47 protein-coding genes and 2 pseudogenes (1 of these 49 running past the window's edge) are annotated in these 57671 nt (G+C 42.3%); 41 read left to right on the top strand and 8 right to left on the bottom strand.

Features of this window, described 5'->3' with window-relative positions:
- The first annotated feature begins 40 nt into the window (after window positions 1–40).
- The 5 genes from ileS to DW125_RS09255 all read left to right on the top strand — a co-directional run bounded on the left by ileS (window position 41) and on the right by DW125_RS09255 (window position 8179).
- A complete protein-coding gene (gene ileS / locus DW125_RS09275; protein ID WP_021860571.1) occupies window positions 41–3199 on the top strand; it encodes an isoleucine--tRNA ligase in 3159 nt (1052 codons plus the stop codon).
- A gap of 33 nt (window positions 3200–3232) precedes the next feature.
- Complete coding sequence (locus DW125_RS09270) at window positions 3233–5707, top strand: glycogen/starch/alpha-glucan phosphorylase (protein WP_021860572.1); 2475 nt, start codon at window positions 3233–3235, stop codon at window positions 5705–5707.
- A gap of 67 nt (window positions 5708–5774) precedes the next feature.
- The gene (locus DW125_RS09265) at window positions 5775–6851 is read left to right on the top strand and encodes a SpoIID/LytB domain-containing protein (protein WP_117537948.1); all 1077 of its coding nucleotides are present in this window, start codon (window positions 5775–5777) and stop codon (window positions 6849–6851) included.
- Window positions 6852–6938: 87 nt separating this feature from the next.
- Complete coding sequence (locus DW125_RS09260) at window positions 6939–7745, top strand: M23 family metallopeptidase (RefSeq protein ID WP_117537947.1); 807 nt, start codon at window positions 6939–6941, stop codon at window positions 7743–7745.
- Window positions 7746–7873: 128 nt separating this feature from the next.
- The gene (locus DW125_RS09255) at window positions 7874–8179 is read left to right on the top strand and encodes a GIY-YIG nuclease family protein (RefSeq protein ID WP_117537994.1); all 306 of its coding nucleotides are present in this window, start codon (window positions 7874–7876) and stop codon (window positions 8177–8179) included.
- Here DW125_RS09255 and trhA read toward each other — a convergent pair.
- Window positions 8117–8782: a PAQR family membrane homeostasis protein TrhA gene (trhA, locus tag DW125_RS09250; protein WP_021860576.1), complete on the bottom strand. Its 666-nt coding sequence runs from the start codon at window positions 8780–8782 to the stop codon at window positions 8117–8119. The genes DW125_RS09255 and trhA overlap by 63 nt on opposite strands.
- Before the next feature lie 216 nt (window positions 8783–8998).
- Window positions 8999–9613, bottom strand: a complete 615-nt coding sequence (locus DW125_RS09245; protein ID WP_117537946.1) for a nucleoside recognition protein — start codon at window positions 9611–9613, stop codon at window positions 8999–9001.
- 294 nt (window positions 9614–9907) lie between these two features.
- Here DW125_RS09245 and DW125_RS09240 point away from each other — a divergent pair, with 294 nt between their 5' ends.
- Window positions 9908–10435, top strand: coding sequence for a spore maturation protein (locus DW125_RS09240; RefSeq protein ID WP_117537945.1), 528 nt, complete (start codon window positions 9908–9910; stop codon window positions 10433–10435).
- Between the two features lie 182 nt (window positions 10436–10617).
- On the opposite strand, the gene DW125_RS09235 is transcribed toward DW125_RS09240, so the two are convergent.
- Window positions 10618–11262, bottom strand: coding sequence for a hypothetical protein (locus tag DW125_RS09235; protein WP_242992943.1), 645 nt, complete (start codon window positions 11260–11262; stop codon window positions 10618–10620).
- A 451-nt stretch (window positions 11263–11713) separates the two neighbouring features.
- Between DW125_RS09235 and DW125_RS09230 the strand changes: the two genes are divergently transcribed.
- From DW125_RS09230 to DW125_RS09210, 5 genes are all read left to right on the top strand, one after another.
- Window positions 11714–13084: a Wadjet anti-phage system protein JetA family protein gene (locus DW125_RS09230; RefSeq protein ID WP_117537944.1), complete on the top strand. Its 1371-nt coding sequence runs from the start codon at window positions 11714–11716 to the stop codon at window positions 13082–13084.
- On the top strand, window positions 13081–13725 hold the full coding sequence (locus DW125_RS09225) for a DUF4194 domain-containing protein (protein WP_117537943.1): 645 nt from the start codon (window positions 13081–13083) through the stop codon (window positions 13723–13725). The genes DW125_RS09230 and DW125_RS09225 overlap by 4 nt, the downstream gene beginning before the upstream one ends.
- Complete coding sequence (locus DW125_RS09220) at window positions 13676–17044, top strand: ATP-binding protein (protein WP_117537942.1); 3369 nt, start codon at window positions 13676–13678, stop codon at window positions 17042–17044. Before DW125_RS09225 ends, DW125_RS09220 begins: the two co-directional genes overlap by 50 nt.
- A gap of 100 nt (window positions 17045–17144) precedes the next feature.
- Window positions 17145–17966 carry a glutamate racemase gene (gene murI, locus DW125_RS09215; RefSeq protein WP_021860583.1) on the top strand — a complete coding sequence of 274 codons (822 nt, stop codon included), beginning with the start codon at window positions 17145–17147 and terminating at the stop codon, window positions 17964–17966.
- A 236-nt stretch (window positions 17967–18202) separates the two neighbouring features.
- Window positions 18203–18391 carry a DUF7336 domain-containing protein gene (locus DW125_RS09210; RefSeq protein WP_117537941.1) on the top strand — a complete coding sequence of 63 codons (189 nt, stop codon included), beginning with the start codon at window positions 18203–18205 and terminating at the stop codon, window positions 18389–18391.
- A gap of 130 nt (window positions 18392–18521) precedes the next feature.
- Here the strand turns inward: DW125_RS09210 and DW125_RS09205 are convergent, their stop codons facing one another.
- Window positions 18522–20315 carry a DUF885 domain-containing protein gene (locus DW125_RS09205; protein ID WP_117537940.1) on the bottom strand — a complete coding sequence of 598 codons (1794 nt, stop codon included), beginning with the start codon at window positions 20313–20315 and terminating at the stop codon, window positions 18522–18524.
- 683 nt (window positions 20316–20998) lie between these two features.
- Here DW125_RS09205 and metG point away from each other — a divergent pair.
- From metG to DW125_RS09115, 18 genes are all read left to right on the top strand, one after another.
- Window positions 20999–22966: a methionine--tRNA ligase gene (gene metG, locus DW125_RS09200; RefSeq protein WP_278336572.1), complete on the top strand. Its 1968-nt coding sequence runs from the start codon at window positions 20999–21001 to the stop codon at window positions 22964–22966.
- A 98-nt stretch (window positions 22967–23064) separates the two neighbouring features.
- A complete protein-coding gene (locus DW125_RS09195; protein ID WP_021860591.1) occupies window positions 23065–24051 on the top strand; it encodes a diaminopimelate dehydrogenase in 987 nt (328 codons plus the stop codon).
- A gap of 4 nt (window positions 24052–24055) precedes the next feature.
- Window positions 24056–24823 (top strand): TatD family hydrolase, encoded by a 768-nt coding sequence (locus DW125_RS09190; RefSeq protein ID WP_117537992.1) that lies wholly within the window; start codon window positions 24056–24058, stop codon window positions 24821–24823.
- Between the two features lie 379 nt (window positions 24824–25202).
- Window positions 25203–26090, top strand: coding sequence for a 16S rRNA (adenine(1518)-N(6)/adenine(1519)-N(6))-dimethyltransferase RsmA (gene rsmA / locus DW125_RS09185; protein WP_021860593.1), 888 nt, complete (start codon window positions 25203–25205; stop codon window positions 26088–26090).
- 179 nt (window positions 26091–26269) lie between these two features.
- Window positions 26270–27640: a citrate/2-methylcitrate synthase gene (locus DW125_RS09180; protein WP_021860594.1), complete on the top strand. Its 1371-nt coding sequence runs from the start codon at window positions 26270–26272 to the stop codon at window positions 27638–27640.
- 20 nt (window positions 27641–27660) lie between these two features.
- Window positions 27661–28590 (top strand): alpha/beta fold hydrolase, encoded by a 930-nt coding sequence (locus DW125_RS09175; protein WP_117537939.1) that lies wholly within the window; start codon window positions 27661–27663, stop codon window positions 28588–28590.
- A 142-nt stretch (window positions 28591–28732) separates the two neighbouring features.
- Window positions 28733–29575 carry an aminotransferase class IV gene (locus tag DW125_RS09170; RefSeq protein ID WP_117537938.1) on the top strand — a complete coding sequence of 281 codons (843 nt, stop codon included), beginning with the start codon at window positions 28733–28735 and terminating at the stop codon, window positions 29573–29575.
- A 16-nt stretch (window positions 29576–29591) separates the two neighbouring features.
- Window positions 29592–30332, top strand: coding sequence for a 5-oxoprolinase subunit PxpB (pxpB, locus tag DW125_RS09165; RefSeq protein WP_021860597.1), 741 nt, complete (start codon window positions 29592–29594; stop codon window positions 30330–30332).
- Window positions 30323–31237, top strand: a complete 915-nt coding sequence (locus DW125_RS09160; RefSeq protein WP_117537937.1) for a biotin-dependent carboxyltransferase family protein — start codon at window positions 30323–30325, stop codon at window positions 31235–31237. The genes pxpB and DW125_RS09160 overlap by 10 nt, the downstream gene beginning before the upstream one ends.
- A 2-nt stretch (window positions 31238–31239) precedes the next feature.
- Window positions 31240–32037: a putative hydro-lyase gene (locus DW125_RS09155; protein WP_021860599.1), complete on the top strand. Its 798-nt coding sequence runs from the start codon at window positions 31240–31242 to the stop codon at window positions 32035–32037.
- 142 nt (window positions 32038–32179) lie between these two features.
- Window positions 32180–32953, top strand: coding sequence for a LamB/YcsF family protein (locus tag DW125_RS09150; protein WP_117537936.1), 774 nt, complete (start codon window positions 32180–32182; stop codon window positions 32951–32953).
- 42 nt (window positions 32954–32995) lie between these two features.
- The gene (locus DW125_RS09145) at window positions 32996–33877 is read left to right on the top strand and encodes a DUF4392 domain-containing protein (protein ID WP_242992942.1); all 882 of its coding nucleotides are present in this window, start codon (window positions 32996–32998) and stop codon (window positions 33875–33877) included.
- Between the two features lie 372 nt (window positions 33878–34249).
- Window positions 34250–35782 (top strand): DUF1538 domain-containing protein, encoded by a 1533-nt coding sequence (locus DW125_RS09140; RefSeq protein ID WP_117537935.1) that lies wholly within the window; start codon window positions 34250–34252, stop codon window positions 35780–35782.
- Between the two features lie 115 nt (window positions 35783–35897).
- Window positions 35898–36596, top strand: coding sequence for a P-II family nitrogen regulator (locus tag DW125_RS09135; RefSeq protein WP_117537934.1), 699 nt, complete (start codon window positions 35898–35900; stop codon window positions 36594–36596).
- Between the two features lie 113 nt (window positions 36597–36709).
- The gene (locus DW125_RS09130; RefSeq protein ID WP_021860610.1) at window positions 36710–37480 is read left to right on the top strand and encodes an ABC transporter ATP-binding protein; all 771 of its coding nucleotides are present in this window, start codon (window positions 36710–36712) and stop codon (window positions 37478–37480) included.
- Window positions 37470–39563 carry an ABC transporter permease gene (locus tag DW125_RS09125; protein WP_117537933.1) on the top strand — a complete coding sequence of 698 codons (2094 nt, stop codon included), beginning with the start codon at window positions 37470–37472 and terminating at the stop codon, window positions 39561–39563. Before DW125_RS09130 ends, DW125_RS09125 begins: the two co-directional genes overlap by 11 nt.
- Window positions 39564–39579: 16 nt before the next feature.
- Window positions 39580–40248, top strand: coding sequence for a response regulator transcription factor (locus DW125_RS09120; protein ID WP_117537932.1), 669 nt, complete (start codon window positions 39580–39582; stop codon window positions 40246–40248).
- Window positions 40249–40315: 67 nt separating this feature from the next.
- Window positions 40316–41386 (top strand): sensor histidine kinase, encoded by a 1071-nt coding sequence (locus tag DW125_RS09115; RefSeq protein ID WP_117537931.1) that lies wholly within the window; start codon window positions 40316–40318, stop codon window positions 41384–41386.
- On the opposite strand, the pseudogene DW125_RS14495 reads toward DW125_RS09115, so the two are convergent.
- Window positions 41313–41501 (bottom strand): annotated as a pseudogene (locus DW125_RS14495) (Lrp/AsnC ligand binding domain-containing protein); the annotation flags it as partial. The gene DW125_RS09115 and the pseudogene DW125_RS14495 sit on opposite strands and share 74 nt — an antisense overlap.
- Between DW125_RS14495 and DW125_RS14490 the strand changes: the two are divergent.
- The 3 genes and pseudogenes from DW125_RS14490 to DW125_RS09100 form a co-directional block, all read left to right on the top strand.
- A pseudogene (locus DW125_RS14490) lies at window positions 41494–41616 on the top strand (lyase family protein); the annotation flags it as partial. The pseudogenes DW125_RS14495 and DW125_RS14490 overlap by 8 nt on opposite strands.
- Before the next feature lie 345 nt (window positions 41617–41961).
- A complete protein-coding gene (locus DW125_RS09105) occupies window positions 41962–42603 on the top strand; it encodes a hypothetical protein (RefSeq protein WP_242992940.1) in 642 nt (213 codons plus the stop codon).
- Entirely contained in the window at window positions 42596–42964 is a 369-nt protein-coding gene (locus tag DW125_RS09100) for a hypothetical protein (RefSeq protein WP_004844112.1), read from the top strand. The genes DW125_RS09105 and DW125_RS09100 overlap by 8 nt, the downstream gene beginning before the upstream one ends.
- Before the next feature lie 170 nt (window positions 42965–43134).
- On the opposite strand, the gene DW125_RS09095 is transcribed toward DW125_RS09100, so the two are convergent.
- A complete protein-coding gene (locus DW125_RS09095) occupies window positions 43135–43974 on the bottom strand; it encodes a helix-turn-helix domain-containing protein (RefSeq protein WP_117537929.1) in 840 nt (279 codons plus the stop codon).
- 283 nt (window positions 43975–44257) lie between these two features.
- On the opposite strand from DW125_RS09095, the gene DW125_RS09090 reads away from it, so the two are divergent.
- The 4 genes from DW125_RS09090 to DW125_RS09075 all read left to right on the top strand — a co-directional run bounded on the left by DW125_RS09090 (window position 44258) and on the right by DW125_RS09075 (window position 47292).
- Window positions 44258–44590 (top strand): hypothetical protein, encoded by a 333-nt coding sequence (locus tag DW125_RS09090; protein ID WP_009244196.1) that lies wholly within the window; start codon window positions 44258–44260, stop codon window positions 44588–44590.
- Between the two features lie 114 nt (window positions 44591–44704).
- Window positions 44705–45841 carry a replication initiation factor domain-containing protein gene (locus tag DW125_RS09085; protein WP_117537928.1) on the top strand — a complete coding sequence of 379 codons (1137 nt, stop codon included), beginning with the start codon at window positions 44705–44707 and terminating at the stop codon, window positions 45839–45841.
- Window positions 45834–46019: a helix-turn-helix domain-containing protein gene (locus DW125_RS09080; protein ID WP_004844108.1), complete on the top strand. Its 186-nt coding sequence runs from the start codon at window positions 45834–45836 to the stop codon at window positions 46017–46019. The genes DW125_RS09085 and DW125_RS09080 overlap by 8 nt, the downstream gene beginning before the upstream one ends.
- Before the next feature lie 67 nt (window positions 46020–46086).
- Entirely contained in the window at window positions 46087–47292 is a 1206-nt protein-coding gene (locus DW125_RS09075) for a tyrosine-type recombinase/integrase (protein WP_009244191.1), read from the top strand.
- A 342-nt stretch (window positions 47293–47634) separates the two neighbouring features.
- On the opposite strand, the gene DW125_RS09070 is transcribed toward DW125_RS09075, so the two are convergent.
- Window positions 47635–47985, bottom strand: coding sequence for a sporulation initiation factor Spo0A C-terminal domain-containing protein (locus tag DW125_RS09070; protein WP_117537927.1), 351 nt, complete (start codon window positions 47983–47985; stop codon window positions 47635–47637).
- 241 nt (window positions 47986–48226) lie between these two features.
- Between DW125_RS09070 and DW125_RS09065 the strand changes: the two genes are divergently transcribed.
- Genes DW125_RS09065 through DW125_RS09050 form a run of 4 tightly spaced genes read left to right on the top strand, consistent with a single transcriptional unit; the run spans window position 48227 to window position 55163 of the window.
- Window positions 48227–48931 carry a response regulator transcription factor gene (locus DW125_RS09065; RefSeq protein WP_117537926.1) on the top strand — a complete coding sequence of 235 codons (705 nt, stop codon included), beginning with the start codon at window positions 48227–48229 and terminating at the stop codon, window positions 48929–48931.
- Window positions 48932–48964: 33 nt separating this feature from the next.
- Window positions 48965–51559 (top strand): sensor histidine kinase, encoded by a 2595-nt coding sequence (locus tag DW125_RS09060; protein WP_117537925.1) that lies wholly within the window; start codon window positions 48965–48967, stop codon window positions 51557–51559.
- 23 nt (window positions 51560–51582) lie between these two features.
- Window positions 51583–52740: a class I SAM-dependent methyltransferase gene (locus DW125_RS09055; protein ID WP_117537989.1), complete on the top strand. Its 1158-nt coding sequence runs from the start codon at window positions 51583–51585 to the stop codon at window positions 52738–52740.
- Window positions 52737–55163: a hypothetical protein gene (locus tag DW125_RS09050; RefSeq protein ID WP_117537924.1), complete on the top strand. Its 2427-nt coding sequence runs from the start codon at window positions 52737–52739 to the stop codon at window positions 55161–55163. Before DW125_RS09055 ends, DW125_RS09050 begins: the two co-directional genes overlap by 4 nt.
- A 177-nt stretch (window positions 55164–55340) precedes the next feature.
- On the opposite strand, the gene DW125_RS09045 is transcribed toward DW125_RS09050, so the two are convergent.
- The gene (locus DW125_RS09045; RefSeq protein WP_117537923.1) at window positions 55341–55829 is read right to left on the bottom strand and encodes a QueT transporter family protein; all 489 of its coding nucleotides are present in this window, start codon (window positions 55827–55829) and stop codon (window positions 55341–55343) included.
- A gap of 616 nt (window positions 55830–56445) precedes the next feature.
- Between DW125_RS09045 and DW125_RS09040 the strand changes: the two genes are divergently transcribed.
- On the top strand, window positions 56446–57671 hold the 5' portion of the coding sequence (locus DW125_RS09040; RefSeq protein WP_117537922.1) for an Ig-like domain-containing protein. Its footprint extends 409 nt past the window's final position; 1226 of the gene's 1635 nt are visible here — the first part of the coding sequence; the start codon lies at window positions 56446–56448; its stop codon lies off the right edge, out of view.

The following is a 57671-nucleotide window of genomic DNA, read 5'->3' as shown; positions in this document are numbered from 1 at the left end:
CTAGAAATGCCCCGTCCCCCATCAGAGAAGGAGGAGAATCATGTATAAGAAAGTTTCGACAGACATGAATTTTGTAGACCGCGAGAAGGCTACAGAGAAGTTCTGGGAAGAGAATCACATTTTTGAGAAGAGTATGGAAGACCGTGAAGGCTGTCCACAGTATATGTTTTACGACGGACCGCCGACAGCAAATGGTAAACCGCATATCGGTCACGTACTGACTCGTGTTATTAAAGATATGATCCCGCGTTATCGTACAATGAAGGGATATGAAGTACCGAGAAAGGCCGGATGGGATACACACGGTCTGCCGGTTGAGCTGGAAGTTGAGAAAGCTCTTGGACTGGACGGAAAAGAACAGATCGAGAAATATGGTGTAGAGCCATTTATTAAGAAATGTAAAGAAAGCGTATGGAAATACAAAGGTATGTGGGAAGATTTCTCTAATACTGTAGGTTTCTGGGCTGACATGGATGATCCGTATGTTACTTATCACAATGACTTTATCGAGTCTGAGTGGTGGGCACTGAAGAAGATCTGGGACAAAGGTCTTCTGTACAAAGGATTCAAGATTGTTCCTTATTGCCCTCGTTGTGGAACTCCGCTTTCTGCACAGGAAGTAGCACAGGGATATAAAGATGTAAAAGAACGTTCTGCAATTGTACGTTTCAAAGTTGTCGGAGAAGATGCATATTTCCTCGCATGGACAACTACACCTTGGACACTGCCGTCCAACATCGGTCTTTGTGTAAATCCGGAAGAAGACTACGCAAAAGTAAAGGCTGCTGACGGATATGTTTATTACATGGCACAGGCGCTTCTGGATACTGTTCTTGGTGGACTTGCTGAGAAATCAGGAAACGAAGGTCCGGATTATGAAATTCTGGAAACATACAAAGGACAGGATCTGGAATACAAAGAATACGAGCCGCTGTACCAGTGTGCATATGACTGCGCAGCGAAACAGAATAAAAAAGCATTCTTCGTTACATGCGATACTTATGTAACACTGACAGATGGTACCGGTGTTGTTCATATCGCACCTGCATTTGGTGAAGACGATGCCAAAGTCGGACGTAAATATGACATGCCGTTCGTACAGTTAGTAGACGAAAAAGGTGATATGGGAGAGACTACACCATTTGCCGGTATTTTCGTAAAGAAAGCAGATCCAGAAGTATTAAAAGATTTGGATGAGAGAAAACTTCTCTTCGACGCGCCGAAGTTTGAACACAGCTATCCACACTGCTGGAGATGTGATACACCACTGATTTACTACGCTCGTGAGTCATGGTTTATCAAGATGACAGAAGTTAAAGACGATTTGATCGCCAACAACAACACGATCAACTGGATCCCGGAAAGCATCGGAAAAGGACGTTTCGGCGACTGGCTGGAAAATGTCCAGGACTGGGGTATCAGCCGTAACCGCTACTGGGGAACTCCGTTAAATATCTGGGAGTGCGAGTGCGGATGCCAGCATTCAATCGGAAGTATTGAAGAACTGAAATCTATGTCCGACAACTGTCCGGATGAGATCGAATTACACCGTCCATATATCGACAATGTAACGATCAAGTGTCCGAAGTGTGGCAAGCCAATGCACCGCGTACCGGAAGTTATCGACTGCTGGTTTGACAGTGGATCTATGCCGTTTGCACAGTACCACTATCCATTTGAGAATCAGGATCTGTTCGAGAAGCATTTCCCGGCAGACTTTATTTCCGAGGCGGTAGACCAGACACGTGGATGGTTCTATTCCTTACTGGCTATTTCCACATTGATTTTCAACAAAGCTCCGTATAAGAACGTTATCGTTCTGGGACATGTACAGGATGAGAATGGACAGAAGATGAGTAAATCCAAGGGAAATGCAGTTGATCCGTTTGATGCACTGGAGAAATACGGAGCAGATGCGATCCGCTGGTATTTCTATGTAAACAGTGCACCGTGGCTGCCGAACCGTTTCCATGGAAAAGCTGTTGTAGAAGGACAGAGAAAATTCATGGGAACTCTGTGGAATACTTATGCGTTTTTCGTACTGTATGCAAATATTGATAATTTCGATGCAACAAAATATGTACTGGAATATGATAAATTATCCGTTATGGATAAATGGTTATTATCCAAATTAAATACACTGATCAAAGACGTAGATGATCATCTTGCAAATTACAGAATCCCGGAAGCAGCAAGAGCACTTCAGGAATTTGTAGATGATATGAGTAACTGGTATGTAAGAAGAAGCCGTGAGCGTTTCTGGGCAAAAGGAATGGAGCAGGATAAGATCAATGCTTACATGACTCTGTACACAGCGCTTGTTGAAGTGAGCAAGGTTGCTGCACCGATGATTCCGTTCATGACAGAAGATATTTACCAGAACCTCGTAAGAAGCCTGGATGAGAGCGCACCGGAGAGTATCCACCTGTGCGATTATCCGACTGTAAATGAGGAGCACATTGACAAAGAACTGGAAGATAACATGGAGAAACTTCTGAAACTGGTTGTTATGGGACGTGCCTGCAGAAATACTGCAAATATCAAAAACCGTCAGCCGATTGGAAAAATGTATGTGAAAGCTGATTTTGAACTTCCGGAGTTCTATCAGGAGATTATCGAAGACGAATTGAATGTAAAAACTATGGAATTTACACAAGAAGTTCGTGATTTCACCTCCTATTCTTTCAAACCTCAGCTAAAGACGGTAGGTCCAAAATATGGTAAAATGTTAGGTGGAATCAAAGCTGCACTTGGCTCATTAGACGGAAACGCAGCAATGGATGAGCTGAATGCAACCGATTCTTTAAAACTGGATATCAATGGACAGGAGATTACTTTATTCCGCGAGGATCTTCTGATTGACACTGCACAGATGGAAGGCTATGTATCTGAAAATGATAACGGAATTACCGTTGTTTTGGATACAAACTTGACAGAAGAACTTCTGACAGAAGGATTTGTACGTGAGATCATCAGCAAAGTACAGACGATGCGTAAAGAAGCCGGTTTTGAAGTTATGGATCAGATCGCGATCACATACGAGGGAACCGAGAAGGCTGAGAAGATTTTCGCAGAGCATGCAGATGAGATCGCCGGAGAGACTCTGGGCATAAGCGCAGTGAAACAGACACCGTCAGGATATGTGAAAGAATGGAAGATCAACGGAGAGAATGTAACACTCGGCGTGGAAAAACAGTAATCTGTGCCCCTCCGTAAAGAAAGGAATGTGAAAATGATCAATCCAAGATTTGAAAAACAGGCGTTTAAAAAAGAAGTTAAAAATAATGTAAAAACCCTGTTTCGTAAGACAATTGAAGAAGCAACCCCGCAGCAGTTATTCCAGGCAGTCTCTTATGCTGTAAAAGAAGCGATTATCGATGACTGGATCGCGACTCAGGAACAGTATGAGAAAGATGATCCGAAGATGGTTTATTACATGTCTATGGAATTTCTGATGGGACGTGCGCTTGGAAATAACCTGATCAATATGACCGCTTACAAAGAGGTGAAGGAAGCTTTAGATGAGCTTGGCATCGATCTTAATGCAATCGAGGACCAGGAGCCGGATCCGGCTCTTGGTAACGGTGGCCTTGGAAGACTGGCAGCTTGTTTTTTAGACTCACTTGCAACACTGGGATATGCAGCTTACGGCTGTGGAATCCGCTACCGCTATGGTATGTTCAAGCAGAAGATTGAGGACGGCTATCAGGTAGAGACTCCGGATAACTGGTTAAAAGACGGCAATCCGTTTGAACTGAAACGTCCGGAGTATGCCAAAGAAGTACGTTTTGGCGGAAACATCCGTGTAGAGTATGACGAGCATGGAAAGACACATTTTGTACAGGAAAATTACGAATCTGTACTGGCTGTTCCGTATGATTATCCGATTGTCGGATACAACAACCATATCGTCAATACTTTACGAATCTGGGATGCAGAGCCAATCGTAGACTTCCAGTTAGATTCCTTTGACCGTGGAGATTATCACAAAGCGGTTGAGCAGCAGAACCTTGCGAAGAATATCGTAGAAGTGCTGTATCCGAACGATAATCACTACGCAGGAAAAGAACTGCGTCTGAAACAGCAGTATTTCTTCGTATCTGCAAGCTTACAGGCAGCAATTGCTAAATTTAAGAAAAAACATACAGATTTACATGAACTGCCGGAGAAGATTACAATTCAGATGAACGATACACATCCGACTGTAGCAGTTGCAGAGTTAATGCGAATCCTTCTGGATGAAGAAAATATGGAATGGAACGATGCATGGGAGATTACAACAAAGACCTGTGCTTACACAAACCATACGATCATGGCAGAAGCGCTGGAGAAATGGCCGATCGACCTGTTCTCAAAACTGCTTCCTAGAGTTTACCAGATTATTCAGGAGATCGACCGTCGTTTCGTAATCCAGGTACGTGAGATGTATCCAGGAAATGAAGAAAAAGTTGCAAAAATGCAGATTTTAAGAGACGGACAGGTGAAGATGGCACATCTGGCAATCGTTGCCGGATATTCTGTCAATGGTGTTGCGCGCCTGCATACAGAGATCCTGAAAAAACAGGAGCTGCGTGATTTCTACGAGATGATGCCGGAGAAATTTAACAACAAGACAAACGGTATCACACAGAGACGTTTTCTGATGCACGGAAATCCGCTGCTTGCAGACTGGGTAACAGAAAAACTCGGAACAAAAGACTGGATCACAGATCTGCCGAAGATGTCCGGACTGAAAAAATGGCTGGATGACGAGGAAGCTCTGAAAGAGTTTATGTCTATCAAATATGAAAATAAAGTACGTCTTGCCAAATACATCAAGGAGCATAACGGTATCGAAGTAGATCCGACATCTATTTTCGATGTGCAGGTAAAACGTCTGCATGAGTACAAACGTCAGCTTCTTAACATTTTACACGTCATGTACTTATACAATCAGATTAAAGAGCATCCGGAGAAGAGCTTCTATCCAAGAACATTTATCTTTGGAGCGAAGGCTTCCGCAGGTTATATCCGTGCAAAACAGATCATTAAGCTGATCAACTCCGTAGCAGATGTTGTAAATAATGACCGCAGTATTAACGGTAAATTGAAAGTTGTATTTATCGAAGATTACCGTGTATCTAATGCTGAGTGGATTTTTGCGGCAGCAGATGTCAGTGAACAGATTTCTACAGCATCCAAGGAAGCATCCGGAACCGGTAACATGAAATTTATGTTAAATGGTGCCGCAACTCTGGGAACGATGGATGGAGCAAATGTGGAAATTGTAGAAGAAGTCGGAGCGGATAATGCATTTATCTTTGGTCTGAGTTCTGATGAAGTTATTAACTATGAGCAGAATGGTGGATACGATTCACGCCAGATCTACAACAGCGATCCAGAACTCAAACGAGTGGTTGACCAGCTGGTAGACGGTACTTATGCACAGGGTGATACAGAGATGTACCGCGATCTTTACAACTCACTGTTAATGCCACAGGGAAATAATCAGGCAGATGTATATTTCATCCTGAAAGATTTCCGCTCTTATGCCGAGGCACAGGAGAAAGTAGAGGCAGCTTACAGAGATAAAGACAGATGGGCTAAGATGGTCCTGTTAAATACAGCATCCTGCGGTAAGTTCTCATCAGACAGAACGATTCAGGAATATGTCGATGATATCTGGAAACTGGACAAAGAGACAATTTCAGAAGAAATTTACGAATAAAATTTGCAAATAAATTTGTGAATAAGCAGACAAGTCCTTCCATACAGTGTATGGGAGGGCTTTTTGTATGCATAGATATTTGAAAAAAGCAGTGTGTTATCTGGCGATACTGATCTGTGTGCCGTATTTTGTGACAGCATTTTTAAATGGCTCCGGGCGGGGAGGAAGCGTGGAAGTGGATGAGACGTATGTGCGGGTGGAGAGTAGTGAGTCGGGAGATGGCTCGGAAAACGGTGCAGATATAGCAGATGGGGATGAGAATGGCGGTGGCTCGAAAAATAGAGATGGTTCGGGAGGTAGAGATGTGGATGACGATAGTGTGAAGAACAGTGGATCAAAAGAGAAAAATGGAAATAATAGTAATTTGAGAGGTAGTAAGAAAATTATAGAAATGCCCTTAGAAGATTACGGAATTAGTGTCATGGCGAAAGAAATGCCCGGTTCATACAGAAAAGAAGCATGGAAAGCGCAGGCAGTACTTGTGCGTACCGCAATCTGCAAGAGAATGAACCACGACGGAAGTGATACTGTACTTGAGCAGAGTTATCTGACCGATGCACAGAAAAAACAGTTGTGGGGAAGCAATAAATATTATTCCTACTATAATAAATTAAAAAAAGCGTGGGAGGAGACGGATGGCGAGATCCTGACATGGAAAGGAAAACCGGCGTATGCACCATTTTGCAGGCTGACAAACGGAAGTACAAGGGATGCAATAGAGTCGCTGGGTGAAGAATATCCTTATCTCAAAAAAGTGACCTGTCCGAAAGATCTGGAAAATGAATGGCAGATCCAGACAACAATGGAGAAAAAATTAGATGCAAAAGTGACTGCACTCGATAGCGCCGGATATGTGAAAAAAGTGCGGGTTGGGGAAGAAATAATGAGCGGTGAAGCGTTCCGGGAGAAATATCATTTGGCGTCGTCGAGTTTTATTTTACAAAAATACGCTGGAAAACTGCGCATTATCACATGCGGTGTCGGACATGGATACGGAATGAGCCAGTATACGGCAAATGAAATGGCGAAAAAGGGGAAAACTTATAAGGAGATACTCGGTTATTTTTATAAAAAGACGAAAATCCGGGAGGTTGCGGAGATCGTACAAGGGGAAGGAGGACGTAAAAATCAGGTGGGAAAGTAGGTGATAATATAAAATTTAGAAAATGAATAAACTATGTGAATAAGGTTACCATGCGCTGGCAAAAATAAAGTCAGAGGTGGTGATTAGATGAATCAAGAGCAAAAAAAGAGACCAGGGCCGAAAAAAAGAAAACGAGGGCCTGCCGTTGCAGCCGTTTTGTGCTTTGTGGCAGCTATCGCAATAGTAGGAACATATACATTTAAAGACTACAAACAGGCGCAGAAAGAACAGTTGCAGGCAAAAATGGAACAAGAGAAGAAAGAAGCCGGAACGGACAAGATTGTGAACGAACCGGAAAAGAGTGCAGAAGAAAAAGGCGAAGGAAACACACCGTTAGATAACGTCCCGAATACAGAAGAACCGGATAATAACGATAAAAATACAGGAGCCGGAGAAAGTACATCTGATAATGAAAATGATTCAGATGGAACAACAGCCGGAGAAACACAAACAACCGGAAGTCGGGCAATATCCGGATTTGACGGGAAGAGTGAACTGCTCTGGCCGGTAGACGGCAGCATCCTGATGAACTACAGCATGGATAAAACCGTGTACTTTAAGACATTGGATCAGTACAAATACAATCCGGCAGTTATTTTCTCCGCAGAAGTCGGAGATCAAGTCATAGCAGCAACAACAGGCGTCGTAAAATCGATTGACAAAACTGCACAGACCGGAACAACCGTAACCGTTGATATTGGTAACGGCTATGAGCTGATTTATGGACAACTCAAGGAAGTGCCGGTGAAGACCGGGCAGTCGGTTACGGCAAAAACAACACTCGGTTATGTTAGTGAACCGACCAAATACTACAGCGCAGAAGGCAGCAATGTTTATTTTGAAATGCGGAAAAATGGGCAGCCGGTCAATCCGATTGAGTTCTTAGTCGAATAGGGGACGGGGATTTTCTAGAAAATCCCCGTCCCCTATTCGAAAGTCCCTGTCCCTTTTTCGTAACTGGACGGGATATCGTGGATAAGTTATACTGTGATGTAGATAAGATGTGGAAAGATGTGTGGAAAATGAATTATACATATATTTTAAAATGTGCGGATGGCACGTTATACACAGGCTGGACGAACGATGTGGAAAAGCGTGTGAAAATGCATAACGAAGGAAAGGGCGCCAAGTACACGAAGTACCGGCGCCCAGTTGAGCTGGTTTATTATGAGACATTCCAGACAAAATCTGAAGCTATGCGACGGGAGTATGAGATCAAACAACTGCCGCGGAAGAAGAAAGAGCTTCTGCTCGCTACATTTCAATTAACGGAGAACAAAGTTGTACATAACGATGAAGTGGCAGAAGCTTCCACCCATAACGAATAAGTGGAAGATCTCATGACTTCCGAAATTCTTATGACGGCGGTTGAAAATCGGCAGTTTCAGTGCGTAGATCACGCCGCCGACAGTGTAAATGATACCACCTGCAAGGAGCCATCCGAAAGCTGCCTGTGACATGGAGTTAAGAAGTTGTGTAAATGCAAGTACGCAGGTCCAGCCCATGCCGATATACAGAACGGAAGATACCCACTTCGGGCAGTTGATCCAGAAAGCCTTGATGATGATTCCGGCGATCGCAATACCCCACACAATAGAGAGCAAAATGATTCCGGTTTTGCCACCAAGCACGAGCAGACAGATCGGAGTGTAGCTTCCGGCGATCAGGACACTAATCATCATATGGTCGATTTTTTTCAAAATTTTATTAATCCGCGGCGTGCGGTTAAATGTATGGTATGTGGTGCTGGCTGCATAGAGCAGAATCAGGCTGACCGCATAAATCGCAATGGAAATAATATAAATGCGGGAAGGCTCTCTTGCTGCTTTGATCAGAAGTGGAATAGCTGCAAAAATTGCCATTAACATTCCGATAAAATGAGTGATCGCACTTCCTGGATCTTTGATATATTTTTGTATTGTATCTGACATAAATACCGCCTCCTAGAAATCGATAGTTCGACACGTAGTATTAAATACTACATCTATTTATATCCATATTATATCTCAAAAAATAAAAAAAGCAACCCCTGAAACAAAAAAATTTGAAAATCAAAGTATTTGGTGACTATTATGTGTTTTTCATATATAGAAAAATAAATATTTGTATAGCTACTTTTTAACATATCAATATGAAAAGAAGCTTTTCTAATAGGGGTGATGATTCTTGTATTTACAATATAAGATAGCGGTCAGCGTGCTGGCGCTGGTCGCAAGAATTCCGGCACCGGTAATGGCAGCAGGATTGACACTTCCGTACTGACTGCGGTATGCAATAATATTTACTGGAATCAGCTGTAGTGATGAAATGTTCAGAATGAGAAAATTACACATTTCTTTGCTCGCAGTGCCTGGAGGAAGCACCGGACCGGGAGCTTTTCCAGACCGCCGTTCCTTTTCCAAATCTGAAAGTGCCTGCATGGCATTTAATCCGGCAGGAGTCGCAGCCCATCCAAGCCCTAATATGTTGGCAATAATATTTGTAGAAATATGTGGTATTGCTTTATGGGAAGAGGGTAGTTCTGGAAATAAAAAATGTAGGAAGGGCAAAAGTTTCGCAGAAAGTTTCCGGATCATGCCTGCTTTCTGGGCGATTTCCATCATTCCGGTCCAAAAAGCCATAACTCCTGAAATTGTGATGCAAAGCGTCACTGCTTCTTTAGAAGAATCCAGCGCCGCTTTTGTTACTTCCGGAATCTGCCCGGTGAATGCGGCGAAGAAAATACCTGCAATGATCATGCCTGCCCAGAGAAGATTTAACATAGGATACCTCGAAAGTATTTTTTATTACAAACTTAAAGTATTTTATGAAAGAAAGGAAAAAGTTATGCTTAAGATAAAGGAGATATTTGCAACAAAGTGTGAATAGAATAAAAAAGTATTCCGGAATAAAAAAATAAGAATTTATAAAGAAAAACAGCCATACAGTAATAGTATAGAAATATTGGTATAGGATTAGGGGAGTAAAAAAGGAACGATATGCAAGTATCATAGCTGTTGTTTTTTGACATTTTGATTAGAAAGAACAAAAATATATGCTAAATGGAGAATCTGGAAATGAAATGGTTTCTTATCGTGTCGGATCTGCTGATTCCGATGATCATTCTTGGAATTTTATGCTATGGAATCCTGCAGCAGGTTGCGGTTTATGATGTATTTGTAAAAGGCGCGAAAAGCGGTTTTCTGACTGTGGCGAAAATCATACCGACAATGGTAGGACTTATGGTGGCAGTCGGAATCTTGAGGGCTTCAGGCTTGCTGACTTGTCTGTCGAAAGAAATCGGAAAGTTTACGAAATGGATTGGCTTTCCGGGCGAATTGGTGCCGCTTACAGTTGTAAAGATGTTTTCTTCTTCGGCAGCAACCGGTTTGCTATTAGATATTTATAAGGAATTTGGGACAGATTCGAGAAACGGATTAATTGCGTCCATCAGCATGGCAAGTACCGAAACGATTTTCTATACAATGAGTGTGTATTATATGACAGCAAAAGTTACAAAGACGAGGTACACACTGACTGGTGCATTGCTTGCAACTTTCGCCGGTCTTGCAGCAAGTGTGATACTTGCGGGAGCGATGTTGTGATTATTGACAGAGACGAGATACGCTTTTTCATATCTCGCTCTGATTAGAGGCCGTCAAATGCACCTGCATAAATGCGTGCATTTTCCTCGTAGCTATAACAAAATCCGACCTGGAAATTCCAGACCGGATCATATAGTAAAATTGATTTTAAGTTAAATACAAAATAAATATGAAACAGATAGCTATTTAGTATCTTTATTTTTACGATCGCTCTTATCTTTTGGATTCTTCATGATCCAGAAAGCGCCAATAATGCCGACAATATAAAGGATGCTTAAAAGGATTGTCGGATTGTCTTTTAAAAGATAAGTAACTGCAATGACAGCGGCAAGTGAAAGTAAAAGCTGAACCAGTGTGAAAATGCGTTTTTCGCGTTTCTCTTTTGCCTGTTGTAAAAGTTCCATGCGATGCTGTTCTAACCGGAGATATTCCATCAGATCCTCGTCTTTGATGTGGGAAAGAATCCACTGATCTCTGGAAAAATTATCGGAAGGATCGTCAATCGTGCGATAATGAGCTGATCCTGTAGTGTCTGAATTTATAGAGTCTGCATTTATAGAGTCTGCATTTGTAGTGTTTGTATTTGTAGTATCTGCATTTGCAGTGTCTGCATTTGTAGTGTCTGCATTTGTAGTGTTTGCATTTACAGAATCATTTTTCATGGAATCTGTCTTAACGGAATCTGAATTTTCAGCAGCAGAAGTTTTCTCCTCAGTTTCTTTTGTAGCATTTTCATTTCCTGTATTTTTCTCAAAAGGAGTTACTACATTTTCAGTGGTGTTATTCTTTTGCTCTTCGGTTGTTTCTTTCATGATTGTTTCAGCCATGTCTGTTCCTCCATTTTATAACGTACGTGGCAGGTCTCAAAGTGTGTCATCCGTCTCTGAACAAGTTCAGATGGATACCGCCTTTTGCACACTTATATATAATCCCATCGGATTGCTGCGTACTGCGTACTCTCGCGTCTACGCTCCGCTTCGGTCGGCGCTAAGCATGTGTCGCTGGCACATAGCGCCCGCCCCGCTATTCGCATATCGTGGAGCTTACGCTCCTCTTACATGCTCATAACGTGGCAGGTCTCAAAGTGTGTCATCCGTCTCTGAACAAGTTCAGACGGATGACACACTTTTATCCCTTGGTATTATATACATTATGACAGGAAAAATAGAACATTGCAATGGAAGCCGGAAACATTTATACTAAATGATGGATTTTAGTTGTTGTTTGCAGATGGTTTGTGGGCAATAACGGATTTGGATTATAAAATGGAGAAAACAGATGCAATTAAGAAATGAAATCCCGGACACGTTCTGGAGTTTATTCCGTTCGGTGAACCGGGACATTTATATTGAAGCACTGTTGTGCATCAATGAAGAATATCAATATAATAATTATTTCCTGACGAGGGAAGTGTGTATCCAAGTGCTGGGGGACATGAATGCGAGAAAGCGGTTCAAGCTCCAGTGGGAGGAAAATGAGACAGAGTTCGATATGCTGGAGACGCCATCGTCGAGGATTCTGAACTGGCTTTTGAAGACCGGATGGCTGAAGCGGATTGAAGATTATCAGACGTTGGTTACGAACATTGTCATTCCGGATTATTCGGCTGTTTTTATTGAGGCATTTGAGCGGCTGTCTTCAGAAGATATGCAGGACACGGAAATCTATATCCAGAATGTGTATGCAACATTATTTTCTTTTAAGAACGACAGCAGGGCGAACCTCGGAATGCTGCGGACGGCGCTTGTCAACACGAAGCGTCTGAATAAAGCTTTGCAGGATATGCTTCATAATATGGATAAATTTTTTGCAAGACTTCTGGAGCAGAATAATTATGAAGATCTGCTGCGGGAACATCTGGATGGATATGTGGAAGAAATCGTACAGAAGAAATACCACATTTTGAAAACATCGGATAACTTCTATATTTATAAGATGGATATTAAAAAATGTCTACGCGACATGCGGGAAGATGAAGAATGGATAGAAGAGATCCGTACCCGGGCGGCGCAGATGGGTGATACGAAAGATGATGTGTTGGATCTTCTGGATCAGATCGAGCGTGGATTTGATGACATTGAGCACCGGATCGCCAATATGGATAAAGAGCATGCGAAATATGTGCGTGCGACAGTGACGAGACTTAACTATCTGTTAAGTGGTGAGACGGATACGAAAGGTCTGGTCGTGCAGCTCTTGAACCGCATGTCCCAAACGGAGGATGCGCAGGAACAGGATGCGATGATCCGTGAAACCGGGGAGCGGATGAATCTCTCGCTTTTGGAAATTCTTTCGGAGAAATCGCTGTATAAGAGACGGAGACCAAGAACGGATTTTATCAGTAAAATGGCGCCGGATCAGGCACTGCCGGATCTTGATAAAGATGATGTACTCAAGCTAAACCGGATTCAGATGCGCTACAGCAGAAGCCAGATTGAGGAATTTATTGAGTCTTATATGGACGGAGAAGTAATGAACGCTTCCAAGATTTCGCTGATGGATGAAGAGGCGTTTGAGAAACTGATTCTTGCTTACGATTACAGTACAAGAAAGAACAGTAAATATATGGTGCTGGAGGAAGAACCGGATCAGATTGAAAATGGTTCTTATAAATATCCGGCACTCAAATTTGTAAGGAGACGCTTATGATCGAATATTTTGAACAACTTTCGCAGGAAGAGCAGGAAGAAATAACAGAAGTTATCCAGATTCTGTACCGACAGACCTTTGTTCTGGAGCGGAAATTTGATAAAAGACAGGGACGCATGGTTCCGGTGAGAGAATATCGTGTGTTGAGCAAACATCTGGAATTTATCCGTGCCTACTTCAAAGTGGCAGGAATTACTTTGCGGGAAAATACGCATATGGGTGTGATTTACATTCAGGGCGAACAGCTCTGGGGTGAGAAATTATCGCGGCTTGCGACGATTTATCTGCTTGTTCTGAAACTGATTTACGATGAGCAGATGGAGACGGTTTCTTCGAGCAGCCACATTGTGACAACGGTTGGCGCATTAAACGGTAAAGCCGGCGAGTTCCGCGTGCTACGCGGTCTGCCGTCACCGACCGAAATGCGCAGAACGATTGCACTTTTAAAAAAATACCAGATCATAGAACCGCTTGATGTTCTGGAAGAATTAAACGAAGAGACGAGACTGGTCATTTACCCATGCATTCATACGGTACTTCTGGGCGATGACCTGCGGGCATTATTAGAGACATTCAGTGAGGAGGATACTATTGGAGACGAAACAACCATTCAAAATACTGTCGAAGATCTGTCTGAATAACTGGCATTACATTGATCAGAAAATACTGACATTCAGTGAAGGAATCAATTTCTTCACCGGACATTCGGGAAGTGGAAAATCAACCGTGATTGACGCGATGCAGATTGTATTATATGCAAATACAGACGGACGTGGATTTTTTAATAAAGCGGCAGCAGATGATTCCGACCGTTCCCTCATTGAATATTTGCGTGGAATGGTCAACATTAATGAACACAATGAATTTCAGTATCTGAGAAATCAGAATTTTTCCAGCACGATCGTACTGGAATTAGAGCAGAGTGATACAAAAGAAAAGCAGTGTATCGGTGTTGTGTTTGACGTAGATACGGCGACAAATGATATCAGCAGACTGTTTTTCTGGCACATGGGAGGTCTTCTTAATAATAATTACCGTACCACATCCAGATGCCTGACGACGATGGAAATGCGTGAATATTTACAGCGTTCTTTCCCGGCGGAGCAGTTTTACTGTGGACCGAGCAATGAGAGATTCCGCCGCCAGATGTATGATATTTATCTTGGCGGACTGGATGCGGAGAAATTCCCACGGCTTTTCAAACGTGCGATTCCATTTAAAATGAATATTAAACTGGAAGATTTTGTGAAAGAATATATTTGCATGGAGCAGGATATTCATATAGAAGACTTGCAGGAAAGCGTTATGCAGTATGCGAGAATGCGAAGCAAGATCGAGGAGACATTGAACGAAATTCAAAAGTTGCAGGATATCCATGGCAGATATGAAGCATTTCAGGAGAAAGAAAAAGAAGTTCTTTTATGTACTTATCAGATCGACCGCCTGGAAATGCTGAAGCTGGAAGGACAGATCCAGGCCTGCATGGATAAGGAAAAAGTGCGCAAAGAAGGCACCGGTGAGCAGAAAGCAATTTTATCGTTGCTTAAGAAAGAAGAAGTTGAACTGCAGAAACAGTATGAAGAGATTATTTTAAGAATTGCGAACAGCGGATATGCAAATCTGGAAGCTGAACTTGCGGCGGTAAATGAGACACTGGAACATTTACAGACGAGCCAGGGAAAATGGCAGCAGATCAGTGAACGGCTGGAAGCATGGAAAGAGCAGGATGTGGTTTCCAACCAGATGCTCTGGGACATGGAAAAGTTTACAAAAGGAACGATTATGGCAGAAGAGCTGGAGCGTCTGCAGGAGAGCTTTGGCGAAGTCCGCGAGGAACTGGAAGAGCAGAGACAGGAAGCACAGATGTCGCTCCGCAAAGTGAAGAAAGAAGAGAAAGAGGCAAGAGAAGAGTTAAAAGAGCTGAAACAGGGAAAGAAAGCTTATCCGAAAGAGCTGGAGGAAGCAAGATATGAGTTGCGCAACCGCCTACATGAGAAGTGCGGAAAGTTTGTAAATGTGCAGATCCTTGCTGACCTTCTCGATGTGAAAGACGAGACATGGCACAATGCTGTCGAAGGTTATCTTGGCAACAACAAGCTGCTTCTGATCGTGGAACCGAAGTATGCAAAAGAAGCGATGGAACTGTATGAACAGATGGATCGGAAGAAATACCACCGCGTGTCCATTCTCGATACAGAAAAAGTGGTGGCAGGCGCAGGCAAGGATGGCTATGCAGTCAAAGATAACGGACTTGCAAAAGAAGTGAAAGCGAAAGAAGCATATGTGCAGGATTATATTGATTTCTTCCTTGGAAATGTAGAAAAATGTGATTCCGTAGAACAGCTCCGTAACTGCAAGATCGGTGTGACACCGGACTGTGTATTGTATCATAGTTTCCGTTTGCAGCATATGAATCCGGATCAGTACACAAGAAGAGCGTACATCGGTGAGACGAGTATGCGTCAGCGTGTCCGCCAGCTGGAAGAGCGTTGTGAGAAACTGGTAGAAGAACGCATGCCGCTGCAGGAATTATTAGAAGAGATCAAGAAGACCATGCAGTTGGAAATGCTCTCCCAGCCGGCAGAAGAATATCTTACTTTGCAGGCAGATGCAGAGAAGATTACAGAGCGTGAGAAACGGAAAAGTCAGCTTGTAAAACAGATGCAGCAAATGAAAGAAACGTCTGTGGATGCTTGGGAGCAGGAAAAAGAAGACATCCGTAAGAAACAGGATGTAAAGAAGGCACAGATCACGGAAGTGCAGGAAGCAATCTGGAAGCAGACGCAGGAAATGCAGCAGTTGCAGGAAGAACGTCTCCATGCGGAAGAAGCGCTGCTTGTGCAGAAACAGAAAATGGAACAGAGCAAATGGGATGACGCTTACGAACAGGAATTTCAGGAATATCTTGCAGGCAGACGCTCGGAAAATTATGAATATTTACAGAAACAGAAGATTGCTTCACGGTATCCGAAGATGGATGAGCGGGAAGAGGCTTATCAGAAGCTGGTAGAAGAAAGAAGTACTTATCTCAGAAGTTATGCGAACCGGACATTTTCTGCGACAAACAGAGACAATGAAGCATATGACAGACTGCTGGATGAGCTGCAGTGTGAAGAATTAGAGACATTTAAGGATGCAGCAAAAGATCAGGCAAGGGCAGCAGTAGAGCATTTCAAAGACGATTTTATTTTTAAGATCCGCAGTGCCATAAGAGAAGCTTATCAAAGACAGGATGAGCTGAACCGCATTATCAGTAAGCTTGATTTCGGTAAAGATAAATACCAGTTTGTCATTACGAAGAACAAAGGACCGGACGGAAAATATTATAAAATGTTCATGGATGATTCGCTCCAGATCCATCCGGCGTCACTGGATGATGGTATGGAAAATCAGATGAATCTTTTCACGATGGAGCATGAGGAGCAGTACGCGGATCTGATGGATGAGTTGATCAGTATTTTCCTGCCGCCGGAGAATGCAACACCGGAAGAGCTAGAAGAAGCGAAGAAAAATATGGACAAATATGCAGATTACAGAACGTATTTATCCTTCGATATGCAGCAGATCGTGCATGGCGAAAAAGACATGAAAATCGGCTTGAGCAAAATGATCAAGAAAAACTCCGGCGGAGAAGGGCAGAACCCGCTGTATGTGGCACTTCTCGCCAGCTTTGCACAGCTCTATCGGATCAACCTGTCTCCGAAAATGCACCGCAACCCGACGATCCGTCTCGTTGTGCTGGACGAAGCATTTTCCAAGATGGACGCTGAGAAAGTGGCAAGCTGTATTTCGCTGATCCGCGGACTTGGATTTCAGGCGATCATCAGTGCTACGAATGACAAGATCCAGAATTATCTGGAGAATGTCGATAAGACATTTGTCTATGCCAATCCGAATAAACGGCACATTTCCATCCAGGAGTTTGAGAAGTGCGATTTCGATGAGTTGGTTGAGGAGTAAGTGCCTGTGATCAGGTGGCGAACATTTTCGCTGAGTATGGAAATCCGAACTCGAGTGTGATATGATAGTTAGCATATAATGAAATCAAGGGAGTATGATTATGAGTCAAGAGATTACAAATACAGCACCGATCGGAGTGTTTGATTCTGGTGTCGGCGGGCTGACGGTAGCGCGGGAGATCATGCGTCAGCTTCCAAATGAAAATATCGTCTATTTCGGAGATACGGCGCGTGTGCCATACGGAAGTAAATCCAAGGATAACATTATCCGGTTTTCCAGACAGATCATCCGTTTCTTAAAGACGAAAAATGTAAAGGCAGTTGTAATCGCCTGCAACACAGCAAGTGCGCTTGCGTTGGAAACTGTGCAGAAAGAAACAGATCTTCCAATTCTCGGCGTAATTGTTCCGGGAGCGAGAGCTGCTGTGCAGGAGACAAGAAATAACTGCATCGGAATCGTCGGAACCGAAGCGACGATCCGAAGCGAGACCTATAACAAAGAGATCCATAAACTGAATCCGGATATCAAGGTTATCGGGAAACCATGCCCGCTGTTCGTACCGCTGGTAGAAGAGGGATTTGCAAAACACAGCATTACAAAAGAAGTCATCGACATTTACCTGTCTGAGATGAAGAAAACAGATATTGATACGATGATCTTAGGCTGTACTCACTATCCGCTTCTGCGCTCCAGCATCCGGGAATATTTCGGAGAGAGCGTACATATTGTCAATCCGGCATATGAGACAGCCATGGATCTTAAGAAAGTGCTGGCAGAGAGCGGAATGGCGAATCCGTCTGAAGGAGAAGCGTCTTATGAGTTCTATGTCAGTGATGCGGCGGAGAAATTTACGAAATTCGCCGATTCGATCCTGCCTTATGATGTGACGACCACGAAGGAAGTCAATATCGAGGAATATTAAACAAAATTAAAAAAATTTATAAAAAAGTGTCACGAAATACCGTTTCCGATTGTTACTTATAGTAGAGCAGTAGGAGCGGTATTTTTTACAATTTTTTCAATAAAATTATAAAAAATTGTAACAAAAACAGAGTTTCAAACGTTGTAGTAGAAATGAAGAAACATTTACAGGAAACTTATGGAATTTCGGATATGAATTTAAAAGCAATTAGGCTTAATGAGATGGAGTGATGATTTATGTATGTATATCAGTTGACACATGTGAGAGGTGTAGAGATTAAAGTGATAGGTTACTTCGGAAGCTGGAAGAAAGCGCAGCAGGTGATGAAGAAATATCGTTCACAGGTACAAGGATTTAAAGACTATCCGCGGTGTTTCAAGATTAAGAAACTGCGAGTCAATCAGGATGATTTTTATTATGGATAAGAAGAACTATGTTCAGATGAAGAACGATGGACGGAAAAATTTCACACAGAATGACATACGGTTTAAACTGGATTGTTGAGATCAATGCAAGGGGATTTTACAATGGAGTAAAATCCCCTGCCAGATTAGATTAATTGTTGGCTGATAATGTAAAACCACGCAAAATCTCAAACGGCGCAGGTCCGATATCCAATACCGCTTTATGAAAACGTTGCTGCGAGAAGTGAGAATCCCATTTCTCGACGGCAGCTTTTTTTAATTCCAGAAATTCCAGAAAACCGACATAGTATTTCAGATAATTCGCTGGATCGGAAATGATGAGGTCATAAATTTCCCGGATGGAATCGGTGTCGGTAATGCCGTGGCTCCGGAAAAATGTTGTTGTCTCCGAAAGTCCCCATCCTTCGTGGTGGATACCGATGTCGGCAAGGCTGTAGAGACCTAAAATGAGAGAAGTATTTTTTTGCGCCATGGCTGCATACGTTTTATCGACAGGCGCATAGTAGTAGCTCAGCATTTCGCAGTAGGTCGCCCAGCCTTCGGTGTAGCCGCCGAAGCTGAAAATTGTGCGGATAGGATCTGGTTTTCTGGCGGCAAAATAAGTCGTCTGGTAGAGATGACCGGGATAGCCTTCATGCGCCAGCGTGGTGTAAAGGGACAGGTCATCCGGCAGATGCCCGCGGTTCAGATAAATTGTATTATTTTTTGTATCGTCAATGGCAGGAATCATATAAAAAGCCGGGCTTAAATATTCCTCCATTTCTTTATCTACATATTTGATCGTAATCTCGGTTTTGGCTGCTTTCGGAAAATCCTTTTTAATTTTCTGCTGCAAAGAAGCGAGAATGGAGTGCGGGTTGGTGTCGGAAAGTTTTGTCCCCTGCGTTTTGTAGAGATCGGAAGACGGGGATGAATTGGAAATATAATATTTTTTCAGCCCGGCAAGATCTTCTCTCATCTGGCGGATGATCAGGCTTTTTAATTCGGAAATGCTGCGGGAAGAACCGGTTTCTTCGGCAACGAGATGTTCATAATAACCGGCACCGCCCGGGTACTGGCAGAGACCACCTGTGTATTTTCCATTTCCAAGCAGATTTTGCAGACCTTTGATCAGATTCTGGTAGGCGGGAAAAACATATTTTTTTAGCCCGGATTCATTTTTCTGTATGCACTTGATCCGCTCTTTTTTCGAGAGAGACAGCTTGGAAATCCGTGCCTGGAATGTTGAGTAAAGATAATTATTTTCCTGTAAATTTAAAAATGACTCACATTCTTTTATGATCGCCTGCACCTGTGAGTCAGACATGAATAATCCGCGTTTTGCTTTGTTCGTTTCAAATTGTATTAATGAGTCGAAATACGCCGGAGTTTCGGCGAGCAATTTAAAATAAGTTTCGATATCATCACGCGTGTGAAACTGATATTCAGACAGCAGAACCGGAAACTGTGCCTGCACACCGGTCAGCGAGGACAGCGGTTCTTCATACCACTGGTAATTGGCATTTTGTTTTGCGGATTGGAAGGAATATTGCAAAATGTCGTAAGTAATCTGATTTTCAGAGGATAATTTTCTGCGATTAAAAGTATGTAGGCGGGAAAGTGCATTTTCCGCGGCGGCACAGGACGCTTCCGGATCGATATTGTAAGAGCCAAGCGATATGTCCTCTTCCTGTATGCCGTAAGCGGACGGATTTTTTAAAGTATAATGCAGCGAAAGCGTGTTACCGGATAATTCCTGCCGGAACAGCTCATGCGTGTAAGTGCGAAATTTGGAATTTGCGGTCTTGACCGGAGCGGAAAAAGACAGGGACTGCGGCAGCAATTGAGACAGGGATGCAGGCAATAAATGCAGCGCGAGCCATGCGGTAATAATTATAATGGGAATAAAGAAATAGAAACGTTTACGGAATAGTTGTCGGAACATAAGAAACCTTTCGGAAGGAAGACATTATTACTAGAGTATATGCAGAGGAAGGGGAGAATATCTTTTAACCTTTTTAATCGTTAATCGTCTCAATGACTTGACATAGGCACGCTGATTATGCTACGATTTCATGTATTGGAAATATGTTAATCATATGAGCAAACACAGTGAAGAAGAGAGTACATTTTCCGTACATTTTACAGAGAAGTTCCGGCAGGCTGAGAGGAACAGATGAAGGAAGATGGAAGATGGCTTCGGAGTGGGATGGCTGAGCCGCGAGGTTAGGTCATGAAGGGACCGCCCTTTACAGCGGGAGGTGTTACATGCACCCGGTAAGGCTGCTGTCGTGAGGCAGAAGCGAACAGAAGTGGTAACGCGGGATATCCCGTCTTCTCTGATTTTTCAGTTTTTGAAAAATTGGAGATTTTTTTTTACCAAGGTCATAAGTCATGCCGTCACACTGTGCTTGCACAAGGGTGACGGCATGACTTCATGACCTGCCCCGCAATGAGGATAAAAGCATGGCGAAAGCCATGTGATATCCGAATTGCGGGTAGGATTGCGGGAGTGCGAAAGCACGGAGCAATCCGAAGGTAAAAAAAATGTTGAAGTCATCCATCGCATTGCGGGAGTGCGAAAGCACGGAGCAATCCGAAGGTAAAAAAAGTTGAAGTCGTCACACTGTGCTTGCACAAACTCATAATTATCTAAAAGCAAAAGGAGAGGAAAACATGGACAAACCAAAATATTATATTACAACAGCGATTGCCTATACTTCCGGCAAACCGCACATTGGTAATACTTACGAGATCGTACTCGCAGATGCGATCGCAAGATATAAGAGAAGTCAGGGCTATGATGTATTTTTCCAGACAGGAACAGACGAGCATGGTCAGAAGATCGAGTTAAAGGCAGAAGAAGCAGGTATTTCACCAAAAGAATACGTTGACAAAGTTGCCGGAGAAGTAAAAGAAATCTGGGATCTGATGAACACTTCTTATGATAAATTTATCCGTACAACAGATGAAGATCATGAGAAACAGGTACAGAAGATTTTCAAGAAATTATACGATCAGGGAGACATTTACAAAAGCTCTTATGAAGGACTTTACTGTACACCATGTGAGTCTTTCTGGACAGAATCCCAGTTAGTAGATGGCAAATGCCCGGACTGCGGAAGAGAAGTAAAACCGGCAAAAGAAGAAGCTTATTTCTTCAAAATGAGTAAATATGCAGACCGCCTGATCGAGCATATCAATACACATCCGGAATTCATCCAGCCGGTAGCAAGAAAAAATGAAATGATGAACAACTTCCTTCTTCCGGGATTGCAGGATCTGTGTGTATCCAGAACTTCGTTCTCATGGGGAATCCCGGTAGATTTCGATCCGAAACATGTTGTTTATGTATGGCTGGATGCGCTGACAAACTATATCACAGGAATCGGTTATGACTGCGACGGAAATAATTCTGAGCGCTTTAATAAATATTGGCCGGCGGATTTGCATCTGATCGGTAAAGATATCATTCGTTTCCATACTATTTACTGGCCGATTTTCCTGATGGCTCTTGGTGTGCCGCTTCCGAAACAGGTATTCGGACATCCGTGGTTATTACAGGGTGACGGTAAGATGAGTAAATCCAAGGGAAATGTATTATATGCAGATGAACTGGTAGATTTCTTTGGCGTAGATGCGATCCGTTATTTTGTACTGCATGAGATGCCATTCGAAAATGACGGAGTCATTTCCTGGGATCTGCTCGTAGAGCGTATTAACTCTGATCTTGCAAATACATTAGGAAATCTGGTAAACAGAACGATTTCCATGACAAATAAATATTTCGGCGGCGTTGTTACAAATAAAAATGTGACATTAGATGAAGAAGGTGCTGCAATCGATGCAGATCTGAAAGCAGTTACAGAGAACACACCGAAGAACGTTGATGTGAAGATGAATGACTTGCGTGTAGCAGATGCAATCACAGAGATTTTCACACTCTTCAAACGCTGTAACAAATACATCGATGAAACAATGCCTTGGGCACTGGCAAAAGAAGAAGACAAGAAAGACCGTCTTGAAACTGTTCTTGCAAATCTGATCGAAAGTATCAAGGTTGGTGCAGGATTACTTTCATCCTTCATGCCGGAAACAGCAGAGAAAATCTTCGCACAGTTAGGTGACGGAAAAGTTACAGACAAGCCGGAGATTCTGTTCGCAAGACAGGACATCAACGAAGTGATGAAGAGAGTAGAAGAACTGCATCCACATGTAGAAGAGAAAGAAGAAGTTTCTGACGAGGAAGTGATTGATATCGAAGCAAAACCAGAGATCACATTTGAAGATTTCGGTAAAATGCAGTTCCAGGTAGGAGAAATCATTTCCTGCGAAGAAGTGAAGAAATCCAAAAAACTTCTCTGCTCACAGGTGCGTGTCGGAAGCGAAGTAAAACAGATTGTTTCCGGAATCAAAGCACATTATAGTGCAGAAGAGATGGTCGGCAAGAAAGTTATGGTACTTGTAAACTTAAAACCGGCAAAACTTGCAGGCGTATTATCTGAAGGAATGTTACTCTGTGCAGAAGACGCCAATGGCAATCTGGCACTTGTATCACCAGAAAAAGATATGCCGGCAGGTGCTGAAATCTGTTAATATTTAATTGGGGACGGGGATTTTCTCGAAAAGCCCCGTCCCCAATTAAATTATCCCACGGATGTGGATAAATAAAATGTGGAAAAGGAGACAGAATTGTGGAAAAAATTAGAATTGGTATTGTAGGATATGGAAATATTGGACGTGGTGTAGAACAGGCAATCGCGCGTAACGATGATATGGAACTGAAGGCTGTATTCACAAGAAGAGATCCGAAGACAGTTTCTATTAAAACAGAAGGCGCAGAAGTAAAACATTTTGATGATATGGTATCTATGAAAGAAGATATCGATGTTATGGTTCTGTGTGGTGGTTCTGCAACAGATCTGCCGGTTATGGGACCGGAAGTTGCTAAGAACTTCTGTACTATTGACAGTTTTGACACACACGCAAAGATTCCGGAGTATTTTGCAAATGTGGATGCTGCAGCAAAAGCAGGAAATAATGTAAGTATTATTTCTGTTGGCTGGGATCCGGGAATGTTCTCACTGAACCGTCTGTATGCAGAATCCATTCTGGTACAGGGAAGCACTTATACTTTCTGGGGAAAAGGTGTCAGCCAGGGACACTCTGATGCAATCCGCCGTATTGAAGGTGTAAAAAATGGTATCCAGTATACTGTACCGATCGAGGATGCAGTAGAGAAAGTAAGAACCGGAAGTGAGCCGGAGCTGACAACAAGAGACAAACATCTTCGTGAGTGTTATGTTGTTCCGGAAGAGGGAGCTGACTTAAAAGCAATCGAAGAGGCAATCAAGACAATGCCAAACTACTTCGATGAGTATGATACAACTGTAACATTTATCACAGAAGAAGAGTTAAAGAAAAATCACAGTAAGATGCCACACGGTGGTTTTGTTATCCGCAGCGGAGAGACAGGAACAGAAGGAAATAAACACGTGATCGAATATTCTCTGAAATTGGATTCCAACCCGGAATTTACAGCAAGTGTTCTGATCTGTTATGCAAGAGCAGCTTACAGACTTTCCAAAGCCGGAGAGAGCGGAGCAAAATCTGTATTTGACATCGCACCGGCAATGCTGTCACAGAAGACACCGGAAGAACTCAGAAAAGAGTTACTGTAAGATGATGATTTTTGATACGCATGCGCACTATGATGATGAGCAGTTTGACGTAGACAGAGAAGAATTGCTGATGTCCATGGAAGAAAATGGTGTCGGCACGATCGTCAATGTGTCGGCAACTTATGAGTCCTGTGCACGTGTGACAGAAATGGTGAAAAAATATCCGTTTATGTATGCCGCAGTCGGCGTACATCCGGATGAAGTCGGTGCGCTGGATGAAGAGAAATTTGTACGGATGGAAGCGCTTTTGGATCAGAAAAAGGTTGTTGCCGTCGGCGAGATTGGACTGGATTATTACTGGGATCATGAATCTCATGATCTGCAGAAAGAATGGTTTATCCGTCAGCTTGAACTTGCACGTAAGCATAATCTTCCGGTGTTGATCCACAGCCGGGAAGCTGCGGCAGATACGATGGAGATCATGAAGGGGCATGCGCAGGGGTTAAATGGTGTGATTCACTGCTACTCTTATTCTAAAGAAATGGCAAAAGAGTATGTGAAAATGGGCTTTTACATCGGCATCGGCGGTGTCGTTACTTTTAAAAATGCGAAAAAAGTAAAAGAGACAGTCGCGGAGATTCCGCTTACTTCAATCGTGCTGGAGACGGATTGCCCGTATCTTGCACCGGAGCCTTTCCGTGGCAAGAGAAACCAGTCTGCATATATCCAATATGTAGCGGAAAAGATCGCAGAGATCAAAGAGATCTCATATGAAGAAGTTGTTGCACAGACAGAGAAAAATGCACGTGCCATGTATGGTCTGGATGCATAAAGAATATGTACGCATTATGTATGGCCTGGATGCATAAAGAATATGTACGCATCAGGTATGGTCTGGATGCATAAAGAATATGCATGCGTCATGTATGGTCTGGACGTGTAAGACATTATTTGCAATGAATCAGCGATAGTGAACTTTATTAAGTACAAATAAATTAATTTTATGAAATCCAACCAGGAAATTCCCGGTTGGATTTTTGCTACCTGTTTTTCTGCATTTCTATATGTATTTCGCTATATTTTAATTTTTCCATATATTTTCGGAGTTTTCTTTATATTTTCTTAAGACTATTTTCGATTTTGGGTATATCATTAAGACAAAACTTATTGTATAATTAGAAAATACCTAAAATTCAGGGAGAAGTGAGAAAATGGCAAAACCAGATCTGGGAAATCCGCAGAATACAATTGAAGTATTACAGAAATATAAATTTAATTTTCAGAAGAAGTTCGGACAGAATTTTCTGATCGATACACATGTGCTGGATAAGATTATTTATTCCGCAGAGATTACAAAAGAAGACATGGTGCTGGAGATCGGACCGGGGATCGGAACGATGACACAATATCTGGCAGAGGCAGCCGGCAAGGTCATTGCGGTTGAGATCGATAAAAATCTGATTCCGATTCTTGCGGATACACTGCATGAATATGAAAATGTTCAGATTATCAACGAGGATGTTCTGAAGCTTGATATTGCGAAGATCGTAGAGGAGCAGAACGGAGGAAAACCGATTAAAGTGGTTGCGAATCTGCCATATTATATTACGACACCGATCATTATGGGACTTTTTGAAAATCATGTTCCGCTTCAGAGCATTACGGTCATGGTACAGAAGGAAGTGGCAGACCGTATGCAGACCGGACCGGGTAACAAGGATTACGGTGCTCTGTCACTGGCGGTGCAATATTATGCAGACCCGTACATTGTTGCAAATGTCCCACCGAACTGCTTCATGCCAAGACCGAAGGTAGGCTCAGCAGTCATCCGTCTGACAAGACATGCTGAACCTCCGGTGGAAGTAGAAGATGAGAAGCTGATGTTTGATATTATCAGAGCGTCTTTCAACCAGCGGCGGAAGACACTTGCCAATGGTTTGAAAAATGCAGGCAAATGGGATCTCCCGAAAGAAGTGATCGCAGAAGCAATCGAGACGTTAGGCAAAGGCGCAAGCGTCAGAGGAGAGGCACTATCACTGGAGGAATTTGCAAGACTGAGCAATGAAATTTATAATTATCTGCATAATCGTATATCGTGAAGCTTATGCTTCCTGTTTATGCTCATATCGGGGCGGGCCATTAAGTCATAAAATCACTCTGGTGTAATTGCATTGTGGTTTCTGACATCATATAAATGGTAAAAAACAATAAATTTGTTGCAGAAAAAAACAATTGTGGATTGAAAAACAAAGATATTAACAAAGAAAGGATGATGCGCATGGAGAAAAAAAACAAATATGCACTGTTCGAGATCACACCGGAGATTGAGCATTTCGCAGAACTGTGTGAGAAGAATACGACAATAGAAAAAGACCTGTACAGCAAATACGAAGTAAAACGCGGACTCCGTGATGTGAATGGAAAAGGAGTACTTGCCGGCCTTACTAATATTTCCGATGTCTGTGCGACTAAGATCGTGGACGGCAAAGAAGTTCCGTGTGCAGGTAATCTGTATTACCGTGGATATAACATCAAAGACTTGGTGCGTGGATTTTTAGAGGACGGACATTTTGGATTTGAAGAGATCGCATATCTGTTGTTGTTTGGCGAGCTTCCGAATATAAAAGAGTCGGAGATGTTCCATGAGACACTCGTAGAGCGCCGGACATTGCCGCCGACATTTGTGCGTGATGTCATTATGAAAGCGCCGAGCCAGGACATGATGAATACGCTGGCGAAATGTATTTTGAATCTGTATACTTACGACCGCAAAGCGGATGATACAAGTATCCCGAATGTATTAAGACAGTGTCTGAACCTGATCAGCCAGTTCCCGATGATGATGGTGTACGGCTATCATGCATATAATTACCGTATGGGCGATGACCTGTTTATTTACGCGCCATCACCGGATCTGTCTACTTCTGAAAATATTCTGATGATGCTCCGTGAGGATCGTAAATACACAGAACTGGAAGCGAAGCTCCTTGATATGGCTCTGGTTCTGCATATGGATCACGGCGGTGGTAATAACTCAACATTTACGACACACGTTGTAACTTCTTCCGGAACGGACACTTATTCAACGATGGCAGCAGCGATGGCTTCGTTAAAAGGACCAAAACACGGTGGTGCGAATATCAAAGTAACGAAGATGTTTGAAGACATGAAAGCGCATGTATCAGACTGGGAAGATGAAGATGAAGTACGTCAGTATTTAAATGATCTGCTGGAGAAGAAAGCATTTGACCAGAAAGGTCTGATCTACGGAATGGGACATGCAATCTATTCTGTTTCAGATCCGCGTGCAGACATTTTCAAAAAATTTGTAAAACAGCTTGCAGAGGAAAAAGGCTGTGAAAAAGAATACGGACTGTATGCGCTTGTAGAACGTCTGGCTCCGGAAGTGATCGCACAGAAGCGTAAGATTTACAAAGGTGTTAATGCCAATGTAGATTTTTACAGCGGACTGGTTTACAGTATGCTGGATCTTCCTCCGGCACTTTACACACCGATTTTTGCGGCGGCACGTATTGTCGGCTGGAGTGCACACCGTCTGGAAGAGTTAAAGAATGCGGATAAGATTATCCGTCCGGCGTATAAGCCACTGGCTTCCTACAAAGAATATGTAAAAATGGAAGATCGTTAGGAGAAGGAAGTTGATATAAAATGAAGAAAGATTTCAGCTTTTTAAGTGCAGAAGGGAGGACGCGCTCACATGGAATCATCTGGATTCCGGAAGGTGAAGTGCGTGCGATCCTCCAGATCTGTCACGGAATGGTAGAATATATAGACCGCTACGATGAATTTGCCAGATACTTAAACGGACATGGTTATCTTGTGATTGGGCACGACCATCTGGGACATGGAAAGACTGCAGCAAAGCCGGAAGAATACGGACATTTCCCGGAAGAATACGGTAACGATTATGTAATCGGAGATATCCACAGAGTCCGCAGAGTCGGTGAGAAGAATTATCCGGATCTACCATATTTTATGCTGGGACACAGTATGGGTTCATTTTTGCTTCGTCAGTATCTGACGATGTATGCTGATGGACTTGCCGGTGCGATCATCATGGGAACCGGTGAACACAGCATGGCGGAATTGAACATGGGGCAGAAGCTCTGCAAAGGGCTTGCGGCAGCAAGAGGCTGGCATTATCACAGCCCGCTTGTGCATAAGATGAGCGTTGGTAATTATAATAGGAAATTTCATCCGGCAGTAACAGCAACAGACTGGATCAGTTCAGATCTGGATGTGCGCAGAAAATACGAGAAAGATCCACTTTGCTCTTTCCAGTTTACGGTTGGCGGTTATTATCAGATGTTTGAAGGAATGAAAGTGCTTGCCCGCAAAGAGAGCATAGAGAAGATTTCGAAGGATTTGCCGATATTCTTTGTATCCGGTGCAGACGATCCGGTTGGAGATTTTGGAAAAGCAGTACAGAAAGTATATGACAAGTACAAGAATGCCGGATTTGAAAAAGTAGAGATGAAGCTGTATCAGGATGACAGGCATGAGATCCTGAATGAAACAGACCGCAGTCAGGTATTTGAAGATCTGTATTTATGGATGGAAGAAAATTTATCACTTTAATTAAGTAAAACCCATTGACAAAACTAATGGGTGAGCATAAAATGTAGATGAAATTAATAGAGCGTACAGGACGAAGGCGTCACAAACATGAGTTTGTGCGCCTTTTTTAGTGTAAAAAGGTCAGGAGAAGGAGGAATTTACAATGAAAACTTTAGGTTATTACAATGGCAAATACGGCGAACTGGATGAGATGACAATCCCGATGAACGACCGTGTCAGCTGGTTTGGAGATGGTGTATACGATGCAGGTCCGTCCAGAAATTATGAGATTTTCGCAATTGATGAACATATCGACAGATTCTTTAACAGTGCGGGACTTCTGGACATTAAAATGCCGGTAACAAAGCCAGAGTTGAAAGAACTCCTTCAGGAAATGGTAAATAAAATGGATACAGGTAATTTATTTGTTTACTATCAGGTCACAAGAGGAACCGGTATCCGTGATCATGCATATACAGAGGGTCCTGGAAACTTATGGATTATGCTGAAACCGGCAGAAATTTCCGATGGAACGAAGCCAATCAAGCTGATCACAAGAGAAGATACACGTTTCTTCCATTGTAATATCAAAACATTGAACTTAATTCCTTCTGTAGTTGCGACACAGAAAGCAAAAGAAGCCGGATGTCAGGAATGTGTATTCTACAGACCGGGTGGACGTGTAACAGAATGTGCACATAGTAATGTCCATATTATTAAAGATGGCAAACTGGTAACAGCACCGACTGACAACCTGATTCTTCCAGGTATTGCAAGAGCACATATTATCAAAGCCTGCAAGAAATTGGAGATTCCGGTAAGCGAGACACCGTACACACTGGATGATCTGTTCAACGCAGATGAAGTTATCGTATCCAGCTCCAGCAACTTATGTCTGCATGCAAATGAGATCGATGGCAAGCCGGTTGGCGGAAAGGCACCGGAACTTCTGGAGAAGATCCGTGTAGCAGTTCTGGATGAATTTTACAAAGCAACAGATAAATAAATGAGAAGGTGAAGTCATGGGAGAAATAAAATATATGCCGGCAGGGGACCGGGCGCTGGTTGTGGAATTTGGCAATCAGATCGATCCTGCGATCAATGACAAAGTACATGCGCTGGCAGCGAGAATTGCAGAAACTCGGATTCCGGGTGTACAGGAAATGGTACCAACGTTTCGTTCTCTGATGATTTACTATGATCCGGCAATTACCTCTTTTGAAAATGTAAGGAAGCAGACAGCAGAGCTGACCGGACAATTGATTGGGAAGACAACAGAGAAGAAACGGATTTTAAAAATTCCGTGTTGTTATGGAGCAAGATTCGGACTGGATCTTGCAGATATGGAAAAACATACCGGACTGGATCGTGACGAGATCATAAAGATCCATAGTTCCGTTGATTATAAAATTTATATGATGGGATTCCTGCCGGGGTTTGTTTATCTTGGTGGACTGGATAAACGAATTGAAATGCCAAGACTGAAAAGTCCGCGTGTAAGGATTCTTCCGGGGGCTGTCGGCATCGGTGGCAATCAGACAGGAGTCTATCCGCTGGCTTCACCGGGAGGATGGAGACTGATGGGTGGTACACCGGTTGATTTCTATGATCCGTACAGAGAAGATCCGATCCTCTGTAAAGCAGGAGAATATATCCGTTTTGTACCGATCACGATTGGCGATTACTACGATATCCGTCACATGATCGTAAAAGGAGAGTATCAGGTAGAGGTTGTGGAAGAAGGTGATGAAGGATGTCAGTAAAAGTTGTTATTCCGGGACCGCTTACAACAGTACAGGATGCGGGCAGATACGGATATATGAATTCCGGTATCGGGACATCCGGAGTCATGGACGAAGTTTCTTATAAGAAGGCCAATTATCTTGTGGGAAATGAAAACGGAGAAGCCGTACTGGAAGTAACTTTGTTCGGCGGAACGATGGAATTCACGGAAGATGCAGTCATTGCTGTTACAGGAGCAACAATGGACGTAAAGATAAATGAGGAACCGACAGAAATGTACCGTGCATACCAGGTGAAAGCCGGAGATATCTTATCTCTTGGAATGGTGACTGCAGGCTGCAGAACTTATGTAGCTTTCGCCGGTGGTATTGATGTTCCGGTTGTGCTCGGAAGCCGTTCAACAAATCTGAAGTGTAAGATGGGTGGTTACGAAGGAAGAGCGCTGGTAGCCGGAGATATTTTTGAAATTGGCAAAAATGGCAGAAGTTATGAAGCACTGAAAGACCGGATGGCAGAGCCGGATGTATATACATCACCAATCACTGTCCGTGTGATCGAAGGACCGCAGGAAGAGTATTTTACCGAGGCGGGAAAGAAAACATTTTACAATGAAACGTATACGATATCTGATCAGAGTGACCGGATGGGCTACCGGATGGAAGGTGCACCGATTGAAAGTGTAAACGGAACGGATATTATTTCCGATGGAATTGCACTTGGTTCCATTCAGGTTCCGACAAATGGAAAACCAATCATTCTACTTGCAGACCGTCAGACAACCGGAGGATATGCAAAGATTGCTACAGTGTGTTCTTTTGATATCCCGAAACTGGTACAGGGCAAGCCGGGGGATCAGGTGAGATTTCAGAAAATTTCGTTAGATGAAGCAGCAAAGATATGGAAAACAGAAAGCGGGGAAAGGTAAAGATGAGTGAAGCAGTAAATTACAGTGATTTGAAACCGGCAGAGGTCAGAAGACTGATCCGAGAAGGAAAAATAACATGTCCGACATCGGGCATGTGTGCGGGATATGCACAGGCAAATCTGGTTATCCTGCCAAAGGATCTGGCTTATGATTTTCTCTTATTTACCCAGAGAAACCCGAAACCGTGTCCGATCCTTGAAGTCAGCGACGTGGGAAGCAGAGATCTTCACTATATCGCAGATGATGTGGATCTGGCAAAGGATTTTCCAAAATACCGCATTTACAAAAAAGGCGAACTTGTCGGAGAGTATACCGACATTGAAGAGTTCTGGCAGGATGATTTTGTGAGCTTTCTGATCGGATGCAGCTTCTCTTTTGAATCTGCACTTTTGGAAGCAGGAATTCCGGTCAGACATATCGAGGAAAACTGTAACGTGCCGATGTTCAAGACAAATATCGCTTGCACACCGGCAGGTATTTTCAAAGGAAATATGGTAGTCAGCATGCGTCCGATCCCGAATGACCAGGTTGTGAAATCTGCACTGATCACGGGTGAGATGCCAAGAGTACACGGTGCACCGATACAGATTGGCAATCCGGAAGCAATTGGTATTTCTGATGTAATGAAACCGGATTTCGGCGATAGTGTAACGATCAATGAAGGAGAAGTTCCGGTATTCTGGCCATGTGGCGTAACACCGCAGAATGTTGTTATGAATGTGAAACCGGATATTGTGATCACACATGCACCGGGACATATGCTGATTACGGATGTAAAGAATGTAGAATTGAAGTACTAAAGTGGTTCTAATAGAGCCACCCACCATGATATGAGTAAAAGCGTAGCAGTGCAGTGATGGGAGAACACGAGTATTGTGCGGTTTTGAGAATAGATGGAAGTAGTCTGAAAAAAGATTTGAAACATAGAAAGAAGGAAGAAAAATGTTTGCAGTAGATTTAAACTGTGATCTTGGAGAAAGTTTTGGAAATTATAAATGCGGACTGGATGAGGAAGTCATTCCCCTTATTTCTTCCGCAAATGTAGCATGTGGATTTCATGCATCCGATCCGGTGGTAATGGCAAAGACCGTAGCACTTGCGAAAGAGCAGGGCGTCCGTGTTGGCGCACATCCGGGATATCCGGATCTGGTCGGATTCGGCAGAAGAAATCTGGCAGCATCGCCGGCAGAAGTAAAAGCAATGGTGCAGTATCAGATCGGGGCATTGAAAGCATTCTGCACAGCACAGGGAATCAAACTGCAGCATGTAAAACCGCACGGTGCAATGTATAACATGGCAGGAAAAGATGAAAAACTGGCAACAGCAATCGCAGAAGCAATCAAAGAAGTCGATCCTGAGCTTATCCTTCTTGCACCAAGTAGCAGCAAAATGATGGGAGCCGCAAAGGCAGTAGGACTTCGCGTGGCAAAAGAAGTATTTGCGGACAGAGCATATGAAGAAGACGGCTCGCTGGTAGCAAGAAGCAAACCGGGCGCAATGATCACCGATGAAGACGAAGCTGTGGCACGTGTCATCAAGATGATAAAGGAAGGAACCGTAACAGCGATTACCGGAAAAGAGATTCCGGTTGAAGCAAATTCTGTATGCGTGCACGGAGACGGACCGAAAGCACTGGCATTTGTTCAGAAGATCCGTAAAGCGCTGGAAGCAGAAAACATCAGGATTGCATCAATCGAAGAAGTAATTGGGAAATAAAACAGGCAGAAGACGACAGCAAAAATAAAGGAGAGATTAGAAGTGGGAGCACAGGCACAGGCGGCACAGACAAAAGTAAATATAAAAAAAGAAACCGTTGAAGATATTGTACTGCGTCATTCCAAGCGCGGTATGACTATCCTGCGCAAATATATGGGCGATTTCTACTGCAAGAGGGCGGCTGAGAAGATTCTGGAGCTTCCGAAAGGAAATATATTTCTGACAACCGGATTTTATGTAGCGGGACATGCAGAGACGGACGGTCCTCTCGGAACGATGACACTCGCAAAAGCACTGCGGGCTGTCGGATACCGACCGATCATCGTAACAGATAAATATTGTCGTGGATTTTTTGAACTTGAGGATCTGGACGTAGAATATGCACATATCTGCGATGGCGTAGAACAGTATACAGAAGTTCTGGAAGATTACGATCCGGTTGCACTGATTTCCATTGAACGCTGTGGCAAAAATATTGAAGATGATTATGCAAATATGCGCGGTGTAAGCATTAAGAAAAATACAGCAAAAGCCGATATCCTTTTTGATCTTGCCAAAAAGCGCGGAATCCCGACATTTGGTGTCGGAGATGGCGGAAATGAAATCGGTATGGGCAATCTGAAAGAAGTTATTGTAGATAAACTGGCGCTTGTACCATGCAAGGTAGAAGTTGACAATCTAATTATCGCAACCGTATCCAACTGGGGCGCATATGCATTAGCGGCATATATACAAAAGATAGAAAAGATACAGGTACTTCCTACATATAAAGAAATCAAATCCTATCTGCAGGCGATCGTAGATCTCGGCAGCATCGATGGCGTGACAAAAGAACAGGTACTGAGTGTGGATGGTTTTCCACTGACTGTGGAAAAAGAGATCCTTGATGAACTCCACCGCGCAGTGGGGACGGGGATTTTCTAGAAAGTGCCAGGTGCAAATTGAAAAAGGGACAGGTCATTTCTAAAAAGGGGACGGGGCTTTTCTCAAAAAGCCCCGTCCCCTTTTTAGCGCAGCGAAAACCCGCTAACCATACGGTTAACGGGTTTCGTTGTTTTTATCGTTATCTAAAGGAATGAGAGTAAAGTGCACACCGGCTTGACCGGTGCTACTTTATGAGGGGGTGATAGTTGATGTGTTCTTCAACTATCTAACTCTTAGTATACAGGGAAAATGTGTCTAAAGTATGTTCCTTTTCTTAAACAAAACGAAATTTTCTTAAGGAAAAATTAACCAGAGTATGTTACAATTAATCCACATGAAACGTAAAAAATAAAAGGAAAGGTATGGTATCGATTGAAGTTATATCAGTCAAAATTATTGGAAAAACTAAGAGAGTCATTGGAAGCTGTACTGCCGATCATAGGAATTGTTCTGTTGCTTAGTTTTACGATCGCTCCGATTCCGGCAGGAATTCTGATGGCTTTTTTAGTGGGCGCGATTCTTCTTGTTGTGGGAATGATGTTTTTTACATTGGGAGCTGAGATTGCAATGACGCCTATGGGAGAGAGAATTGGAACGAGAATTGCCGGTTCCAGGAGACTTCCATTTATTGTGTTATTGTGTTTTACGCTGGGATTTATTATTACGGTGTCGGAGCCGGATCTGCAAGTGCTTGCCGAACAAGTTCCGTCTATTCCGAACAATGTTCTGATTTCTGCAGTAGCGGCAGGCGTTGGGATATTTCTTGTGGTTGCGGTTCTTCGTATGTTATTTGGAATTGCGCTTTACAGATTATTGTTTTTGTTTTATCCGGTGATATTTATTCTTGCGTTTTTTGTGCCGGCAGATTCGCTGGCGGTCGCATTTGACTCCGGCGGAGTCACGACAGGACCGATGACCGTTCCTTTTATTATGGCGCTTGGTGTCGGCTTCTCCGCAGTGCGAAGTGATAAATATGCAGAAACGGATAGTTTCGGTCTGGTTGCACTTTGTTCAATCGGGCCGGTACTTGCCGTCCTGCTTCTAGGTATCCTTTACCGCCCAGAGAGTGGCGTTTATGCAGGCATCCATATTCCGGATGTGAAGGATTCGATAGAACTTGGAAGACTGTTCACAGCGGAACTTCCACTTTATATAAGAGAAATGCTATTATCACTGCTTCCGATTGTTGTATTTTTCCTTGTGTTTCAGGTGTTGGCTTTGCATCTGATGAAGCGGACACTGGTGAAAATTGCAATTGGAATCCTGTATACATACATTGGGCTTGTGCTGTTCCTGACAGGTGCAAATGTAGGATTTCTCCCAACCGGTAATTATCTGGGGCAGGTACTTGCAGGGTTGCCGAATCCGTTTGTGCTTGTACCGATCGGTATGGTGATCGGCTATTTCATCGTAAAGGCGGAACCGGCAGTTTATGTGCTCATGGAGCAGGTAGAAGAGCTGACTTCGGGTGCGATACCTGGGAAGGCAATGGGACTGAGTTTATCCTGCGGCGTTGCGGTCTCACTGGGGCTTGCAATGATCCGTGTACTGACCGGAATTTCTATTTTCTGGTTTCTCATACCGGGTTATGCAGTTTCTTTGCTTCTTGCGTTCCGGGTACCGAAAATCTTCACTGCGATAGCATTTGACTCCGGTGGTGTGGCCTCTGGTCCAATGACGGCAACTTTTCTGTTGCCTCTGGCACAGGGAGCATGCGAAGCGATTGGCGGAAATGTAGTTACAGATGCATTTGGTGTTGTGGCAATGGTTGCGATGACACCACTTATCACGATACAGATACTGGGTGCGGTTTACCAGCATCAGGAGAAGAAACGTCAGAACGAAGAGGCGGTTCCTGTACTGCCACTGGAAGCATACGGCGACATGGATATTATAGAGTTATGATGATACCTGAAGAGCTATATGTCAACGACACATGTTTAGTGCCGACCAGAGCGGAGTGTAGATGTGAGAGCGTACAGTATGAAACGATTTATTGGAATTAGAAAGGCGGAAAAATATGAGCCGGTTATATATGATGGCTGCGATCACAAGCCGCAGCGCAAGAAAAAAGTTTCGCGAATTTTATAAGACACACGAACAGCAGGTATTTTTTGAAATACTGGGAAAAGGGACAGCGAACAGTGAGGTGCTGAATTATTTTGGATTAGAAGAAACAGAAAAGATTCTTTTTCTCTCCATCGTGACCGGAGATACATGGAAACGACTGAAACGTGGACTGATCATTGATATGAAAATTGATGTTCCGGGAACGGGAATTGCTTTTGCAGTGCCGCTTGCGAGCATAGGCGGCAAAAAGACACTGCAATATCTGATACAGGAACAGCCATTTGAAAAAGAGGAGGAAACAGCATTGAAGGAGACAGATTATGAACTGATGATTGCCATTGCCAATCAGGGATATATCGATACGGTTATGGAAGCCGCAAGAGAAGCAAATGCGGGAGGCGGTACAGTTGTCCATGCGAAAGGAACCGGAACAGAGCTCGCCAGAAAATATCTTGGTGTTTCCCTCGTGGAAGAGAAGGAAATGATCTTCATTGTTACTCGTTCCTCACAGAAAGCACAGATTATGAAAGCAATCATGGAGAAAACCGGATTGAAGAGTAAGGAGAAGGCAATCGTATTTTCACTGCCCGTTTCGAGTGTGGTCGGACTTCGCATGACAGAGGAAGATATTCAGGATGATCTGCTGTAAGGCATATTATTATCAAATACCAGAAACGAAAGCCTGCGAAACCTTTCATTCACTGTAAGTGTTATTTGTAAGCCACAGATGCTATGATTACATCAATGAAAGGAGAGCAGAGAATGAGTATTTTAAAAATTGAATCTTTATGTAAATATTATGGAAACAAGAAAAATGAGACAAAGGCACTGGATGGAATTAGCCTAGAAGTACAGACAGGGGAATTTTTAGGAATCATGGGAAGCAGCGGATCCGGAAAATCCACACTTCTTAACTGCGTGGCAAGTGTGATCCGTCCGACAGGAGGACAGATTCTTGTAAATGGAACCGATATCCGTTCGCTGAAAGGCGCGGAACTTTCCGATTACAGAGGACGCCAGATCGGTTACCTTTTCCAGAACTTTGAACTTTTAGAGAACCTTACCGGAAGAGAAAATATTCTTCTTCCGCTGGCTCTTCATAAATATGAAGAGAAAAAAGGGGAACAGAAGTTAAAAGAACTGGCAGAATATCTTGAGATACAGGATGTACTGGACAAATTTCCGACACAGATGTCCGGCGGGCAAAAACAGCGTATAGCAGCAGCCAGAGCATTGATCATGGATCCACACCTGATTCTGGCAGATGAACCGACCGGGGCACTGGATTCGCGTAATGCAAAAGCATTGATGGAGAAACTCTTCGGTTTAAATCGCAACAAAAAAGCAACAATCATGATGGTGACACATGATGCAAATGCAGCAAGTTATTGCGGACGGATTTTATTTATCCAGGATGGAGTACTCTTCCATGAGCTGCGCAGAGATTTCGCAGAAGAATCCCAGCAGGAGTTTTACGAGCGCATTTTGAAAGTGTTGGCGCAGTTGGGAGGAGGCAGTGCAAATGTTCTTTAAACTTGTCTCCAGAAACAGTAAGAGAAGCCGCAGGGAAAATGGATTGTTTCATGCTTCACTTCTCGTTGTCGTAATTGCATTTTATGTGATTCTGGCACTGCCGAAGCAGGATGTGATCATTTTCCTGAAAGAGATGGAAAGTGATGCTATACAGAAAATCTTTCAAATGGTTCCGATACTGTTTGGCGCATCGTTATGCATTTTGTTCTTTCTCGTATATTTTGCGGGACGTTACCAGATGGAGCGGAGAAAACATGAATTTGGTGTGTACCGTATGATGGGCATGAGCCGGAGCCGGCTGTTTTTTATGTTGATGACAGAAGATATTAAGAGCAGTCTACTGATCCTTGTGGCAGGAATCCCGGTTGCAGTCTGCATTTCCGAGCTGGTCAGCCTGATCACAGCGAAGGTAGAGGGGCTTGGAATCCTCGGTCATCAGAGTACATTTTCATTCGCCGCAGTGATTGGAACCGCTGTCGGTTTCATACTGGTAAAATTATTTGCGTGCCTGTTCTTAAGCGGCGCGGTAGTTAAGGACGAGATCGGCAATCTTATGAATCCGCAGGCAAAAGAGCAGGGAAAAACAAGACCGAAGGTTCTGTATGTGCTTGCCTTTGCGACAGGATGCGTGTTATTGTTTGTGGCATTTTATGATGGAATCCGTGGACATATCTGGGATGACCTTCTTATTCTTGCACGGACAGTAGTCTTTGGAATTGCCGGAGTATTTCTTGTATTCTATGGTTTCCGGCTGATACTGGAACAACTGGGCAGATGGGGCAGCCGACACGAGAGACTGGGAATGTTTACATTCCGCCAGCTGGAAGAAATGTTTATCCGCAAGAGCAGCGTCCCGGCGGTGAGCTGTATTCTGATCCTCGCAGCACTCTGCCTGTTCGGTGCAGGAATCGGGATTGCCAGAAGTTATACGGTACAGAGCGAGCGTGTCGTAGATTATACATTTGACGATGACAATGAGGACGTCAGTACAACTATTGAGAAATTGCAGAAGTCCGGGCTTCGCTCAGATTTTGAAAAGCTGATCCAGATTAAAACCGGATATATAGAATCTTCGATCGAAAATCTGGATAAGGAAGGTAAACCATCGAAAAAGAAGAACCGGGTAGTTGGCTTTAACGCAGATGAACTCGTAGACAAGTTGAAAAAAGATGGAAAGACACCGAATGAAAATGTATTTGCAATGGAGATAGAACGGGAAGATACACCGCATATTATTGCATTATCCGGGTATAATGAGCTGTTAAAACAGGCAGGAGAAAAGCCTCTTGCATTGAAAGATCACCAGGCAGCAGTTTACCTTGGATCGGCACTTTATTCCGATGAGTTTAAAGAAATAATGAGTAAAGCCTTACAGGGAAATATATATGTTACAATGGACGGAAAGACATGGAGCCTTGGGGAAAAGGTTATGAATAAAGAAATCGTTGCCGACCGCGCGATTACACTTGGATTTGCGCTGATCGTACCGGACAAGGCTTATGAACAGATGACAGCCGGAAAGGGCACCACATATCTGGATGGCGTGCTAAAACCTTCAAAAACGGAGAAACAGGGGCTTATCCGTGTATATCAGGAAATGAACCAGAAACTTGACAAAGTCGGAATTTCGTATGACTGTTTTCTGCAGAGCCTTGGACGACGTATGTTCTACGGTGTATGTGCAAGTTATATTACAATCTATCTGGCAGTGATCTTCCTGATTATTGGAAATACGGTAATCAGTGTACAGTTCCTGACAAATCAGCAGAAAATTGGCAGACGGTATCAGACTCTGATACGGCTCGGAGCAACCTCCAATGCGCTCTGCCGTTCCGCAAGAAAGCAGATTAACTGGTATTTTGGCATTCCGGTATTCTTAGGAGCAGCCGGAAGTATTCCGGCGATGGCAAGCTTATTTTCCCTGTTTGTGGAAACAGGAGAAGGTACACAGAAAGTACTGCTCTTAAGTGCAAGTGGGATGATCCTGCTGCTTCTGATCGTAGAATTGATCTATATTCTGGAAGTCAAGAAACTCAGCGACCGATATCTGTTGTATCTGATGGTGCCGGAAAGAGAAGAATAAAAGAAAGTATGATTTTATGAAACGAATAGGAATTGTGGAAGACGAAGTCTTCATACGTGAAGAATTAGGAGAAATACTGGAAAAGGCCGGATATGAAGTCGTGGCGGTAGAAGATTTTGAAAAGGTGGAAGAGGAGCTTTCTAAGGCTCCTCTTGATCTCGTTCTGCTTGACCTTAATCTGCCGGGGAAGAGCGGATTCCAGATCTGTCGGGAGTTGAAGCATAAAGGAACGACGCCGGTCTGTGTACTGACATCGAGAGACCAGATGGCAGATGAATTGCGTGCGCTGGAACTGGGTGCGGATGAATATCTGACAAAGCCATGCCGGAAAGAAAGACTTCTGGCGAGGGTGTCCAATGTGTTAAAAAGATATGAAGGCCGCAAGCATTTGCTGGAAGGGAAAAGATTTTTGCTGGATCAGCAGACATATACACTTTATATCCATGATGAATCGATTGTCCTGCCAAAGAATCAGGGGAAATTACTGGAAGTATTTCTTAAGAAGCGTGGGCAGATCGTGACAAAAGAAGAACTGTCGATTGCACTTTGGGATACAATAGATTTTATCGATGAAAATGCATTGCAGGTAAATCTGACGAGATTAAAGAAAACCATGCAGAAACTTCATATGGAAGAAGAGATTGAAACCATCCGGGGAACAGGCTATCGTTTGGAAATTCGGTGATAAAAGGCAGATGTCAGGCAACTCATTAAAAGAAAAGTAAAAAAATGATGTAAGGAGAACGTACAGGATGAAGAACTACGGAAAGAGAATAGCAGAATATATGCCCTGGCTTTTGTTGACAGGGTGTGTGGAAGGTATCTGTATTTTATTTCTTGCGCTTGCAGACGTCCAGGTGTTACAAGTGCTTGCAGGAGTTCTCACATTGATGACCGTATTAATGTATGCCGGGGTCTGCATTTATATCGTAAAGAAAGAACAGAAAAAAGAAGAGGCATTTGCTCTATTTTTAAAGGAACCAGAGGAAAAGACTGCAGAACAGTTATTGCTATACTGCGGGAAAGCAGAGAAAGAACGGATGCAGAATCTCCTCGACTATTTGCAAATACAACGAAAAGAAAAAGAAAATCTGTTGAAAAAGACAGAAGATTATGAAGAGTATATTGAAGGGTGGTCACATGAGGTAAAAACGCCGTTATCTTTGCTTGCATTTATACTGGGAAATCATAAAGAAGAATTTTCAGAGCCGGTCGGATATAAGCTGGAATATATTCAGACACGTATGCAGGAATCGATCGATCAGATGTTATTTTATGCAAGGTTAAAGGGTGGTCACAAAGATTATCTGTTTGAAATGCTGAATCTTAAAGAATCACTGGGGAAAGTCCTGGAAGATTACGGTCCGCTTCTGGAGGAGAAGAAATTTCACGTGGATATCCAGATGGAGCCGGAAGGGATTCAAATCTACAGTGACCGGAGAGGACTTGAATTTATGCTGGGACAGTTTATCAGCAATGCGGTCAAATATTGTGATAAAGAGCCGGAAATCCGTATCCATGTGGAAAAAAGAGAAGAAAACAGGAAGAAAATGTGGATACTTTATATAGAAGATAACGGTTGTGGCGTAAAAGCCTGCGATCTCCCGTATATTTTTGATAAAGGCTTCACCGGCAGTGATATCAATGTCAGCAAGAAACCAACCGGCATGGGGCTTTATCTTGCAAGAGAGATGGCGACAGATCTGGGCTTGAAATTATATGCTGTATCGGAATATAGGGAAGGTTTGACTATGAAAGTTCAGATCCCAATTGTGGATTGTCCATGTGTTCCAGGTTCAGATCGCGGGGTTCTACCGGGGTAGAGAAAACAATCTGAGTTTGTGTTTTCCCAAACTTTTGCAGATGTCCAATGAATTGATCCAATTCAATTGTGCTTGGAAATGCAACTTTAATGAGCATGGAGTAGTTACCGGTAATATTTTATAATTTATTTGAATCTGTTGAGACACTTGGACAGGCAGCAGAAACGTTAGCAGATAATTGTATAGCAGGAATTACGGCAGATGAAGCAAGATGCCGCGAACTGGTAGAATTCAACAATAGCGAAAACCCGTTAGCATTGTGCTAACGGGTTTTCGTTGTTTTTATAGTTATCTAAAGGAATGAGGGATTATCGAACTGGTTTATATTGTGTTACAAAGTGTTGTAAAGCCCGGAATTACAGGCTTTTTTAAAATTGACTTACATATAAAGTGTTATATTTATTTATCCTGATTTGACCGAAATTTGCCCCGAGATTCTTTGTTTGGATTTGTTTGAAAATAGTTTGATAAAAATAAAATAGAATGAAATATTTGAAATAAACATAAAAAAATATAGACAAAATAGGAAATAAGATATATTATTAAAGTAAACATTAGAAAAAACAGTACTGTCATTGAATGAGAGTAGGGGAAAAGACCCAGCTACTTGGGATGAGGTTTTGCTAGATGTTGCTGAAGTTTATGAAAACTACACGCTTGTTTCAACAAATCATCTTCAAGAATTTATTTCCTTTAATGAGCCGTATATAGAAAGTGTAACAGGACATTATGCATGTGCAGTTAGTGCATTATTAGCATGTGGTGCATATTATAATGCTGTTGATTATACAGATATTGCAGGTGATTATATGGATATTTGGGATTCAACAGGAACGACAGTTTCATCGGAGAGTGGAGGAATAACATATGGTTCAACAACTATTGGCAATATTGGACCTGGATTTGTGGACTTTTGTGCTGGAAAGAATGTTTCTGTAACACAAAATACTGACTATAGTCCCAATTATAATTTTTTCACTAATTGCATTGATAGAGGAGATATAGCAGTTGTCCATTGTGGTATAATTAGCAGTGATACTGGAGAACGTGCGGGGCATTCAATGGCAGCAGAGGGATATGCAACTTTGCGAGCATATAATTCTGGAAATACAGTACATACATTGATGGTATTTGATGGATGTGGGGATACAGTACGTTATTTGAATTTTGATTTTGATAGTTGGACAGACATATCGGGGACTACATTTAATGGATAAGAAACGATTGATTTTGTTAATCATACTTTTGCTTGCAATAGTATTAATTGTGCTTGGCGTAAAAGGAAATGTTTTTAAGGAGAATCGTCAAAATATGGAGTTGCGTTCTAGTGGAGATGATAATTCTCATTGGTTTCATTTGAGTGGGGTTGTTGTAGAGAAAACTTTTGATACACTTTTAATAGAACTAAATGAGAAGGAAGAAAGTAGTCTATTTTTTGATACGACAAAAGTTAGTTTAGATTGTACTAAGTGTAAAGGTGATCTAGAACAAGTATCAGAAGGAAATGTTATTAAATTTTATTTTTTTAAGTATAATATTGATGGTGAAACGGTAAAAATTGAAAGAATAGTAAGATAAAAGTATAAGTAAGAGTTCTGCTATCAGAACATTATTATTAGTGAGGTAAAGGAACAAGGCGAAGCCGAGACGCCGTAGGGCAGTCCTTTACGGAACGGACACAGCCAATACCATCATGATACATAAGAGGACTTGAAAGGTCACAAACCTTGCAAGTCCTCTTGTTTATCTTATGGGTTACTTCTGTCGGATTGCATTTTCCGATAGACCGCTTCTTTCGTGGCTTCTCGGAAAAAGCTATCCTGTCTGGTATATGCCAGATGTTCATTCTGGATATAAGCGTCTGATTCGCAATCATATTCGTAAGGGATTACCTGTGCTGTTCCCTGTTTTTCATCAATTCCATAGATAATTACTTTGGAATCTCTCAATGCCAGTCCGAGTGTCAGAAAGCCGGAAGTGAAATAATTGTTGTTGTGTGGAGCGGTTATGCTTTTCAGTGCATGAAAGAAGTCTGCTACTTCCTCAGTCTGTCCATTCTCAAAAGCCGGAATGATATGTAAGGTGTTGTTTGCCTTATCTGCATATGCCCGGCAGACCAGAACGGAAGAATCCGCTTTTTGTATGATACCGTCAAAATAATCGCCAGAGTATGCAGTTGGCTGATAGAAAATGGCGGTTTCTTTTGTTGTAAGGTTATGATAAGTCAGAAAGCCGTTTACAAGCCGGACAATTTCGATATCATCCCCGTAGGTAAATCCGTTCTGCTCTAAAAGAGAATAGAAAGTTCTGGTAAATTCTTCCGGCAGTTCAATCCCCAGTTTTTCTGTGATAAGCATATCTACATATTCTTTAAATGAACCATACAGAAGTTCATTCAGCGTCATATTGCCCAACGTGGCAATCTGCTTCAAGCGTTTCTCATTGGGAAGATTCACACCCTTTTCCCAACTGTTTACAGAGCCTTTCGGGGCATTATCTATGATTTCCCCAAACTTCTGCATACTGTAACCGTATTTCTTGCGTATCTGTAAAATTCGTTTTCCTACTGCTTCTTTATTCACAAACATATGCACACCTCGTTTCTGTTTTCATCATAACACAAGATAAGGATAAATGTAAGGGTAAAATTATAATAAGTTATAAAAAGATATAGTTAAGCGTTTGAAATACAAAAATAAAAAGTAAGGGAAAAAGTAAAATAATTGTTGACAAGAAGAAAAAACAGGTCTATGATGAGGTTAAGAGGTAAGGAGAAAAGTAATGAAATAAATATAGACGTGGATATGAAAAGGACTTGTCACACTTACCAGACACTCATTCACCATGATTTCAAAAAAGGAGAAATGTAGCATGCAGATTACATTGACAAAAGAACAGGTCAGAGAAGCGTTCGGGGAACTCCGTTACATGGGAGCAGACTACTGCTATAAGTATGATAAGGAAACCCGGAAGAAAACCGAGGAAGTGGAAGCATTGAAACTTCACCTCGGAAGCATGAAACTTGGAAACAGCGTAGATATCCGTCTGGAAGCAACAGAACTTCCAAAGGTAGAGCCTTACACAGTGGTAGAACTAGAAGAAGCGGTATATGCCCCTTATGTGCAGAGAGGAAACTTCCCAGTATTGGTGGACAGAATCTCCTGCAAGGGTATCCGTGTTGTTACCGGAAAAGGAAACGTGTAGAGACTGTTCCCGGAAATTCTCTGCGGACTGCTCCGTACAGCGTGAAAGGAGCAAAGGGAGTAGAGGAAGTTCCGGGAACGTGGCGAAAGCCACGGCATACTACGAAAGGCAGGGATGATGATAACAGAGGTAATGAAAATTTCAGAACCCCCCTATACTAACAGGGGGGTAACTCGTCAGAAAGAAGATTTGACAGCACTGATTGACTGGTGTCAGATTACTGTCAAAGGTGTAGACGTGTTCATAATCATAGAAGATATCTTGCGGATTCCACTGAGTTTTATGGAACTGCATGGTAAGGAAAAAGGAATTGCTGGACACGAACTGATAGCAAGATTTGACAATATCAAGATTCTGAAACCGACAGGAAATGCACAGTATGAGGGATTTCAGATTCTTATGAGTGGTTCGGGGTGCAGGAATTATGAAAATTTCCTTATGATGAATAAGGAAACATGGTTTGATTTTCTGGAAAGAGTTTGCAGATACCCGGTGAATTTTCCGAGGATAGACTTGGCAATCGACGATACAAAGCCTTATCTGTCTATCCCGGAATTGATTCGTCTGAAAAACGAGGGGCTGATATCTAGTCAGTTGCGTGATACAGCAGAGAATCGTTCTGATAGACTGAAAGAGGATGAAATAGAAGCGCAGGGAAAAACACTATATCTCGGCAGTAAACACAGTGATTTTCGGATTACATTCTATGAAAAGGGATATGAACAGGCAGAAAAGTTCGGAAAAGAACTCAACCCGGACTGGAACAGATATGAACTTCGATTCCGGCACAAAAAAGCGGTCAGATTAGTAGAAGAACTTCTGAAAGACAGGGATGTGGCACGGATTGCGTTGTCTGTATTAAACGAGAAAGTGCGGTTTTTACAGAAGTCGGAAAACAGCACGGTTACAAGAAAACGGCTTTATCCTACTTATCCCCCGTGGGAAGAACTCATGCAGGATGTAGGGAAGATAAAGTTGACCATGAATCCAGAGAAAAAGACACTGGAACGAACATGGCAGTGGCTGAACGTAGCAGTTTCGCCCTCTTTAAAGCTAATGGATAAAATCGGAAAACTGGATAACAGAGATTATATCCGCCAGCTAATAGAACGGGGGCAGATGAACGAAGAACAACAACGCATATATGAGGACTATAAAAAATCTTTCCTTTTGAGGGAAGAAGAAAGGAGAATCTTTGACAGAACATACACAGAACACGATACAGACAAAGAAAGCCCTTACAGTGAATGAAGCGTCAGAGTATACGGGAATTGGAAGAAATAATCTGCGAAAGCTGATTACATGGCAGAAGATTCCGGTCATAAGGATTGGAAATAAGATTCTTATACGCTCTGAGGTTTTAGACCAGTTTTTGAAGAAAAACGAAGGGCATAATCTGAAAAATAAATATGAAGTAATTGCAGTATAAACACAAATAAGCATATAATACTGTCAGACCAGTTCTGATAGTCCTTGCACGGAAAGGAGCGTGCAGATTGGGCAAGGACTTAAAAGGAAATCCATTACCGCCGGGAATTATGCAGAGAAAAAGCGGAATTTACAGAGGGCGGTTTTATTACAAAGGAGAAACGTATACAAAAGATAATGCGGACTTAAAAAAGTTAGTTCAAGAAATGGAAGATTTACGCTATGAAGTCAAGCATGGGTTGAAAGGAAAGGGCGATAATATCACTCTGGATACATGGTTTGATATCTGGCTGAATACCCATAAGAAGCGGACTATCAAGGAGAGTACACAAGTACGTTATGATGATTTTTACAGACGTTACATAAAGAAGCAGATAGGAAAACAACGTGTGGCAGATTTTAATCCGATTATTTTGGAACGTCTGCTTCAGAATATGGCAGATGATGATTACAGCACAAAGACTATACGGGATGTGTATAATATTCTCAATGCTATGTTCAAATATGCAGTGCATAACAGGATTCTTACATTCAACCCATGTGCAGGAGTGGAAGTTCCCAAAACAAAGACAAAACAGATACGGGTACTGACTGTGAAAGAACAACGGGAAGTATTGGAACACGCAAAGGAGAGAATACACGAGAATCTCATACAGGTAGCACTCGGAACGGGAATGCGTGGCGGAGAACTGCTTGGGCTTACATGGGATGATGTAGATTTTCGGAAACGGGAAATTTCTGTAAATAAAACGTTGGTGTATATCAAAGATAAGGAAACAAAGAAGTATGTATTCAAGTACCAGACACCAAAGACAAAGAACAGTATACGGACGATTCCCATGCAGGACAGTGTGTATAAGGCTTTAAAACGTCAGTGGATTCAGTTGAAAGAAATGCAGTTGTCAGCTAGTGAATGGCAACCATTAGAGGGATTTGAAAATCTTGTGTTTGTTGGAAAGAACGGAAAACCGATTACAGAACACACCTTTCAAGTGACGTTAGACTGGATAGAAAAATCTATCAATAAGGAACGAAAAAAGCAGGCAGAGAAAAACAAGACAGTGTTTATACCGATTCCGCATTTTTATCCACATGCACTTCGTCATACTTTTGCAACGCGTTGTTTTGAAGCCGGGATTGACGCAAAGGTAGTACAAGGATTCCTCGGACATTATTCCATAGCAATCACACTGGATTTGTATACGCACGTCACAGATGATAAAGCAAAATCGGAAATGGATAAATTACAGAATTTGTATAAGGAAATCATATAATCAGAACAAGAATAAGAAAGAGAATAGAAAAGGTGCAACATTTCTTTAGAAAATTATTTGACCGAGATTTGACCGAAGCGGATTTTGCAACAAGTACAGAACAGCGAAAACCCGCTAACCACAAGGGCTAACGGGCTTCGTTGTTTTATAGTTATCTAAAGGAATGAGAGTAAAGTGTGCATTGAACTTGTGTCAATGCTTAACTTTATGAGGGGGGAGATAGATAAGTGTTTCTCATCTATCTGTCTCTTATTATATTAGATAAATATGTCCAAAATATGTTAAAACTATAAAAGAAATCGAAAAAATCTTAAGACGACCTTAAGATGATGGGAAGAAAACCTAAAGACAGGCCTCTGTACGCAACTGATTGTTAAGGTGATTGGCTAGTATATCGAAAAATTCTCCCGCGGTTGGACGGGCATGCAGTGGATACATGGCAATTTCCTGAAGAAGGGGACGGTTCCCGCGTTCCCAGCAAATGCGGATCACTGTGCGTATGTCACGTTCTACGCTGCTTCCGGTTGTGGAGTAAGCTTCTGCAATACGGGTATATAATAATTTACCTACTGATAGCAGGTAATCTTCATTGTCCATGCAAAGGGATACGCCATAGACAAGATAATGATATCCACGGTAAGTGGCTCCAATGCCAAGTGAGCGGATAAGCTGTTCAATTTCGTGTTTTCTCATAAATTACCTCGCACTTCTTCCGAGATTAAAACCGCCTGCAAAAGTAAAAAAGTGATGACTATTATTCGACTATTATAATAGAAAATCGGTACTTTTCTTAATAATACTACAAAATAAGGAAAACTGCGACAGACATCGACACACATTTTTTGGCTCTTTTCATAATTTCTTAAGGAAATTCCTTATTTGTCCTTAAATTTTTTCTGTTATTCTTGTATAGTAAGAGATGAGGTGAAGAAAAATGGCGAAAATATTAGTATGTGATGATGATAAAGAAATCGTAGAAGCGATTGAGATCTATCTGAGTCAGGAAGGACATCAGATCCTGAGAGCATATGACGGTGAGGAAGCACTTAAGATTCTGGAGACAGAAAAAGATGTAGAACTTCTGATCATAGATGTCATGATGCCAAAGTTGGACGGAATCCGTGCAACACTGAAAGTTCGGGAAGCGAATAATCTTCCGATTATTATACTGTCAGCAAAATCGGAAGATGCGGATAAGATCCTGGGACTGAATGTCGGCGCGGATGATTACGTGACAAAACCGTTTAATCCGCTGGAGCTGATTGCAAGAGTCAAATCCCAGCTTCGTAGATATACACAGCTTGGAAGTACATCCGGTAATGAGCGGGAAGAAGTCTATACGACCGGTGGACTGGTGATCAACGATGATCTGAAAGAAGTAACAGTTGATGGGGAACAAGTAAGACTGACACCGATTGAATATAATATTTTACTGTTTCTTGTAAAGAATCAGGGAAAAGTATTTTCCATTGACCAGATTTATGAAAATATCTGGAATGAAGATGCAATCGGTGTAGATAATACAGTTGCGGTACATATCCGTCACATTCGTGAGAAGATAGAGATCAACCCGAAAGAACCAAGATATCTGAAGGTTGTATGGGGAGTCGGTTATAAGATTGAAAAGATTTGCCTATAAGTAGCAGGGTATAAAAGATATAGGAGACGATGTATGAAAAGTAAATGGTACCGGTCAAAAGGAATGAAATTCATCCTGATTATTCTGGCGCACATTTTTGTGATCACGGCGACGACAGGTGGACTCTGGGTAACCGCGTATCCGATTTTCCGACAGGAGATTTTTGAAGGAAAACCGGCAAAAAAATACGAGGATTCCAGGAATTTTAATACTCAGATGAAGGACTATACGGCACAGGTTGTGAACGGAATCAGTGCGCGAAAGTATTTTGAAACAGAAGGAAAATTTGATCCGAATAAAATCGTAGATATTGAAGCTTATGATCAGAAAAAAAAATATACGGGCAGGAATGAGAGCGGACTGGCGTATCGATTAAAGGATCTGCTGAAATGGAATGACACGATGAATTCCACAAAAGATACGAATGCGGAGAATCCGATTATTGTCTGCAGAAAGAAAGATGGTTCTTATCATTATTATCGCTATTCTAAATTTGCAGCGCTTGTTAATGCAAAGAAACTGAAATTTATTTTGAATGCAGGAAGCGAAACATCTACAGAAGAGATTCTTTCTTCTTTAAAGGCAGGAAATTATGATTATGACAGCGAGAATTATGTTGGGGGCAGTGAGATTCGAGGGATTCAGGGCAGCAATAATGAATTAAAGTATGTAGATTGTTGGAGCTATGATGGATATTCGATGGAAGAGCCGTATGCCCCGGTAGGAGCCGACAGCCTGATGAATCTTGCCAATAAAGATTCCAGATGGAATGGCAGACTGAATGATGCTTATAATCTTGTGACAAGTGTGGTAGACAGTCTGAGTGAGCGTTATTCAGAATATCAGAACACGAATGAAGATATTGAAGAAGGAGACTCGAACTTCTATTATATTTACGCAGATATGAAGGCGGGAACGATTTATACAAATCAGAAAAGACTTGAAAATTTTCAGGAACTGGACAACAATTTAAAGCTGCTCCGTAAAACCGGAAAATATGTAATTGTAAAATCCAAATTAAAGGATTTTAAGACGAATCTTCGAAGTGAGATTGCAGAAGCATGGCGTGATGAGATTAAAAATACAGGAATCCAAAAGAAGGATTTTGTCTTTGCAGCATGTGTAAATACAAACTATCCGATTGCAGATCATTTTTATTCAGAAAATCAGCTTTATGAAAAATACGGTTCAGCTATCCGTGGAATCTGTATGCTCTCAGTGATTGCATTTGCACTTTTTGTGATCTGTGTAATCTGGCTCACAGCGATTGCGGGACGCAGAGCAAAAGATGAAGAAATGCATCTGGCGGGATTTGACCGGTGGAAAACGGAGATTGCCGCAGTATTGATCATAGGTCTCTGGGTGACAGCAGCTGTAGTGGGTAATTTTGTTTGCTTTGATGATTATTTACAGAAAACAGAGGGGACTTTTTATAGTCAGGCAGATTATGTAAAAAATGCGATCCCTTATATTATTGTGGGAGGAATTTTCGGTTCATATACATGCAGTATGTTTCTGATCGGATTTTTAAGTTTCGTCCGCAGGATCAAAGCGCATATCGTCTGGAAAAACAGTCTTTCACGAATGTTCTGTCACCTGGTCAGAGATATTGCGCAGAATATGTCTTCGCTGTGGCGTAATATCATGCTTTTTGTACTTTTTGTTGTTTTGCACTGGATTGTCATGATTACAGATACTTATGGATTTCCGCTGTTCATGATGCTGTTGGCGGAGCTTGCAGTGTTTGTATATCTGGTCTATGATGGAATCGGAAGAGCGAAGATCAAAGACGGTGTAAAGAAGATTGCAGCAGGGGAACTGGACTATAAAGTGCCGACAGAAGGTATGTTTAGCAGTCAGAAGGAAGTGGCAGAAGGAATTAACTCTGTTGGTGCCGGTCTGGAAGTGGCTGTGGAAGCGAGCATTAAGAATGAACGTCTGAAAACGAATTTGATCACGAATGTTTCGCATGATATTAAGACGCCATTGACATCGATCATTAACTATGTGAATCTCCTGAAAAATGAGAATTTCGATGATCCGAGAATCCAGAGATACATCGAAGTGCTGGAACAGAAATCCATGCGTCTGAAAACATTGACAGAAGATGTTGTGGAAGCATCTAAGATTACTTCCGGTAATATTAAGCTGGAATGTATGAAACTGGATTTCACAGAGCTTGTATTGCAGACAAGTGCAGAGTATGAAGAGAAGTTTGAAGAAAGAAATCTGACGGAAATTCAGCATCTTCCAAAAGAAAAAGCACTCGTCTATATTGATGGAAGAAGAACATGGCGGATCCTTGCGAACTTATACAATAATGCCGCCAAGTATGCAATGACGGGCAGCAGGATCTATACAGATCTGAAAGTGACGGAAGGTGCGGTTATCTTCAGCATTAAAAATATTTCCGAACAGCCGTTAAATATCAATGCAGATCAGCTGACAGAGCGCTTTATCCGCGGAGATATTTCCAGAAGTACAGAGGGAAGCGGACTGGGACTTTCCATTGCCCAGACACTGACAGAGATGCAGAAAGGTAAGTTTGAACTGTATCTGGACGGTGATCTGTTTAAGGCAACCGTTACATTTCCGAAAGTACAGGAAGAACAAAGTACACAAATCTGATTTTTCTGTTATAATATATGATTATGGAAGAATTAAGAAAATTATTAAATGAACAATTAAATAAAGATTTCGGCTCCGCTGTATTAAGCGGAGCCCATGATAAGACGGGGGTGACGAAAGTGCGCGTCCGTCCACTTATAAAACGGGGAGAACTGCTCTTTCAGCTGGAGTCTTTCCGCAACAATCAGGCATTTCATGAGAACTTATCAGTAGAAGAGACCTGTGAGAAGATCCTTGCATATATGCAGTCAATGAAACAGATGCAGATGGAGACGCGAACTTACAATTATACGGTTCTTGTCAGTAAGAAAGGAAAAGTGACCATCAAAAGACGAATGCAGCAGGGAAACTGGAAACAGGTAGATCTTACGCACAACCGGAAGAAACACTATATTCTGGAAGAAGGAACCATGGTGCCTTTTTTGCGTGATCTGGGTGTTATGACTGCCGAGGGGAAGGTCGTGCATGCGAAGTTTGACAAGTTCCGGCAGATCAACCGTTTTCTTGAATTTGTAGAAGATGTGTTGCCGCAGCTTCCAAAAGACAGGGAAGTTACAATTCTTGATTTTGGATGTGGCAAGTCTTATCTGACATTTGCCATGTATTATTATTTGCATGAACTGAAGAAATACGATGTCTGCATGATCGGACTGGATCTGAAGACGGATGTAATCCGTCACTGCAATGAACTGAGTGAGAAATATGGCTATGAGAAACTGAAATTCCTGGAGGGAAATATTGCCGATTATACAGGGGCGAGTGAAGTAGATATGGTGGTTACACTGCATGCCTGCGATACGGCAACGGATTTCGCACTTGAGAAGGCGGTTGGCTGGAATGCAAAAGTAATTTTGTCGGTGCCTTGCTGCCAGCATGAAGTGAACCGCCAGATTGCCAGTGATACATTAAAACCGGTATTAAAATACGGACTTTTAAAAGAACGTTTTGCGGCGATTGTGACAGACGGACTTCGTGCAGAATATCTGGAATCTGTCGGTTATGATGTACAGATACTGGAATTTATCGATATGGAACATACGCCGAAAAATCTGCTTATCCGTGCAATAAAGAATGACAAAAAAGAACAGAGCAGAGAGCAGAGTAAAGAAGAAATCCGTAAGTGCGAAGCATTCTTACATGTGAAACCGACACTGGGACAACTGTTGAAGGAGATGGAATGATTTTGAAAAAAAGAATAAGAGATGGAATTATCTTAGTCGGTGTATTTATCATGGCTGTTCTGGTATTCAGTTATCTGACAAATAAAGGGGATGACTCCATGACAGCAGATCTCGGATCAGCGACATTTCCACAGATTTCATTTGATTGTGACGGATTTGGTGTCAATGCCGTGCCGGGATACGCAAAACAGATGAATATTACAGAGGTCCGTGATACGATTACTCCTGTATTGAAAAATAAACTGGATATGGAGCTGATTCCATATGACAATAAGATCAGCAGTCTGGAATATAAGATTTATACACTGGATGGGACAGAATGTCTGCATGAAGATACGGTGAAGAATCCGGGAACAGATGTGAGTCTTCCGCTTGGCTCGGCAAGTGTACTCGGTGAAGAGCGTGTAATGGAAGTGATCCTTCATCTGGAGACGGGAAAAGATGTGTATTTTTATACAAGAGTTGCGCAGACGAATGAGACAAATATGAGTGCCTGCATGGATTATATCAAGGCATTCCATGAGGCAACGGTCGATAAGAATACGGATACGGATATCAGCACAGCACTGGAAGCGGATGAAGAGAGCAGCAATACATCCTATGGGCATGTAACGATTCATTCCAATTATTCACAGGTTACGTGGGGCGATTTAAAGCCCGAGATTGAGGGCGGTGAACGCTGGAGCGTAAAGGAGACGACTTCTACAGGAACGAGTGTCCAGCTTGAATATCGGGTGAAATGCAAAGGCGAAAAAAACAAACAGGATACGTATAATGTAAAAGAATTTTTCCGAGTGCGTTACGACAAGACTGCACGCAGAGTCTATCTGCTTGATTATGACCGGACTGCGGAACAGGTATTTGATCCTTCTTCCAAAGTGCTTTCAGGAAAAGGAATACTGCTTGGAATTACGGATGCAGACGTTCCGTATCTAATCAATAAAAAAGGTACGATCGTGTCATTTGTGCAGGCGGATGAACTGTGGAATTATAACAAGGACCGCGACGAGCTGTCACTTGTATTTAGCTTTGCAAGTACAGAGAACAATGATGCAAGAAACCTTACATCTGAACATGAGATCCGTCTGCTCACAGCAGATAAAGCGGGAAATATCACATTTGCCGTATGTGGTTATATGAACCGCGGCGAACATGAAGGCGAGGTCGGTATTGCCATTTACTACTATGATATAGAGAAAAATTCCGTAGAAGAGAAAGTGTTTGTGCAGACGGATCAGTCCTATGGAATTACTTCACAGAAACTCGGCAAATTAATTTACTACAGTGAAGATAATGGAGAGTTATATCTGTTAAATGATGGCGTTTTAAGAAAGACAGATGTAAATAAGAACCGGAGTGAAGAATTACAGACTGGTCTGACGGAAGGCAAATATGTTATTTCCGGAGACAGTCATCTGTTGGCATACTGTGCAGATGAGGACTTTTCCAGAATTACAATTCTGAACCTGCAGAATGGAAAAGAACGGACAATTTCTGCAAAGAATAAAGAAGGTGTTCGTCCGCTTGGATTTATCGGTGGTGATTTTGTGTACGGACGTTTCCACCTGTCGGACGTTGGAAAGACAGCGGCGGGAGAATCTACAGATCCGATGTATCAGGTAGAAATTCGGAGCAGTAAAGGGGAGGTTGTGAAGAAATACAGCCAGAAGAAGATCTATGTGCTGGATGCGAAAGTAGAAGATAACCGTATTATTCTGGAGCAGGCAAAGAAAAAGAACGGCACATACATTAAGACAACCGAAGAATATATTACAAATAATGAAGAAAAAGACGAAAGCAATATTATGCTGGAGACTTATAAGACTGATTTGAAAGGCGCGCAGATGCGTCTGACTTATGCAGACGGAATTTCTGACAAAGAACCGAAGCTGTTAAGACCAAAACAGGTATTGTTTGAGAAACCGAAAGTTGTAAATGTACAGAAAGCAGAAAGTAAAGAAGAATACTATGTATTTGGATACGGAAAATTGCAGGAAATTTACAAACAGGCGGGCGATGCGATTCAGTCAGCGGATAACTACGGAGGTGTAGTGGTTGATCAGAATCAGGAATATATCTGGCAGCGGGGCAACCGTGATCTGCAATATAAGATCAGCGCCACAAGTAAGCCGGTAGAAGGACTGCGTTCTGAATTGAATGGCGGCGCGACACCGATGGAAGCGATCAGCAAGACATTTGGCGAGGATGCGTTGGACTTGAGTGGCTGTAAAGCTGAACAGATCGCATATGTAATGAACCAGGGAAAACCTGTGATCGCAGTTACGGAAAATAAAAAATATGTGATTTTGATCGGTTATACGGAGACGGATGTGACATATGTTGAAGCGAAAAATGGCAAGAGCCATACGGTAAGTCTGGAGAAGATGGATAAAAAAGCCAATGGAAATTATATTGGGAGTTAACTAAGAAAGAGCTGTGACAGGGTGAAAAATTCACTCTGACGCAGCTCTTTGTTATGTAATAGAAACGTAGAGTGTTGCAAGCTGTCTACGTTCCACTCCGGTCGTTGCTAAACGAGCGTCACAGGCGCTCAGCAACGCGCTCGGTGCGAGAATGTGCCAAGGCACATTCTATTTTATTTATGCATTTTGAAATACGATGTGTTTGTATTTGTCCAGCGCATATGCAAGGATCAGTCCGAGTATACCACAGGAAATCACTTCGCCGATACCTACCGTCAGCATCATGAACGGAATTGGTAAAGTTACACCGTATCCATAACGCAGAACGAATGGAACAACAATAATATTTGCAATGATTGGTGGAAGTGGTGCGAGGATACGGTTCTGGTTGCGAAGCTTCCATGTAAAGAAAGCACCGATCAAAGTGGCAAGACTTCCGAAGATGATATCCGGAAGGATTGCTCCGCCTAAGATGTTACCGATCAGGCATCCGACAAATAATCCTGGAACGGCAGCCGGAGTAAAGACCGGAAGAATTGTAAGCGCCTCCGAAATACGAACCTGCACTTCTCCGAACGAGAAAGCTGCACCGACATAGGTGATGACAACATAGATGGCAGCAATCATGGCAGCCTGTGTCATGTAAGTGATGTTTTTGTTTTTCATTTTTCATATCTCCTTTAGTTTTGTTTTACGAGTGGAAGGTCACGAACACTCGATTCATTTTCGCGCAGCAATGAGTCAGGCGGCATGCTTGCATGAATGTCTGACGAATGCCACGGAGGCATATACAGTTGGTATATGGCCTACGCCGGAAATCGGCGGTCAACCCAATAAGACCTTGTTTTTGTGGGGTTATAACGGGTGATAGTATAGCATATTCGGCGGCAGGATTCAAGCGGGAAGGGCAGTGAAACGCACACTTATTCATGAATTTTTAAATTTTCATACCATATTCTAATGAAATTTGCATATTGTATTGCAAAAATACATATGATATAACGCCAATAGGCAAAAAGATAATGCTATTCCTAATTCTGGTGTGGAAAGGCTTAACTCCACAGGCTAATTGTCACTATCTAACCATTTGATGATGTAGTGGCAAACTACACCAGCCACAACAGAATGTTGAACATGTTGAAAAAATATCACTATAGATTTCCTTTATAACGTTTATTATAATTATAAATTTGACTTGTACAAGCATGCTTTCTAATATGGAAGATATAAACATACTAGGCTTATAGTGTGCTTATAATCCTACAAAAAGAGGAAAGGAAGGATGGATGTTATGAAAAAATGTGTAAAACGTCTCGCACTGTTCGGCCTGATGATGGCTGTTGCATTTTCTATGATTCTGCCAACAACCACTAACGCCGCAGCAAAGAAGCCAACCAAGATTACATTGAAGGCTTCTAAAACAACTGTCACTGTTGGCAGTAAAACAAAAGTGAAAGTGAAAACTGTAAAGCCAAAGAGTGCTTCTAAAGCAGTTACTTTCAAATCAAGCAACAAGAAAATTGCTACTGTTACATCAAAAGGTGTTGTAACAGGTAAAAAAACAGGAAAAGTCAAAATTACAGCAGTTTCAAAGAAGAACAAAAAGGTAAAAGCTTCTGTTAAGATTACTGTAAAGAATCCGGTAGCAAAATCTCTTAAGGTTGCCGCATCATGCACAAATGTATGCGAAGGAGGAACATGTACGGTATCTGTTACATCTGTAAATCCGAAACTTGCTTCCAAAGCTGTTACATATTTTACAAGCGATAAAGACATCGCAACTGTAACTCAGAAAGGTCTTGTTTCAGCTCAGAAAAAAGGTACTGTAACTATCACAGCTACTTCTAAGATAAACAAGAAAGTAAAAGCTTCTGTTAAACTCAACGTTGTATACGCTCAGTCCGGTACTGTTAAAAATACAGTTGACATGTCTAACAAACCGGCTGGAAAAGTTGCCAAAGTATGGCTTCCGGTTCCTACAAGTGATGACAACCAGAAGATTACAAATGTAAAAGTTGATGCCCCAAAAGCAACAAAAGTTATAAAAGCAACGAAAGACTCTGCCGGAAATACAGCATGCTATATCGAATGGGATGCTTCTGTAGTTCCTGCTGATCGTACTGCAACACTTTCTTATCATGTAACAAGAAAAGAAGTTGTACGTCCGAACTTAGTTGAAAAAGGATCTGTAGACAAAGCTAAATTTGCTGAATATCTGAAAGAAACAGAAAAGAGCGGATCTTTTAAAGAAGGAAGCATTGTAAAAACACAGGCTGACAAGATTGTCAAAGATGCCAATGCAAAGACAGTTCTTCAGAAAGCAAAAGCTATTTTCGATTGGGAAGTTGCAAACCTTCATCGTGATAATTCCGTAACAGGATGCGGTCTTGGTGATGTTGAAAATATCCTTACAACAACAAAAGGTGGAAAATGTACAGACCTTAACTCTGTATTTGTAGCACTGTTACGTGCAGAAGGAATCCCGGCAAGAGAAATGTTCGGTATCCG

The organism is Dorea sp. AM10-31 (assembly GCF_003435815.1).
Lineage (GTDB): Bacteria > Bacillota > Clostridia > Lachnospirales > Lachnospiraceae > Dorea_D > Dorea_D hominis.
Note: the sequence above shows the minus strand (reverse complement) of the source record. Positions and strands in the feature narration are given on the sequence as shown.

What these genes read in the sequence shown, in the direction of transcription:
- ileS (WP_021860571.1), top strand. Translation starts at nt 41, where the DNA reads ATGTATAAGAAAGTTTCGACAGACATGAATTTTGTAGACCGCGAGAAG.
- DW125_RS09270 (WP_021860572.1), top strand. Translation starts at nt 3,233, where the DNA reads ATGATCAATCCAAGATTTGAAAAACAGGCGTTTAAAAAAGAAGTTAAA.
- DW125_RS09265 (WP_117537948.1), top strand. Translation starts at nt 5,775, where the DNA reads ATGCATAGATATTTGAAAAAAGCAGTGTGTTATCTGGCGATACTGATC.
- DW125_RS09260 (WP_117537947.1), top strand. Translation starts at nt 6,939, where the DNA reads ATGAATCAAGAGCAAAAAAAGAGACCAGGGCCGAAAAAAAGAAAACGA.
- DW125_RS09255 (WP_117537994.1), top strand. Translation starts at nt 7,874, where the DNA reads ATGAATTATACATATATTTTAAAATGTGCGGATGGCACGTTATACACA.
- trhA (WP_021860576.1), bottom strand. Translation starts at nt 8,782, where the DNA reads ATGTCAGATACAATACAAAAATATATCAAAGATCCAGGAAGTGCGATC.
- DW125_RS09245 (WP_117537946.1), bottom strand. Translation starts at nt 9,613, where the DNA reads ATGTTAAATCTTCTCTGGGCAGGCATGATCATTGCAGGTATTTTCTTC.
- DW125_RS09240 (WP_117537945.1), top strand. Translation starts at nt 9,908, where the DNA reads ATGAAATGGTTTCTTATCGTGTCGGATCTGCTGATTCCGATGATCATT.
- DW125_RS09235 (WP_242992943.1), bottom strand. Translation starts at nt 11,262, where the DNA reads ATGGCTGAAACAATCATGAAAGAAACAACCGAAGAGCAAAAGAATAAC.
- DW125_RS09230 (WP_117537944.1), top strand. Translation starts at nt 11,714, where the DNA reads ATGCAATTAAGAAATGAAATCCCGGACACGTTCTGGAGTTTATTCCGT.
- DW125_RS09225 (WP_117537943.1), top strand. Translation starts at nt 13,081, where the DNA reads ATGATCGAATATTTTGAACAACTTTCGCAGGAAGAGCAGGAAGAAATA.
- murI (WP_021860583.1), top strand. Translation starts at nt 17,145, where the DNA reads ATGAGTCAAGAGATTACAAATACAGCACCGATCGGAGTGTTTGATTCT.
- DW125_RS09210 (WP_117537941.1), top strand. Translation starts at nt 18,203, where the DNA reads ATGTATGTATATCAGTTGACACATGTGAGAGGTGTAGAGATTAAAGTG.
- DW125_RS09205 (WP_117537940.1), bottom strand. Translation starts at nt 20,315, where the DNA reads ATGTTCCGACAACTATTCCGTAAACGTTTCTATTTCTTTATTCCCATT.
- DW125_RS09190 (WP_117537992.1), top strand. Translation starts at nt 24,056, where the DNA reads ATGATTTTTGATACGCATGCGCACTATGATGATGAGCAGTTTGACGTA.
- rsmA (WP_021860593.1), top strand. Translation starts at nt 25,203, where the DNA reads ATGGCAAAACCAGATCTGGGAAATCCGCAGAATACAATTGAAGTATTA.
- DW125_RS09180 (WP_021860594.1), top strand. Translation starts at nt 26,270, where the DNA reads ATGGAGAAAAAAAACAAATATGCACTGTTCGAGATCACACCGGAGATT.
- DW125_RS09175 (WP_117537939.1), top strand. Translation starts at nt 27,661, where the DNA reads ATGAAGAAAGATTTCAGCTTTTTAAGTGCAGAAGGGAGGACGCGCTCA.
- DW125_RS09170 (WP_117537938.1), top strand. Translation starts at nt 28,733, where the DNA reads ATGAAAACTTTAGGTTATTACAATGGCAAATACGGCGAACTGGATGAG.
- pxpB (WP_021860597.1), top strand. Translation starts at nt 29,592, where the DNA reads ATGGGAGAAATAAAATATATGCCGGCAGGGGACCGGGCGCTGGTTGTG.
- DW125_RS09160 (WP_117537937.1), top strand. Translation starts at nt 30,323, where the DNA reads ATGTCAGTAAAAGTTGTTATTCCGGGACCGCTTACAACAGTACAGGAT.
- DW125_RS09155 (WP_021860599.1), top strand. Translation starts at nt 31,240, where the DNA reads ATGAGTGAAGCAGTAAATTACAGTGATTTGAAACCGGCAGAGGTCAGA.
- DW125_RS09150 (WP_117537936.1), top strand. Translation starts at nt 32,180, where the DNA reads ATGTTTGCAGTAGATTTAAACTGTGATCTTGGAGAAAGTTTTGGAAAT.
- DW125_RS09135 (WP_117537934.1), top strand. Translation starts at nt 35,898, where the DNA reads ATGAGCCGGTTATATATGATGGCTGCGATCACAAGCCGCAGCGCAAGA.
- DW125_RS09130 (WP_021860610.1), top strand. Translation starts at nt 36,710, where the DNA reads ATGAGTATTTTAAAAATTGAATCTTTATGTAAATATTATGGAAACAAG.
- DW125_RS09125 (WP_117537933.1), top strand. Translation starts at nt 37,470, where the DNA reads ATGTTCTTTAAACTTGTCTCCAGAAACAGTAAGAGAAGCCGCAGGGAA.
- DW125_RS09120 (WP_117537932.1), top strand. Translation starts at nt 39,580, where the DNA reads ATGAAACGAATAGGAATTGTGGAAGACGAAGTCTTCATACGTGAAGAA.
- DW125_RS09115 (WP_117537931.1), top strand. Translation starts at nt 40,316, where the DNA reads ATGAAGAACTACGGAAAGAGAATAGCAGAATATATGCCCTGGCTTTTG.
- DW125_RS09100 (WP_004844112.1), top strand. Translation starts at nt 42,596, where the DNA reads ATGGATAAGAAACGATTGATTTTGTTAATCATACTTTTGCTTGCAATA.
- DW125_RS09095 (WP_117537929.1), bottom strand. Translation starts at nt 43,974, where the DNA reads ATGTTTGTGAATAAAGAAGCAGTAGGAAAACGAATTTTACAGATACGC.
- DW125_RS09090 (WP_009244196.1), top strand. Translation starts at nt 44,258, where the DNA reads ATGCAGATTACATTGACAAAAGAACAGGTCAGAGAAGCGTTCGGGGAA.
- DW125_RS09085 (WP_117537928.1), top strand. Translation starts at nt 44,705, where the DNA reads ATGATGATAACAGAGGTAATGAAAATTTCAGAACCCCCCTATACTAAC.
- DW125_RS09070 (WP_117537927.1), bottom strand. Translation starts at nt 47,985, where the DNA reads ATGAGAAAACACGAAATTGAACAGCTTATCCGCTCACTTGGCATTGGA.
- DW125_RS09065 (WP_117537926.1), top strand. Translation starts at nt 48,227, where the DNA reads ATGGCGAAAATATTAGTATGTGATGATGATAAAGAAATCGTAGAAGCG.
- DW125_RS09060 (WP_117537925.1), top strand. Translation starts at nt 48,965, where the DNA reads ATGAAAAGTAAATGGTACCGGTCAAAAGGAATGAAATTCATCCTGATT.
- DW125_RS09055 (WP_117537989.1), top strand. Translation starts at nt 51,583, where the DNA reads ATGGAAGAATTAAGAAAATTATTAAATGAACAATTAAATAAAGATTTC.
- DW125_RS09050 (WP_117537924.1), top strand. Translation starts at nt 52,737, where the DNA reads ATGATTTTGAAAAAAAGAATAAGAGATGGAATTATCTTAGTCGGTGTA.
- DW125_RS09045 (WP_117537923.1), bottom strand. Translation starts at nt 55,829, where the DNA reads ATGAAAAACAAAAACATCACTTACATGACACAGGCTGCCATGATTGCT.